The organism is Rathayibacter sp. AY1C6, assembly GCF_002931535.1.
Taxonomy (GTDB): Bacteria; Actinomycetota; Actinomycetes; order Actinomycetales; family Microbacteriaceae; genus Rathayibacter.
Map to the genome: position 1 here is coordinate 1 of NZ_PSWC01000024.1, position 53314 is coordinate 53314.

Consider the following 53314-nt stretch of genomic DNA (forward strand, 5'->3'; position numbering starts at 1 on the left):
CCTGATCAAGGTGGGCGGCCGTCCCGGCATCCCCGTCCGCGTCCACCTGACCGCGGCGGAGAAGGACGTCAACGACACCAACAAGCTCTGGCACACCACGAGCCGCGCAGGCCGCGCGAACGAGCCCCTGGCGACCGATCCGGTCATGGTGGAGATTCTGCCGTGAGCGTCCTCGTCGCCCTCGGTGCGAGCTGCGTCGCGCTCGGCGCGGCCGGCGCCGCGATCGTCAGCGTGATCGCCGCCCGCCGCCGGGGGGGCGGCGGAGCGCGATCGGTTTCTACTCACGGGCTGTTGGACCGGGGTCGCCCTCATGGCGGGCTTCGTCGCCTGGGACAGTGGGACCGGGTGATCGCATGAGCTGCGCGTCGACGGTCGTCTACGACGGCTACCTCTGGGGCTGCTCGATGACGACGACGCTCCCGCACACCGACCACATGACGGACCTGCCGGTCGAGTACGCCGACAACGGCCAGGCCCTCCTCACCTGGGGCACCAGCCGGCAGGCGACCAGCGACGACACGACGGCCCCCTACGACGGGCCGATCTACGAGCGGTGCGAGCCGCGCCGGTTCCTGCCGGTATCCGTTCCGCTGCTCGAGCGGGCGACGTCGTGATCGCCGCCCGCACCGGGGGCGCGCTGCTGCGGGGTCCGCTCGGCCAGATCGGCGCGGTCGCCGGGCTGCTGGCGGTCGCGGTCCTCGTGGCCACGGCCGCCACCCTCGCGTTCACCGCACAGGTGCAGCACGCGATCCCCGCTCAGACCACTCTCACCAGCCCCGCACCGACCGAAGGAGCCGCACCATGAGCCTCACGAACAACCGCCGGAAAGAGCCCGGGAAGGCCAGTAACGGCTTCGGAGTCGCGTTCGCGGCCGGCGGTGTCCTGATCATCGCTCTGACCATCTACATCGCGGTCCGCGTCGGGTCCCAGGTCGACGGCGTGAATCCCGACATGGACACCGACCCGTCGAACTTTTTCTCCGTCGTGGTCGACGTGTTCTGCGGCCGACTCGTCTGGCCAGGCACCGCGACGCTCATCGTCGCCGGGATCGGCGCCGTGGTCGTGTTCTTCGGCACCCTGTTCCTGATCGCGAAGAACGGCGGGAAGAAGAACCGGACCCCGATCGACTGGACCGCCCGCCACACCGCGACCTCCGCGGAGATGAGCCACATGCGCGGGAAGGAGGCGAAGGAGAAGTCGGCCCGACTGGGCGTGACCGACTCGTTCGGTGTCCCTCTGGGTGACCTGCTCAGCGACGGTCGACCTCTCTACGCCTCGTTCGAGGACATGGTGCTGCTGCTCGCCGGCCCCCGCGTGGGCAAGTCGACCTCGTTCGTCATCCCCGCGATCACGGGCGCTCCCGGGTCCGTGGTCACGACCTCGAACAAGCGCGACGTGCTCGACGCGACCCGCGACCTCCGCGCAGCACGGGGGCAGGTGTGGGTGTTCGACCCGCAGCGCGTCGCGGTTGAGCCGCCGTCGTGGTGGTGGAACCCGCTCTCCTACGTCACCGACGACACCAAGGCCGCGAAGCTCGCGCAGCACTTCGCGTCCGGATCCAGCGAGGTCGGCGCCCGCTCGGATGCGCACTTCGAGCCGTCCGGTCGCGAGCTGCTGGCAGGCTTCTTGCTCGCCGCGGCCCTCGATGGCCGACCGATCACGGACGTCTACGAGTGGACGACGAAACCCGGCGACGAGACGGCCGGAGACATCCTGGCCTCGAGCGATTTCCCGCTGATGGCCAAGAGCTTGCAGGGCGCGACGCGGTTGGAGCACCGGGAGCGCGGATCGGTGTACTCCACTGCCCGGCGCATGGCGTCCTGCTTGAAGGACTCCGGCACCCGCCAGTGGGTGAACCGCACCAGCGAGAACGACACCCGGCCGGAATTCGATCCGGCCGCCTTCGTCCGCTCCACCGGGACGCTCTACAGCCTGTCCAAGGAGGGCGCCGGCAGCGCAGGCCCCCTCGTCCTCGCCCTCACCGCCGCAACGGTCGAGGCCGCGGAGGAGCTGGCCGCGGTGTCGCCCGGCGGCCGGATGCAGACCCCGATGCTCGGCGTCCTCGACGAGGCGGCGAACGTCTGCCGCTGGCGCGACCTCCCCGACCTCTACAGCCACTACGGCTCGCGGGGGATCCCGATCATGTCGGTGTTCCAGTCCTGGTCACAGGGCGTAAGCGTGTTCGGGAAGGAGGGCATGGACAAGCTGTGGTCGGCCGCGAACGCGAAGATCTACGCCGGCGGAATCTCGGAGACGGGGTTCCTGCGGATGGTGTCGGAGCTGATCGGCACCTACGACCGCGAGACGACCTCCGCGAGCATGAACAAGGGCGTGCGCTCGACCACCAGCGCGTTGAAGCGCGAACTGATCCTCGACGTCGCGGAGCTCGCGAACCTCCCCACGCCCAAGAAGGGGCGCAAGATCGGGCGGGCGATCCTGATGTCCTCGGGCTCGCGTGCCGCGATCCTGCGCACGGTGCCGTGGTTCGACGGCCCCAAGCCGCTCGTGGCCGCGATCAACGCCTCCATCGCGAACCACCGACCTGGCGCAGCGCCGACACCGACGCCGCCGCCGGCCCCGGAGCAGGGACACGGCTTCACGCCGGTGACGGACTCATGAGCGATGACTTCTACGGGGGCGTGGACGACGAGGCCGCGCCTGCGTCAGCGGCCGACGAGGCGACGAGTGCCCCGGAGAGCGAAGAGCCCACGACGCATTTCGGGTCGGCGGATGAGTTCGTGCGCAAGCAGCTCATCGGCACCTACCGGCGCCGAGTGATGGCGCAGGGCTCCGGTGCAGGTCTGCGGTGGAAAGCAGCCTGGTGGGAGTCCAAGGAAGCACAACAGCGCATCGAGGCGCTGTGGCGGGCCTGGGAGGCCGCACGCGCCGACCCGAAAGCCGGGATGAGTGCGTGGTGGATCAACCACTGCGATCCGCACATGAGCGTCCTACTCTCTGCGGACGGGCCGTTCGCTGACTCGACGGACGAGAACCGGCTCGGTGAACCGCTGCCTTACACGGCACCGGTAGAAGGCACTTTCCCGTCCGATCTACAACCGCCGCTGTACACGCAGCGCCCATCCAGAGAAAACGCCTGAGAGGCGCTCTGAGGACGTAAGAAGGGGAGCACCGTCCGGTGCTCCCCTTCTTCGTTCTCGACGCTCCGGCTAGCGGCTCAGGTCCGCGCGATCGGCGCCCTGCCCCTGGCCACGACCGCGCCGCGTCTGAGGGACGGTGCTCATCGGAGCCTTCGACGTCACCGCGGCGCTGGGCGGGGTGGCGTGCGCGCTGTCGGCGCTCATCCGCGCCTCGATGACGTGCGGGGGGACTCCCTTGGCTTCCATCGCCTGAATGGTCGACTGTCGACGCTCGGCACTGTCGTAAGCGATCTCTCCGGCCTCACGCGACGCTGACGCGCGCGGATCCGTCGCGGGCGGCGCCGACTCCGTGGACGGGCCTCCGGTGCCCTGTGCGGCCTCCTGGCGCTCTGCGGGGGCGTCGTCGCGGAAGAGCTGTGCCTGAGCGCGCGCGTCGGAGGCCAGCTCGCGCAGCTCGTCAGGAGTCGCGTTGGCGGTGCCACCGGCGGCCGCGTCGCGGTCGTAGTCGCTCGCGCGCGCTTCGAGCTGCGCAGCCATCTCCGCGCGCCCGTTGTCGACGTCGGACGCACCGGGGGTTTCTCGAGCGGCCTCCTGGTTGCGGGCGTCGTTCGCGCGGTCGAGGCGGTCGGCTTCCGCGATCAGTAGTTGTGCCTCCGTAACCTCCGCTCCCGCTCGAGCACGCTCGGGAGCTACCGTGTCCTTCCACTCCTCGACCAGCGCGGCTCGTGCAGCAGCGACGGCCGCGGGGTCCGCAGTGCGGAACTCTCCGTCGTTCCAGTCGATCGACGTCTGCACGCGGTAGTCCTGGAACCCGGCCGGGTCGGTGTCGCGCTTCCACTCCTCGGCCGCGGAGAGTTCGAGGGTGCCGGCGTCGCCCGCGAGCGCCGCGCGGTAGTCGGTGATCAGAGCGCGCTCCGCGTTCACGTCCGGCTCTGCGCGGCCGCGTATGTCCATGGTGAGACGGTCGTCGTCGTGGCGGTGGTAGTGCTCCGGCGCGGAGTTGGTGGCCCATTCCCTCGCCCGGTCCAGCTCCGACTTCGCCTGACCGGCGGCGTCGCGCAGCACGGCGGTGTCGACGCCGTAGCGCTCGAACACTTCGCGCTGAACGACGGCCGACGCGCGCTCCGCGATCGGGTCGTGGTTCTTCCACGCCTGCGCCGTCTCCGCGACCTTCGAGATGTCTTGGATGCTCGCCTTCTCCCACCAGTCGGGCCGGTCCACGACCTGCAACGTTGCGCGTGCAGCGCCGCGCTCGGCGTCGAAACGGGCCGACAGCTCGCGCGCCTGCGCGGCGGAGCGTGCCTGCGCGTCGCGGGCCAGCTCCTCGCGCAGCCGGGCGAACTTCTCGCCCATCTGCATCGCGATCGTCAACGCGATCCGGACGTTCTGACCGACCTCCTGGCCTACCTCGTCGTCGTCACTCATGACTTCCTCCCCTTGCCTTGGTGAATCGTCTATCGGCCACGGTCGCCGCGGTCCTGGTCAGGTCCCTGCCGAGACTGTCGGGCGCGGTCCGCGAGCATCGCTTCCTCGCGCTCCCGGTCAGCCTTGGTGAGCTTCGTGGGCACGGGACTGCCCGACCCGAAGTTGGTCTGGGACAGCCGGCGAACGTCTTTGAGCTCCTCCGGGAGCGCCTGCCAGGCCCGCTCGTTCTCCGCGACCTTCTCGGCCTTCACGACGCCCTGGTAGCCATCGCGAACAGCGGACAACTGACCCCGCAACGTCTGTGACAGCTCGCGCATCCGTCGCGCATCACCGGCTGCCTTGTGAGCCGACGCGACCGCGTGCGTCAAGCGCGCGAACTGGTTCAGCAGCAGCAGCTCCGCGGCTGCATTCTTCTTGTTCCCCGCCGCGGCCATGATCAGTGCGGAGTACGCCGCCGTCGAGGGCATCATCGCGGGCCGCGGGCGCGTCTCGTGCGCCCGAAGGTGCGCCGAGCGGGCGAGCGATCGCGCAGCGTCAGCGAGCGGTCCCGGGGTGGGCTCCATTCGACGGGACCACGCCGCGTAGGCGCCGGCCGTCTCGCGAGCGACGTGCGCCCACGTGGCCTTGTCGGAGGGGTCCACGGACCTGATGTAGTCGTGCAGACGGTCCATGTCCGCGGCGTACGCCTCGAACAGCTCGGGGGCCGGCTCTGCCGTCTCCCGGCCAGGGTTGACCGGCGTGTACTTCCAGGGATTCTTTGCTGTCGCGCGCCATTCGGACGCCGCATCCGACGCCGACTCCGGCTGGTCCGGCCAGCCCTTCCGTAGCTCCGGCAACGTCAGGTCGCGCGCGAGCCGGCCGCCGCCGTGCCAGATCGCCTTCTCACCGTTCGTCGGCCGCAGCGCGACCGAATAGCCGGCGATCACATCATCACGGCCCGTCGCGAAACGAGGCCGCACCAGCACCCCGCCCTGACGCAGACGGCGAACGAACTCGCTCTCATCCTGCGACGCGGACGAGGCCGCGCGCACCGCGCGCTCGAGGCGCTGCATGTCCGGCTCGACGTGCCCGCGACGTGCAGCGGACTCACGCGCTCCCGGCCGCACACCGCGCTCCGGGAACTCGCGCTCCGGCGCCTGGTAGACCTGCAACCCGTACTCGCGCTCCAGCTCACGGCTGATCGTCTGCGACCGCTCGTAGTCCTTGTGCACCGACGCTTTCGTGCCGTCCTCGCGCACCAGCGACACGGCGATGTGCACGTGGTCGTTGCCGTGCTTCGACAGGCCATGACGCACCGCGACCCACCGGCAATCGGCCTTGCCGATGTCCTCGCCAGCGAAGCCCATCCGCTGCACGAAGTCGGTCGAGATTCGGCCCCACTGCTCGTCTGTGAGCTGGCCCTCCTCCGCCGCCAGCGACAGCGAGCAATGCCACACATCCGCCGCCACGCGATCCTTCACGATCGCACCGGCCGAGTCCCGAACCGCCTCGCCGTTCTCGTCGGTGCGCACCTTGTTGCGCGTCACCTCGACGCCGAACAGCTCCCGCGGTCGGTCCAGATCCGCAGCGATCGCCGCAGCCGCAGCGCCATCCAGAATCTCATGCCCGTACTCAGCCATGATCGCGGAATCCCCCGCGATCAGGTGCTGCTCCTCGTGCTCGTTCGTCTTACCGGGACCAACGAGGTAGCCCATCAGTCCACGCATGCGCGTGCCGCGCGTGATGTTCGTTCTCACCGTCCACCGAGCCGGTCTGCCGTCGCCTCGATCAGGCGTCGCACCCGCCGGTACTCCTCCGCAGCCTCAACAGCCTCGGCCGGGAACTGGCCCGTGCTGTTCGCGAACCGCGCGAGCTGGTTCATGTTGTCCGACGTCTTCTGCAACAGCTTCGACGCCCGGAACAGCTCAGCAACCACCAACCGCCACTCCGTGTCCGTGCGCACCTGGGCGTTCATCGCGGACTCGAACAGCAGCCGCGGCACCGTCACTTCCAGCACCTCGGCACGGGCGCGCAGGTGCGCGTCCTCCTCGGGCGTGACCGACACCTCGTACCGCTTCGACCGCGCAGCGACACCCGGCACGTTCGCGCGGCGGCGCCGGCCGAACAACCGACCCTCTCGTGACGACTCCGACACGACCCTCACCGTCCTTCCGGCCCAGCGCAGCGAACCCGCCCCCAGGCGGGGACCATACGACCAGTATGCGCCGACCCGGCCGCGCAGCGGAAGGGGCGCGAGCGGTTTACCACGGGTAAACCTATAGCTTGCTCCACAAACCATCTTCGCACCGAGCGCGACTTGGGTGTAACTCGGGTCCGAAGGACACCCGAGCGTCTCGGCTGGCGAAGCCGAACCCGAGACGCTTGAGTCCGCGCCTTCCGCATGACGGCGGCGGCGGCTAGCCTTTCCGCATGAGCGACCACACGAGGAACCCTGACGACGCCGCCGACGCCGCCCGCCGACTGCTCGAACAGAGCGTCGAGAAGCGCGTCGAGGCGGTCCGCACGATCGTCTCCGCAGCCAACGACACCGACACCGCACGCGCCGCCCTCAGCGACGCGCAGAACCGACACAGCAAGGCGTGGGCGGACGCCCTCGCCGCCGGATGGTCGGAGAAGGAACTCCGCGCAGCAGGAGTGCCGCGACCCGAGCAGACTCGCGCTCGCGTCACCCGCGCGCGACGCACAACGTCGGCGGAGGGAATTCCCGCCGATTCGACCGAGAGCGACAGCTCTGCGTCCATCGAGAACGCTGCATGACCGACGACGAGTCCTCCGCGCTCCACGGTCAGGTCCGCGCCTGGGCGGAAGGGTCCAACCCGCTCGCGGCCGCCGTCGAACTGCTGATCCGATCGGGCCTCGTGTACGCCGGAGCACCGTGGGTGAAGACCGACAACGCCTGGCACACGAGCGCAATCGACTTCGACCGCCTCGGCTACGAAATCGGAGCGCTCAGCGGAGGCGAACAGCGCGTCGCGCGGATCGCGTCGTCGCTCGGTCAGGGTGTCCCTGTCGACCTCCGCGAGGACGTCGCCGGGCTCGACCTCGAACACACGCGACTGGTCCTCGCGGCGATCGCGCACGCCGCCGGACTCGGAGAGCCCGGCACGACGATCCAGACCGTCGACGGAGTGCCGACAATCGTCCCCCATGACGCTCTGGCGTCGTGGCCGAACGAGTAGGTCGATCGCGCACGACGACCGCCCTCGTCGAGTAGCAAGCCCCCGCTCGAGCAGTCACGCTCGCGGGGGCTTCTGCCTTCCCGCGACGTGCGCGCAGGCTGCGGTCCGGCCGTCCATCCGACGCTTCACTCTTGCCTGCGCCGGCCGACCGTCAAGAGCGCTGCGCGTCCCTCCGGGATGCCCCTCCGGGGCACTCCTGACGGCCACCCGCCTCCGGCATCGCGCCGCTTATCGGATGGATGGCCTCAGAGAATGCTCCCCTCGGGAAGAGTTCCGATCAGCGGCCCCTGCCGGACGCTCACCGGAGCGCTACATCGCGTAGGTGATGACGACGGATGAGAGCTTCCGCGACGTTCACGTCCACCGACGACGTGTGCACGGCCCTCCTCGCCTTCGTCGGTTCGATCGCCGCCGGCGGACACTCCGAGTCGATCGCTATTCCCGCGCTGCGCGTGGATGGGCAGGTCATGGAAGTACGGATGACGGTGAACGCCAACAGCGCGTTCGTCGTCGTCCCAGTCGATGCCGACGCGCAAGACGAGCGCGCCCTTCTGGCAGCCTCAAAGTCGGTAGTCAGCGAGCTGCGCAAGCGAAGCGCGGCCAGCCGTCAGGATGCCGAGCGGCGCTGACAGGAGTTGCTCGACTCGCTCCGCTCACGCTCACCGTCTCGGCACTTCGTGTCTAAAGTGGCGGTGCGGTTGAGAAGTGGGGACCTCGACGCCGCGCGCGGCAGACCGACGAGGGGTCGTCGGTGTCGCTCTGCTCTCGGCCGCGTCACACAGCGCGGCCGAGAGCACCACTCGCCGGCTGCTGCTCAGGGCCGTCAACCCTCCTCCCGTGGGCACAGTCGGCACCTATGGTCGGGCATGTACGGAGTGCCGTTCGCTCCGGCCCCAGTGCTCCCGGCTCGGATGCGGCTCGGCCCCTGAGCCGGGAGTAGCGGCCCGGCCCCGCGTCGGGGGATGCCGGGTCGGGCCGCTTCCCAGGGGAAGAAGCCGCACCCGAGCGAAACGACACCAGGCGTAACGTGCGGTGGTTATGCTCCGCGCATGATCGACTTCAGCTCCGCCGAGATGGCGACAGTCGAGTACGTCGAGGACCAGTGGCGCCTCACGATTCTCGACGGGACCGGCACCACGTTGGCCGAGACCGGGCTTCCGCTTTTCGGCCCCGAGAACTTCTTCGTTCGCGCCAGCTCTGACCGGCCGGCGGGCCTGGATTACGTGGGGCCGTTCTTGAACAAGCGCGGCCTGTACTACACCCAGTGGACCGGTCGCGGCCGAGACGGATGGAGCACACAGCTCCACTACTGACGAGCACACGTTGCGCGGGCAGACGTCCAGGATGATGAGCACATGTCGCGCAACACTGAGCCGTTGGCCGGTCAAATGGTCTGGCTCGTCCGCTGGATCCAATCGCGTGACGGCTGGTCGCACGAGACCATCAGCGGCGCTTTTCAGGAGCGCACCGACACGTGCTGGCGCGTCTGGGTGAACGAGGAGCTGCGCGAACTTCCCTCACAGGACTGGTCCCCCTACAAGCCGTGACGCCGACGGTGGTCCACGCTCAGCTGTGGTCAGTGACGGATCGCGGAAGCGCGCCAGCCTTCGTCCTTGACCCAGCGGAACCCAATCCAGCAAGTCTGCGGCTCCGGCGCGTCTGCGGCCGCGTCCAGGGCGACCCGAAACGTGGCAGGTGTCGCGCCGTCGATGATCGTGAACTCCGAATCGCGGTCCGCGAGCGCCCCGCACGCATCGCGCAAGCCTGCACTGTCTGACTCGGTGTTCGCGGGAAGAAGCTTCGCGATCGCCGGATCATCGTTCAACACGGGCACGAGCTCGTACACCAGCTCCTGGCCACTCCCCGACGGCGGCACCGCTCCCGACGTCGAGTCATCGAGCGACCCGACCGCAAACATGAAGACAGCGACGACGCCGGCCAGCACCGACGTCAGCAGAACGAGTAGGACCACGGTGACGCCACGATGGTGCCGCGGCGGTGAAGGAAGATCCTCCGCCTCGTCGTACGCCCCCACCGCTTCCCCTCCGCCGACAGGTCCTCCCGACCCCGGCTCACCAGAGATACCAGACCTGAACGACCAACCATCACGCACTATCCCCATCGCCCTCCCCCGTTTGGCTGATGCTCGGCAGATCACTCAGGAACCGATGTGTATGATTCCGCATGGATTGAGCGGGGACCTGGACCGCCGATCTTTGGCTTGTGACGCGAGAGCGCCAAGCCCGCCGGCGGGGGTGCGCCGACCCGAACGGCGCGCCCTCAGCCGCGCCACGATGCCAAGCTCGGTTCATCAGCTCGATGGCGTGGCGTCCGATCGGCGTCAGGTCGACCACGACTCGTCTTGGCGTGGCCGTGCCGGCCTGCCAGGGTCATGGCCATGGAGATCACAGATGATGTCGAGCGGGCCGAATGGCTTGGGCTGCGCATGCAGCGAGAGCGAAGCTGGGCACGAGTCGGCTCGGTCGCCGGATACGGGTTCGAGGCGTACGCCCGTGTCCTTCACCCTCGACCTGACGGCGATGACATTTGGGAACGCCAGCGGTGGGCGGACGTTGCTGCTACTGCCGGCAAGGTCATGCACCCGCTCGTCCAGTGGGAACGGCTCCTAGGCAGGGACGAGCCGCGCGGCGGCACAAGTGACGTCGGACGACTCGATCCGCAAGTACTCGCCGCCCTCGCACCCATCCTCAGTTCGGCGACCACTACGCCCGGCGATGCGCTCGCGGCGTACTGGGTCGGTGGGACCGGCCAGAACCTCCTCGGCAGGCCGGTCAGCATTGACCGATACGACTACATACTGGCCGCCACGAGCATGGCGGAGCTTGCCGAACCCGGATGGGGTCCCGAGATTGGCCTCCGCGGCGAGGAAGCGCCGCAACTACTCTGGCCTGAAGATCACGCCTGGGTGCTCGCCACCGAGATCGACTGGGACTCCACCATCGTCGCCGGCTCGCACACGCTCGTAAGCGCGATCCTCACTGACGGCCGATTCGAGGCCTTCCCCGTCGATGAGGACTCCGACCTGTCGTGGAACGGTGACACGATCAACCGTCCCAAAGTCCAGGAACCGTCCTAGGAGAGCGCGAAGGACAGCGATCGCGACGTCAGTGAGTGATTGAGGCCGCCTGCCATCCGCTCCGAGTTCGAGTCGTCGCATCGTTCTACGGTGCAAGCGACGCCTACCGATCGGGAGGCCGAAGGTACGCGGACAGGGTGAAGGCGGGCGGCCCATGGGTCACCCGCCTTCACCCTCGCGGACGCGGAGCGCCTCTTGCGGTGACCCTACGGAGCCAGGATGTAGGACATGCCCACGACGTCCTGCACAGTTCGCGTGTTGTAGACGCCAGGTCCGGCGGCACCGTTCATCTCGGTGATGTTGATGTAGAGGCCGTCAGCGCGCTGCTCGACGGAATCGACCCAGGCGACGTGACCGTAGGTGGGGTCCGCCCCCTGCACGCCGGGCTCGAAGACGACGATGCTGCGAGCCTGAGCATCCAGGACGGTAGTCCAGCCGTTCGCGGCGGCGCTGGTGTCCCAGTCGAGGGCGTTGCCGTAGATGGCGGGACGCAGCCCGGTCGCCTCGAAGAACTTTTCCTTCGCACCCCATGTGCACTGACCGGCAGCGCCGCTGTTCGCTCCCTCGGTAACGCCAGTGGCGCGGCCGGAGTCAGCGACGGCGGTGGTTGTCTGAGTTGTGGTGTCCGCGAAGGCCGGCGCGGCGCCCACGATCGGGACTGCGACGGTGAGTGATGCTGCGAGCAGGCCCGCAGCGATGCGGGACCGGCGGAAGCCGTGTCCCGGGTGGTTCTGACGGTTGGCCGAGCTGGTGTCGAATTCGTTGCTCGTGCTGGTGCGCATGATGTACTCCTTCGTCTCTTCTTGCTTCCCTTGAACACCCTCCACGCTGCCACTCATACGGCTCCCATCACCGAAATGGAGGAAGCGGCCACGTAGCGCCCACCTCCCACCCAGGCGCGAAGCAGCGCCCGCCACGCACTGCGAGCGACCGCACCGGAGGGTGACGGGGGCTCCGTCTAGCTGAGGTACACCCCAACCGGACGTCAGGCACCATGGCCGAAGCGCGTCCGAATAGGGCCGTGTCGGACCTTGTCTGACACTTGCCCCTGCGGCTCTTAGACTTCAACTGGACAAGTAGGGGTCGGAGGCGGCATGTCGGGTCAGAGGGTCGGGTACGTGCGGGTGAGCACGTTGGATCAGAGCACGGTGCGCCAGCTCGACGGCCTGACGCTGGATCGGGTGTTCGAGGACAAGGCCTCCGGCAAGGACGTGAACCGTCCGCAGCTCGAAGAGATGATCGGGTTCGTCCGCGACGGAGACACGGTGCTCGTGCACTCGATGGACCGGCTCGCAAGGAACCTAGAAGACCTCCGCCGGCTCGTGCGCCGACTGACGGACAAGAAGGTCCGGGTCGAGTTCGTCAAGGAACAGCTCACCTTCACTGGTGAGGACAGCGCGATGGCGAACCTGCTGCTGAACATGATGGGCGCGTTCGCAGAGTTCGAACGCGAACTCATTCGGGAGCGTCAACGCGAGGGCATCGCTTTGGCCAAGCAGCGCGGCGTCTACCGAGGCCGCGCCCGCTCGCTTACCCTCGCGCAGGTCGCGGAGCTGCGCGAGCGGGCTGGTGCCGGCGTGCCGAAGACGACGTTGGCAAAGAAATATGGCATCAGCCGGGAGACGGTGTACGCCTACCTTCGCGCCTCCACATCGGCGCTACAAGCGTCTGAAGAGTGACGGGGCGCTGACATGGTGAGCACTGTCGGAGTCGTTCATGGCGCGGGAGGAAGCTGATGACAACACAGATGTTCCCTGGCGAGATCGGGTCGATGCCGGAATTGGGTTCGTCCGCGATTGCGACGTTCCGGCCCGCAACAGAGCTTCCGACTCCTGTGCGGTTTGTCGACGGCTTCGATCTCTTCGTTCAGTTCCTGCAACGCCATGGCGTGGACCCAGAGAGCCTTGCTGGTGACGTGTCGGGAGTGTGGCTCTTCCTGGCCAAGCATCCGACCGCCTTGACGACGCCAGAGATTGCCGACGCCGCAGCCCGGTTCGTCGGGAACGTGATCGCGGTGGTGCATCCCGCGGCGACCTGGCGAGTCACCAACGAGCCGGAAATCGGGACGAACGTCCGCTCCATTCCGGTCGCCGCCCTCGTGCGAACCATGGTGCAGCGTCCCGAGCAGCGGGAACCGTTCCTCGAGATGCTGTCCACCTGGGATCAAGAAGACCTCGACGACCGCGAAATCACCGCGCTCGCTCACGATGTCACTCCACCGCCGTTCACGGTTCCACCGGTTCCGTTCCAACGCGCCGCCTTCCCTCCCATCGAGTTCCGCGACGACAACGGCCACGTCATCGAATACGGGCAGCGCTGGCCCGACCACCACCCACCTGACGACGCGTACTCCCGCGTCTCCCACCCAGAACGCTTCGCACCCCTACGCCATGACGTCGACGCCCTGGCCGACTACCTCCACCGCTGGTACTCCGTCGACGTCCGCCACCTCGACCACGACGGGACACAGCAGATCCGGTTGCAGCCTCGCGCCGGAACCCCGATCACCGTCACTGCAACCGACGAATCAGTCCAAGTGGAAGCAGGCGTCTTCTTCCGCGCCACCCTGCCGAACTGCTCCTGCGATGCCTGCGACGAATCAGCAGAAACCGCCGCCGACCGCCTCGAAGAAGCCGTCCTTTCCATCGCCGCGGGCGGCTTCCGCGAGACGTACCCCCTCGGAAGTCGCCGGTGGCTGCACACCCAGCTCCACGCCGTTGACGGCAGCGGCTACACCGGCAGCAGTGGCGCCCCCGACAGAGACCTCACCACCGACGACCTCGAACACGCCACCACGACCCTGCGCCAACTCGACAACGGCTGGTGGCCCGCCTGGCCCCTCCGCACCCCCAACTCGCCAGACCGAACAGGCGACGACGAAACGACGAACGACCGAACCTGACGAGCGGCTCCAACTGCTTCGTTAGACGCCCCGCCACCTGGCTCCCCACCGGACGGGTCGCCACCACCCGTCCTCTGAACCCACGTTCGCGTACGAATCGCATGGCTAGCCTGGCTGAGTGGACTTCATCGGGTTGGCGCCCCAGCACTTTGACACCGCGCTCGGCACGGTACTGACCACAGCCGTGCAGGCGCAGGGCTGGAGCGCACAGAAGGTAGCCGTGTTCGCACGGCTCCGACCGCGCACCGTCCGACGCATCCTGACCGGCAAAACCTCGGCCGGCACCGTACAACTGCACCGCCTCCTGCAAGTCCTGCAACTCGACCATGACGCCACGATGCGCACCGTCTACATCGAAGCGCGAGTCGCGCAGCTGGCCGCGGACACCGAAGCAGCCGAGGACCGCGACCGCCCCCGGGACATGCTCGGATGATGACCGGCAACGACCTCGCCGTTCTTCTCAACCCCTTCGTCATCACCGGGGTCGTCGTCCTCGTCGCGATGATCCTCGGTGGGCCGTGGCTGCGCGAGCGGTACATCTTCCGCGAGCTCAACCGCGACACCGGCGTCACCCGACACCAGCCCACCGCCCTTTTCACCCCAGGCCGGGCCGGCAATCCGCCGCTGGTGTATTTCCTGGAACTGCACTACGCCGAACGCCTCGACACAGTGCTGATGCTGCACCGCGTCGGCGCCATCGCGAGCCTCCACGACGGCTCCATGACCATGCACGACCGCGCCGGACGCCTCCTCACCCACCTCAGCGCGCTCGACGTCGCCTACTATCGCCGCCTCAACGACACAGCCCCGCAACCACCCAACCCGGGATAGACAAGCCGGCCTGGCGCTCGGCCTTCCCTGCCCCGTTTCACGCCCCCTCAGCGGAATCACCACCGGACAGGTCTAACGAGACGGCCCCGCCCGCGCCACGCCGCGGCGGCGCACGCAACTCGCGTGCGACCGGTTGACGACCCCCTACCGGACGCTGGATAGCAGTGGGTAGTTTTACCGTCCGGACGACGATCCCCATATGGGACGCCGTTCTACCTTGCGTTGCGCAACCGCAGACGATCGACGGTGACGCCGACCGCGACGGTGACTGCGGCGGCGACCAAGCCCCATCCGAGCCCGAGCGTGTATGTTCCCCTGCTCGGGTCAGCCCAGTTCTCGATCTCCGGGCGTCTGGCGAAAGCAGCAGCGTTGAGCTGGGTTGCCACGAAGGCGACAACAAGAGTCACCAGCGCAAACACCACCAGCGAAGCCAGAACCCACATCAGGAGCTGCCGACGTCGACTCCGCGCGTTCCCCGGAACAGTCATGTGCTGAGCGTACGAACTGGACCGCCGTGGCGCACTAGCCGCGGTGCAAAACGTCAACGATCAACCGGTCATCCTCCGTCTCTCGACGAAGGAGCAGGGCGTCCGGTGGTCGATCCCGATACGGGACGCGCGCCAGCACTGTGATACCTCGCGCCACGGTGACCGAACGACGTCGGAACCGACGAGGATCCGAGGCGTGAAGAACAGCAGTGACGGTGAGCACTACCTCCTCCTCAGGACAGCCCTCTGGGCAGACGCCACCGACGTCGTTGGAATCTATGGCAGCGAGCAGCGCGCTCGGGAAGCAGCAGGTTCCTCTACGGGACCCGATCAGTGGACGCTCGAGGAGTGGAGAGGAGACGTGCGCCGCAGCAGTCTCCAGCTCCAGGCCGCTACGCGCTCACGCTGACGCAATGGAGTTGCACGGCTACAGTCACGAAGGAGGGTCGCGATGCGGCGACCGCTGGGGAGGTCGCTGTGGGCGAATCGAATGATGGCCGCTTCAAGAAGCTGCCCGATCGGATCGAGCCGGCTCAGCAGACCGTGAGCGTCCCGGCCAGCGAAGACGACTCCACGACGCCACCGCAACCGCCGGCCGGCGTTCCTGACCTCGTGATCGCGACTCGCGTGGCGGACGCCGCCACGATGACCGGCCTTCTCCGCCGTACGGCGGGGCGCGTTGCACTGACGGTCGTCGTCGTCGCGGCCGGCCTCGTCACCGTCCTCGCCGCGCTCAACCTGCGCCTGTAACCAGACCGATCAGCCGTGAGCGAGGACGGCGCGTCCGACAGCGGCGCCTCTCGACTCGCCCACCGAACATTCCGGGGATCCCATGCTCAGAGCACTTTCGTCCACTTCCATGTTCTGGATCGGTGTCGCCGGGATTCTCCTGGGCATCGTCTTCGGCACGATCGTGCCGTTCTGGATCGCCCCCTACCAAGCCAACGGATCACCCACCGTCGAACAGATCATCAGCACCATCCCGGTCCTCACACGAATCGCGGAGGGCATCGGCTACTCGTTCGTCGCAGGAGCCTTCGTCGTTCGCCACTTCGAGAAGCGCGAACTCGTCGACGCTCGACGGTCCGTGCACTTCGTCGGCCGAGCAGCCCGGAAAGACGAGCAGTAGCCCCTCCGAGCAGTCCGCTGAAAGCGTCCCGCGGATCGATCCCCTTACAGGACACTCTCGGTCGCGAGTCGGTAGCTCCTCGTGGTGAGAGCCGCGTCACGCCTACTTTTCTCCCGTGGGAGAACTCAAGGTAACGAGCTCGGCGGCGGTCGAGGCCGCTTCACGTCGCGCCGAGGGGTGGATACGCCGTGGTTGAACGCCTGGACAGTTGGGACCCGAGCAGACTCTCGCCGGACCGGCAGACACCACCCCGCCAACGACGGTTGGTGAGACTGTCGATCGCGCTGGGAGCTCTAGCCGTCGTGGCGGCCGCGGTTCTGTGGGTGGGTGATCTGCTGTTCGGAGTGCATGGCCCTTCCCACTACGTCAGCATCACCAACGACACCGGAGCCTCACTCACCTGGTCCTGCTCCTGGTCCGATCTTCACCTCGCCGCCGGGGAGACAGGTCAGCTGCGAATCCTCGACCAGCCCGACCAGGACTACGGCTGCGTCCCACAAGCAGCGACCCCCTTCGTAGCGGCGGCGCACAACAACGACATCTGCCCGTCACTGACCTCTATGACCGAGGGAAGGCAGTTCACGGCAACCGACTTCGCGAAGACCTACCGCTGCCCGTAGCTGGATACGCGACCGGTGAACGATCCCCTAACGGGACGACCCAAGTCCGATCGAAGGTCAGTAGGCGACGTCAGCGGGCGCTGGCTTCCCGACTCGGCTGTGATCGGGCCGACGGGCTCGGTAGGAAGATCCGGCCAGGAGGACACCTGCAGTCACAGCAGCTAGCGACGTGGCGACGCCGGTAAAGGGCAAGGTGTCCGCGACATCCCACGGGAGAAAGAACGCTCCAGGGTCGGTGAGGGGGTTGATGACCATGAGGAGCCCAACACCAATCAGCGTGACGGGTCGTCCTGGCGAGAGTACGAAGGCGCCGAATATCACGAGCGGGAAGGCGACGGCCCAGACGATCGTTGTGGCGATCCACGTGAAGTCTGACTGTGTGGCGCTGTAGCAACCCTCGTTCAGGCCACCGAGGCACGAGCTCCAGTGCACCAGGAACGCGGCGGCACCAGCAGCCCCGAGCAAGGCGATTGTCCATCCAACCAACTGGCCTGACGTCGCGAGTCGCTTCATGGGCTCAACATAGAACTCGAAGGTGAACCTGAGCTAGATCCACACGGTCGAAGCGAAGGCCACCGCCCCCTCGCCCCGATGAACGATCTCCATACGGAACAAGCGGTCGTTCGACCGTGCCGTGGGCTGCTCAACCGATGATCATGGCGGTACGCAGAGCGAGAACCCAGCTGGTGACGGCGCCGACCACGCCCAAGGCGAGCAACAGCCACCTCCATCGAGCGTGAGAGCGCCTGCTGGCGCGCATCGCTACGACCAGGAGAACAAGGGTCGCGAGGGCGACAGAGCACAGAGCCGGCCACGCGACGTCAAACCCCGTGCACTGAGCCGGAAGGGACTCGTTGCACGCGAACGAGAATCCGTCGAGGAAGACGCCCGCGACGAGGGCGAGGAGAGTGATTGCGCCCGCGATCGCTGCGGAAGCCTTGAGCGACAGCGTCTGCACAACATCACTATCGGACCAACGGGTGAACGGCAGGAGCGCGCTGGACCACTCGGGTCAGATCCGCATCGGTGAACGATCCTCTTACGGGACGGCCATTGCGCTGACCGGGAGACTCTCCGGCTAACGTGGCTACATGCGGCAAATCGTCCATCTTCATCGGAGGGCCGCTCTCTGTGCTGTACCCGTCGGCGTGGTGCTGGGTGCGCTGCTCGGTCTGGGATTGGTCCTTACGGGTAACTCCGACTTCCGCGAACAGGGCGGGTGGGGCGCCTTCGCCTACTTGATTATGGTGGGCGCCATTATCGGTGGGGTCAGTGCCCTGGCTGCCGTCGCCGGAGGATTCGTGGCGATTCTGATCACTCTGCGGTCGGGACGAGCCACCGAGTCGTCCCCGCTGATCAGCCCTATTGGGCCGGCCGTAGGGTCGAGCGTTCCGTGGGTTGTTGCGGCCGGCGTAGCTGCCGTCGTGGGTGATCCGATGACGGCGGGGATCGCTGTCGGTCTCGGTGTCGTGGCGGCTGTAGTCGGCGGGGTGAGTGCTGCACTACTTCTTCGAGGGGTGAAGTACTCGAGCATCACTACTGCGGCTGACGATTCCGGCGCGCTCACGTCGGTTGTGCAGACGAACTCGAAGACCTGAACGTTCACGGTCATCTGCACGAGGTTTGGGACGCAGCGACGAGCTGTGCAGGCGACCGTGAGGAACGACAGGCGCTCGGTGTCGCGTCTGCGTGCACCGATGAACGATCGTCCACCGGGACGGTCGGCGGACTAGCATTTTCAGCATGGGGCGACGCCAGCACACTAAGGCTCTAGTCCGGTTGGCGTGCGCAGCTACGCTCATGGGCGTCGCGCTGTGGGTGACCTGGGCGACGTCGTCCTACTGGCAGCCATGCACGGGCGCTAGATGGAATGAAATGAACCCGTCCTGCGCTGAGGCCATGTCGTCGTACGACCTCATGCCCCTTCTGTATCTCTGGGGTGCCCTCGCTCTCGTCGTTGTAGCTCTGGTGGTCGCACGCCTCGTTCCCTAGGTTCCCGCAGGGGTAGCGACGGTTGCAGCAGTTGTTCTCGCCTGCCCTGTGGCAGACCCCGGATTCTTCTGGGTCGAATGGGGCAGCGCCGACGGCACTCCCGGACACGGCCTCTGGACGGCGTGCTGGATTGCAGCTGCCGGTCTAGCCCTCGTCTACCCGTCACGCACCCGGAACCCGAGTATTCGCACAAACACGCCGGATGGAGCAGCTACTACACCGTCCGTCGCTATCTGATCGTTCGGCCCGGTGCACTCCGGGCTGAACACTGCGACGCGATTCGCTTGCGGTGACGCGCTTGCCAGTGGGTCAGGGCAGGCAGCGGAAGGGACGGCGACGGCGCGCGAGAACGAGCAGTGGCCCAAAACGTCGGACCGTCGAACGATTCCCGCACGAGACGTCTCCCGTAGCGATGCCGGTGAGAGCGGCACACCTAGACTCCTGCGCATGACCGCTTCGTCATCCGTGGACGTGTCGCGGCGCCGACGCCGTTCGGCTCGTCGCCGCCTGTCCTTCTTCGGCGTCCTCGGCGAGCTGCTGATGACCGCAGGGGTCCTCGTTCTGCTGTTCCTCGCCTGGCAGCTGTGGTGGAACGACGCCGTGATCGCGGGCCGGCAGGAAGATCAAGCGGCCGAGCTGCGCCAGAGCTGGGGTGATGACGCCCCGTCCGCTGAGGCGCCGTCCGAGCCGAGTGCTGAGCCGGCCGCCCCCGGCGACCCAGTGATCGCGCCAGTCGCAGCTCTAGACACCACGTTCGGCAACCTCTATATCCCCCGGTACGGCGAGGGGTGGGTGCGCACGATCGCTGAGGGCGTCGACGCGGAGAACGTGCTCGACGTGGGCAGTATCGGCCACTACCCGGGAACGCAGATGCCCGGCGAAGTGGGGAACTTCGCGATCGCCGCGCACCGCTCCGCCGCCGGCGGAGGAATGCACCTCATCGATGAGCTGCAACTGGGTGATGCGATCTACATCGAGACCGCCGACGGCTGGTACACCTACCGGTTCCGGAACCTCGAATACGTGCAGCCCTCCGAAGTGCAGGTCATCGATCCGGTCCCCTGGACGAGCGACGTCGCTCCGACCGACCGCCTCATCACGATGACGAGCTGCAATCCGCTGCTGTCGACCGCGGAGCGGATCATCGCCTACGGCGTCTTCGAGTCGTGGCAGCCCCGCTCCGCCGGAGCGCCCGCCGAGCTCGCCGCGTCCCTCGCGACCTGACGTCCGGCGTGGTCGCCGGCGCCCTGACGAGGGCGGCGAGCCGATTTCGTGCTGCGGCAGACGTTTGCGGGTCGGGTGGACATGTACAGGATGAACCCGCTTTCGAAGGAGCCCGTCATGACTGCCGCCCCTGACCGAGACCCCCTGGACGTCCTGCTGAATGAGTCCAGCCCCCGCACATCGACAGTGACGGACGACGTCGCCGCCGAGCTGGCCGAGCTGCAACAGCTCGCGGCGGCAGAGGCCCGCGTCAGCCGCCACCGCTGGGCCCGTCCTGCGGTCGCCGGAGTCGCTTCGCTGGTACTACTCGGTGGCATGGCGACAGCGGCCGCCGCGGCGACGGGCGCGTGGTCGCCGTGGGCGGAGACGCCGGACGCCTCGATCACCTATTCGCTGCCCAGCGGTGTCCAATGCGAGGAGCGCATGGGAGACGTTCAAGGGACCGATCCGGCGGCCGTCGCCGTAGTCGAGAACTTCTACCAGACGACCGACATCGACGCTCTCCTCAGCGACGGTGCGCTCGAGGAGACCGTCGCGCAACTGCGCACCGAGGACCAATCCTTCATCAACGCTGACGGATCCCGCACGTCGGCCGGCTACGGCACCGAGTTCTACAACGCCGACCGGGAGTACTCGACCGCGGTTGGACGCATCATCAGCAACGCCCTCGACGCCGAACTCACTGCGCAGAACGTCGACGTCGACGCCGCGAACATCAGCATCGCCGGCGAAGCCCACTGCCCCGGAGCGACCTGGTGACCCGCAGGAAGATCGATGAGGCGGAGCAACTCACCGAGGCCCTGCGCGTCGCCTCGCCCGACCTGCTCAAGTACCTACAACGCCGCCTCCCTCTCGAGGACGCCGCCGACGCGCTCGCGGACGTCATGCTCACCGCATGCGCCGTGTCAGCGCCCTCCCCCGCACCGCGGAGGAGTCGAGGATGTGGCTGTTCGGCATCGCCCGGAACGTCCTCTCGAACAGCACTCGCACCGAGAGCAGACGAGCTGACCTCTCCGGCCGGCTCCGCGGCGTCCTCGCGACCGCTCCCACGGAGGGACGCCCAGCCGACGAAGGAGTCGACGTGCGCGACGCGATCGACAGGCTCGCGCCAGAACAGGCCGAACTCGTCCACCTCATCCACTGGGACGGCTTCTCCATCACCGAAGCAGGACACCTCCTCGGCGTCCCCGCGTCCACCGCACGTACCCGCTACCAACGAGCACGAGAAGACCTGCGGTCGACCCTGGCGACATCACCAGCACGCGATGACGACGCCAAGCCCCTCCGAGCGGTCCGCTGAAAGCGTCCCGCAGATCGATCCCCTTACGGGACGCGCGCCATCGAAGTGGCACTTTGTGCCGGACCCATCGCGGGGCTCTGCGGCCAGCGAGGATCCGTGGTGTGAGCATCAGCATCGACGGGGAGCACTACCTACTTCTGCGAAGCGCCTTTTGGGCCGAGACGCCGGATGTCATCGGGATCTACGGCTGCGCCGAGCGGGCCCGGGAAGCGGCCGGGGAAGCAGTGGGCGCGTCGCCCGGTCCCGATCGATGGGTTCTTGAGACGTGGAGCGGAGGTGAGCTGCGCAGCAGCGTTCGGCTCGGATGACGTTCGGGCAGCACGCTGGTGGCTCTACTGTGGCGGTGCGGTCGAGAAGTGGGGACTTCGCCGTGAGCAGCACCCGCAGGCTCAGCGGTGCTGCACCCAGATGTTCGGCTCCACATAGATCCCCTCGTCCGCGTCGCGGTCGACGCGCAGCGTCGAGAGGCCGCCGGGGATGACGTACTCCCCTGACGCCGGCAGGGCGATTCCGGTCCACTCCTCCCACTGGGCGACCGTGCCGGTCATCACCTGCGATCGCGGGGCGACGTCGAGGATGGTCGCTCCCATTCGCACGTGTGTGCGCAGCCACGGGTCCAGCGGCAGCCCGTCCTCTCGGGTCCAGGCCGCGTAGACGTCGATCGGGGTCAGCGGGTAGCGCGGCTTCATCGTCGGGCGCAGCGGCACGATCACGTGGTCGTAGCCGACGGTGATGCTGAGGTCGCGGAACGCGCCGAGCAGCGTCCCGGCGAGGCCGGCGCCGGTGCGGTCCGGGTGCACCTGCGCGGCGCAGACGACGAGGGTCGTCGCCTCGCCCTCCTCCTCGAGTGACCGGCGGAGGGAGTCGCCGTACCCGGCAGGCAGACCCTCCCGGGTGACGTCCCACCGGATCGGCACCGCCCAGCCCGCAGCGACCGGCACGTCTTCATCGAGGACCACGAGCTCGAACCGGGTGAACTGTTCGCGCACCTGCGGCAGGTGCTCCTCCGCGAGGCGGTCGGCAGAGATGAACGCCAGCCACCCCGAGCTGAACAGCGCCTCTACCTGCGCGTCGTCGCGCGCTCGCGCGCTCAACACCTCTGTCGACGTCATGGGCTCAGTCTGCGCGCAGGACGGCCGGCAGAAGATTCCCAAGCGGACGCGACGCGATCACGTCCTACATTCAGCACCCGAAGGCTGCAGAGGGTGAGAGCGAGCCCACCTAGAGTGATCAACGTGCCCTCGCTGACAGACCATGACGCCGAATACCGAGAGGTGCTCATGTCTCCCTTGCGCACCAGTTCCGGCTACCTCCCCAAGATGGGTGGAGGGGTTGAGGTTGACCTTGACGGATTCACGAGCCTCTACGGGTCCGACCCGCTGTACCACTGGATGGGTTTTGACTCGCCACTCATGTTCGCCGCACACAAGGCCGCTGGCGGGATGACCTCGCTCTACCGGCAACTCGGCATTGGAAGCGAGCGATTGGTCCGCCACGTACTCCGCGACCAGCTCGCCCTGTCCGAGGAACAAGTTCGATGGAGCTACGAGTTTCCATACGGGGGTGCAGTACGACTGATCACATTGGATGGCCGTATCGAAATTGACGCCGTGAAGGACACAGCGGCAGCCGAGCGTCTTAGAAATTGGATTACTGAACAGCAAAAGGCCCTCAAGATTTCGGTACCTCTCCGTGGTGCCGTATTAGAAGTCCGTCAAGGCTACAAGAGCGCCGACAGTAAGCGTCAAAATGGAGATTTGGCTTCCTCCGTACAGGCCGTAGCTCACGGATATCTCCCGGTACTTGCCATCATGAGCACGCAAATCAATCAGACTGTTCGAAATCGATATACGTTGGGTCGATGGGCTGTCCTCGCTGGCACGACCGGCACCGCCGACACAATGACATCGACTTTTGCCTTTTTCAAGAATGTTGTGGGTTATGACCTCGCGGCATTTTTTGAGCGCAACGCCTCGGTACTACGCACAGAAACGCACGTGGTCCTCAAACACCTTTTGGAAGCAAAATGACTATTCTTGAACGAGTTGCGCGAGATAGTGTTGCGCGTAACGAGTACATGACTTTTCGCGCCAACGCCGGGGTGGGTCGACATGGTTGGCTGCGTCTTACCCCCGCCTACGGTGTCAAGGTAGTGCGCGAACGGCTCGAGCTACTCGAACCAGGGTCCGTTGTAACAGACCCGTTTAGTGGCACTGGAACCACTCCCCTTGCAGCAGCGGAGTACGGCCACCTGGGGCAATCAGTCGATGTGAATCCATTTCTTGTATGGCTTGGAAATGCGAAAACTCGCGACTATCAAGAGGATATTGAGGCGACTCTTCTTGGGGCAGTTTCAGACGTAGTTGATACCGCTCAGTCTTTTCCTGCACGAGACCGCCTTTGGCAGCCTGATATCTTTCGAATCGAGCGCTGGTGGAGCCCTGGATCCCTCCACGGTCTGCGCACGCTTCGGGCGAGCATCGACACCTACAATGGCGACATTCGCGACCTACTAGAGATATTGCTGTGCCGCACACTCATCGCAAGCAGCTCAGCCGCATTCAATCATCAAAGCATGAGCTTCAAGGATATAGCGCCTGGGACCCGCTTCAAGGCAACTGATGACGATGCAACAATTGCGCTTTTCCTCGCCGGTGCCGCTGACCTAGCTTCATCGGCCTCTTCCACCCTTGCCGGAAGTGCCGCAGTGCGACTTGGAGATTCCCGCACAGGCCTAGCCGACCTTGAACCAGCCGACCTTGTGCTCACGTCACCACCGTATTGCAATCGCATGTCGTATATTCGAGAGCTCAGACCTTATATGTATTGGACGCGCTATCTCGACGCACCCAGTGACGCGGGTGACTTGGACTGGCGCGCCATCGGTGGCACCTGGGGAACGGCGACGAGCAAGCTCGCTTCCTGGGCTGCTGAGCATCCGACGCCGATCGACTCGCAGCTTCTCGCGGTTTGCGAGAACATCTCCCGCGATGGTGGCAAAAGCGGACCCGTCCTCGCGGCGTATGTCCATAAGTACCACTACGACATGTGGCTTCACTTCCAAGCCGCCGCCGGCCACGTCAAGCCTGGTGGAAGCGTCTCCTATATCGTAGGAAACAGCACTTTTTCCGGTCACGAGGTACCTGTGCAGAAATGGTACGCGGACATGCTCTCTGCGCTAGGTTATGTCGATGTAACAGTGCAGACGATTCGAAAGCGCAACAGCAACAAAGCCCTTTACGAATACGACGTTTCTGGACGTCGGCCAAGCTTCAGCTAATGAGCCGTGAAGGCGCGTACAGCGTCATTGGGATCACAGCAGGACAGCAGAACGGCTTGATGGCACCAATCACGAAGTTAATGGAGGTCCTGGCTTGACTTGGCACAGCAGCAATTCCGATGCGCTAGAAAAACAATTGGGCATGCTGATCGACGCGACGCGACGCGAGCGAGATTTGACCTCCGCCCGATCTTCGGCAACTCAGACGCGCGCGGGAGTTTTAGTCGGCGCTGCCGGTTTAGTTGGAACTGCAAGCACCCTATCAACAGATCTTATGTGGATTCCATTGCTCGGTTTTGGAGTTGCGGTTGCCCTAGGGATTTGGGCCTTAGTACCGGACAAAGGCCACGCCGTCCCCACTCAAAATTACCTAGACAATGCTACCTCTTACACTCCTGTTGATCTATTGGAAACTATTCTGCGTAAGGAAATTGAGGCAAACGAAGCTAGTGCGAAAGTTGTTTCAGAACGCTCCTGGCTAACGATCGTTGGCTTTATTGTCTTGGTTTTGGCCTTCGGAATAGCAATCTTGTTTAATATCAACGATGCGTTAACCGAACCTAGTCCGCTAAAAGTTATGATTGTTGAGGAATGATGCCAAAGTCCACCGAGCCTTGCCCGCCTGGCTTTTACAGAACAATCTCTGGGAACTGTGTGCCAAATCCCCCCTTGGTGACCAGACTTGGAGAAAGTAAAAAACCCTCAGACTCGAAGTGATGCGGGCGTAACGGTCTACGCACCTGGGCAATCGCTACGATTCACACAGAACACTGTCGACAAAGCTTCGGGTGACCCACCAGTCGTGGTTTCAGTGTGCGGAGTCCGATGAGCATCAAGGTCAACAGTGAGGGCCAGGTGTTCCTTACTCCGCGTGCCTCGATGCGCTGACTGGCCTCGCACCGTCGACCCCAGTACGGGCGGCGCCGTCCGTAAGCTAGGCGCATGTGCGGTCGTTTCGTCGTTAAGGACAACACCGAGGGCTTGCTCCCGGACCTCTTCACGGGCGGCTTCGCCGGAATGCGGCCGAACTTCAACGTGGCGCCGACGTCGCCAGTGACCGTCGTGCGTGAGCGCGACGGGGAGCGGTCGGCGCCGACCGTGCACTGGGGGTTCGTGCCGGTTTGGGCGAAGGACTTCAAGAAGCAGCGGCCGCAGCCGATCAACGCGCGGATCGAGACGGTCGCGAGCTCGCCCATGTTCCGGAAGGCGTTCGCGACGTCGCGGGTGCTGATCCCGGCGGCCGGCTACTACGAGTGGACGGTCACGGAGACGGGGAAGCAGCCGCACTTCATCTACGAGCCCGACGCGGCCCTCGCGATGGCGGGCATCGTGTCGGCGTGGCCGGATCCGTCGAAGGCGGAGGACGATCCGGAGAAGTGGCGCCTGTCGACGGCGATCATCACCCGCGACTCGCATGTAGCGCCGGGTGAGGTCCACGACCGGATGCCGGCATGCATCACGCCGGACGGGTACGACGACTGGCTCGGCGGACACCTCGACGTCGACGCTCTGATGCAGCTGCTCGACCGGGAGTCGTACGCGGTCGCGCACGACCTCGAGCACTACGAGGTGTCCCGCGACGTGAACAGCGTCCGTAACAACGGACCGCATCTGCTCGATCCGCTCCCTCCCGTAGCGGGAGGCTAGGCGGATGACTCTCGACCCGTCGACGGATGCGCCGGCCGCGGCTGACGGTCACCCGCAGCTCGGGTCCATGCACAAGAACGGTGATCGCCGGTTCGGGATCGCAGGGGCGCGCTCCCAGACTCTTGCGGACCGCGGGACCCCGATGCTGTCGAGCCTGTACCACTCGACGGTCACTGAGCATGTGGGGGCGGTGCGGGTCGGAGACGAGCTGCGGGTGGAGTGGAACGGCACTCAATGGTGGGCGTCGTCACCGGCCGGCGTCGTCGGCCGGCTCTCCTGGTCGAAGAGCCTCCGGATCGACGCGACCCACGTCCTCGAAGGGCGAAGTCCGTACGACGACTCCGGCACTCTGCTGGTGCAGAGCGTCACGGTCGACCGGGAGGGCGCCGTGGTCGACTGTGGCGGCTACGTCGTCCCGGACGGTCACGATCCGGCCGAGTGGTCGACGTCGACGCCGGATGAGTCGGCGCGGGAGCTGCGCATCACGCTGACCCCGAGCGCGCCCGATGCGGTGGCGGCGCAGCCGCCGGCGCCGCGATCCTTTCTCCGTAGGCTCCTCGGGCGCGATCACTGGCGGGCTGCCAGCGGTCGCGGCGGGCGCCGCTGTTGGCGTCGAGCTGGCGTTCGACGTCGGCCAGGATCGCGCGGGCCGCGCTGCACCGGTGCTGGTTAGAGTGCGTCCGTGGTGTTGGTGCTGATGGACGCAGTTGTGATGACCGACTACGGGCAGTTCACGGTGACGCAGACAGGCATGTGGGACGGGGACGCGGACCGGTTCTTCGCCGGTCAGGTCAACGGCTGGGTCGCTGCGGCCGTTCCGGGCGTTGTGCATGTCGTGATGGCGCGACGGTCGGGTGGTTCTGGGGTGCGGGTCGAGCTGTGGGAGCGGGAGCCGGCGCCGAGTGATTGGGACGATGTTGTCGAGGTGTCGGCCGCGTTCCAGGACGGTGATGCCGTCCGGTGGGAAGGGTGGGGCGGCATGTCGGGCGGAGACCTCGCTCTGCCGGCGGGCAGCTATCGCGTGCGGGTGAGCGCTCAGGGCCGTGACGCCGGGAATGCTGACGAGTTCGCGGAGGGGGTGGTCGATCGGTACCTTCTTCAATTCTGGCCAGCTTCGGCAGCGCCCGATGAGGTACTCCGCACACTCAGCGAAAACGCCGAGTACTGGAACGGCGCGTGGGGGCAACGGCAATAGGGAATGCGTGACTGCTAGACATGAGGCGACTACCTTTACCTGCTTGGAGAAACCCTGATGGCGCAGAAGCTCACTCTTATCGATGACCTGGACGGCTCTCCGATCGAGGGTGACGGTGGAACCGTCACGTTCTCGATTGACGGCGCGAACTACGAAATCGATCTGTCGGCAGAGAACACCGCCGAGCTGCGCCGCGTGTTCGAGAAGTACGTCGATGCCGGCCGCCGCGTGCGGCGTGACGGCAACGCCGGCTCCTCGGCTCCTTCGCGCGGGAAGAGTGACCCGGAGCGGTTGAAGGCGATCCGGGAGTGGGCGGCGAAGAACGGCCGCAACGTCTCCGAGCGTGGCCGCATCTCTGCTGAGGTCCAGAAGGCGTACGACGACGCCCACTAGGGCGGCGTTACCGTTGACGCTCGGATGAGCGTCGGACGGGAGGAGTGCCGGTGAGTGTCGTGCGGGAGATGTCGGCCCTGTATCGCGGACCGTGGGGACGCCTGGGCGGCCTGATCACAGCGAACGCGGACGGCAGCGATCGCCAGCGCGTGCGCTCGGCGGTCGCTCGGTCGGTGTTCTCGCGCGGCGGGAAGATGATCCACTACTCTCCCGCCGCCTCGATCTTCGGGGACGGCGACGAGCGCGTCGAGCCGTCGCACGAGCTGCTGGCGTTCGCCGCGCATCAGTACGCGGTGCCAGAGGGGTATCTCACCGGCGCCGATGACAACGAGCTGCGCGACGTCGCCTTGCATCGCGCTCTGAACGCGAAGCACTTGCACGGGACGCCCGTCCCGGATTCGTTCACGGTGACGACGCGCTGCCCGACGCTCGGAGGCGAGTTGGGCGAGGCCGGCCACGCGGCGACGGCGCTGCGCACAGCGGAGCGCCGATCGCTACTTACCGCGATTCCTTACGCGCTGGTCGGTGTCGCGTTCCCTGGCCTGCTGACCTGGGCCATCTTCGCGAACGGCAACGACGGGCAGCACTGGTTCCTCGGACTCTTCTTCCTCGCGTTGACGGTGGCGAGCGTGTCGGCGGTGGCGCGGCGTGTGATCGCCGCTGTGAGGTTCTTCCGCCTGCCGCCGGCTACGGCGGAGCTGTGGTCGGACCTGCTGCTGAAAGAAGCGATCGCGACCTACTTCCACGACCTCTACTCGGAGGGGTACCTCCCGCGGGCGTGGTTTCACGACACCTTCTGCCGAAACCGGCCGATCACTCGACGGGCCTATGAGCGGCTGGGGACAGAGACTCTGACCCGCTCGATCATCACGTTCGAGGCGCTGAACGGCTTCCCGAAGCTGCGTCGAGCTCGACGGCGCCGGGACGGCGACGGGCAGCCGGCGAACTGACTTGTCTACTTGTCATCAAGTAAGCAAGTCGCCCTGGTCCCGCTGCTCGGCGGCACTCCATCGGGGTCAGTCCCAGCCTCAACTGCGAGGGTGAGGGCATGGCGAATCCCCGCACTCCCCTGGCTCGTGCCGCGCTGGTCAGCAACGGCATGGTCTGGTTCGGCCTGTCGCTGATGTTCGCCAGCATCGCGGGCGAGCAGACGTTCGCGGCGTTCGCCGGCCAGTGGTTCAACGTCCTCGGCTGGGTGCTCCTCGTCGCAGTCGCGATCGGGCTGGCCGTCGTCGGTGTGATCGAGAACCGGAACATCCGGGCGGGGAAGACGCACAAGGCGCGTCCCCGCCGCTGACCACCGCTCGAGCGCGGGTGGCCGTTCCACGCGCGTGACGGGGGGTCGAGGGGGCTCTCCCCCTCGTGCGGGCCGGCCCGTTCCGGGTCGGCCCGCACGCACGCTCAGAGCATGTAGAGGTGGTATCCGACCGCCACGCCCTCGCTGAGGGGTCCGAAGGTGTCGGCGTAGTCCTGTGTCTCGTGGCTGTTGGTGATGAGGTCGAGCGCGACGCGCTCCTCGTCGCTCTCGTCGCTCATCTCGTCGGGCTCGTCCTCCCACTCCCGCAGCACGCGGTGTCCGGAGTCGGTGACACGCCAGAGCGCCCAGAATCCGGCGAACGTGCCGACCGTCTCGCGCTTGAAGACGAGGGCCGTGGCGGTGGGCCAGGCGTGGTGAGCGGCGGCGGTGAGCAGGACGCGCACGGCGACGTGAAGGGCGCGGGTGTCGCCAGACTCGGCGGCGACGTTGACGAACACTTGCGCGGCGCGCAGCGCGGGGGTGTGTCCCCACTCATCGACGTCGGGGGCGGGGGTCGTGGTGGTAGTCATGGTGGGCCTTTCTGCAGAGTCGAGGGAGGAGGGCGGGGACCGGCGGCTGCCGGTCCCCGCGGAGCGGGCTAGTTCAGGGCCGCGGCGTCGGCGGCGGTGGTGTCGCCGGTGACGACCTGCTCGACCGGGGAGAGCGCGTAACCCCAGGCCGCGAGCTGGCGGAAGTGAGCGGCGGCGCGGGCGTCGCCGCGGCGCCAGGACTCTTTGCTCGTGTTCGCCTCCTGCCCTGCGAGGACGACGGCCAGCGCGACCAGGCGGGCCTTCGCGGGGTTCGCCTCGACCAGCGGGGCCAGCGCGTCGGCGTGGTAGCCGGAGGGCTGGGTGACGCCGAGGAGGGTGTGAGCGAGCGCGTTGCCGTTGCCCATCCCGCCCGACACCGACGAGCGGTGCGCGGTCAGTCCCAGGGCGATGACGCGCTCGGCGTCCTTCGGGAGGGTCTTCCGGGACAGGAGCGTCGCGATCCAGTCGCGGCGCACCGTCTCGGCGGCGATCCAGGCGCGGTTGTTCGCGAGGAGGATGCGGCGCTCGGCGGACTTCGCGGCCTTCTCTTCCTCCGTCTCGGGTGCGGCGGGCGCGTTGTAGGCGTAGCTGAATCCGTGGGCGGCGGGGTCCTGGATCGCGTAGGAGACGTGGGTGTTGCCGTCGTAGATGGTGCTCACGAGGACGCCCCGCGGCTCGATGGTCGCGATGTGCTCGACGGTGACGCGCTTGCCGTCCTCCGTGCGCAGCGGGTCGATGACGACCCACGCGCTGCCCTCGCCGTCGACCTGATCGCGGGTGAGGAGGGTGAAGCCTGCGGCCTCCTGGTTCGCCTCCTCCACGAGGACGGCGATGTGGCGGGCGCGCGCCTTGCGGTGGCGCTCTGCGGTGTGGGTGAACTGGCTCGGGTTGGTGGTGGCGACGGTGATGAGGTCGGCGCGGGCTTCCTCGTCGTCCTCAAATTCGAGGATGATCGCGGCCTGGTCCAGGGTCAGCTCGTGCTCGTGCAGCGCGGTCCGCGCGACTGCGGACTCCTCGACCGCCAGTCCCGCTTTCACGGTCGCGGCCTTGGTGCCGGTGCGCTTGGCGATGCTCGCGGCCGACAGGCCCTCGAACGACAGCTGCGCCCACGCGGCGGTGCGGTCGGCGGTGGTGAGTTCGGCGCGCTGGTCGTTCTCGATGATCTGCTGCACGATCCGCTCGGCGGTCTTGTCGTCGCCCTCCACGACGTAGACAGGGATCGTCGCGAGGCCGATTTCACGGCTCGCGAGGGTCCGGCGCTGCCCCGCGCGGACGATGACGTTGCCGTGCTCGTCGCGGCGTCCGAGCACAGGCGACAGGATCCCGCTCTGACGGATGGAGTCGATGAACTCCTTGGTCAGCGGGGCGCTGGTGCGGACGTTCTGCTCGATCACGAGGGCGGTCGGGTCGATGTGCTCGATGGTCCCGGTTGCGGTGGTGTTCACGATGGTTTCTCCTCAATCAATGTGCGATCATTGAGGCGACGGGTCCCGTGGTTCTAGATCAACTACGGGGCTTTTGTCGTCTTCCTGATCGTTTTTCTTTGCCTCTCCGGCGGGATGAAATCAATTGAGTGGAGTCGGCGGAGTGCCGAGCATTTCGGGCGAAATAAGGGCGCTTGCGCCCGCGTCCGAAATGCTCGGCACGTAGCAGACGGAGCGAGATAGATTGAAACCGCGGAGAGGTGAAGAAAACGGGGAAACGGGCCGCGTAGCGGCTTCCCTTCGGCGGTGCTCCGTCACCGCTGCGCGGGCGGAGCTCGCGCCCCCGGAACGGGGATGCCGGGGAGTGTGAGGGGGTCGCCCCTCACGGGCCGGCCCGGAAGGCCGGCCCGCACCGCGCGGCTACCGGTCGGCGGGCTCGTAGCAGTTGGCGCAGTCGCACGGCCCGCCGGGGTTCTCCGTCCGCTCGACGGCCGCGATCTGCGCGGCCTGCTCCGCCGGGGAGAGCGCCTGCCACCCCTCATCCACCCGCCGGTTCGACTCGATGCGTGCCGCGCGCTCGTCCAGCGTCTCCGGGGTCGGGGTGAGGAAAGCGGCCAGGGCCGCGCCGGTGTCCTGCTTCTCGGCGGGGGTGAGGAACGCGATCAGCGCGGCGGCGTAGGCGGTGCCGTCGTCGGTGACCGGGAATCCGCCGGGGGCCCCTTCTCCGGGCAGGGTGAGCGTGTTGCGGATGTGCGCGAGGATCTCGGCGTCCGCGGCGGTCGCGTCGTCGTCGGACTCGGCGCGGCGGGTGTCGAGGATGAGGGCGAGCTGTTCGGCCGTGGCGCGGCCGGTGTCGGTGGGGGTCATGGTGTGGTCCTCTCAGCGGCTCATGAACGGGGCGACGCGGCGGATCGCTGCGCGGCGAGCGTGGGTGACGCAGTGGCGGAACGAGCCGCTGGTGATGCCGTGCAGCTCGTCGGAGTGCCACGCCTCCCAGACACCGGACTTGCGGCGGGTGACGAGCACGGAGGGCGTCGTCCTGGGGTCGGTGCCCACGACGCGGATGCTCACCGCGCGGGTGTTCGCGAGCGTGAGATAGGTCTTAGCCGTGGTCTGCAATTCGGTGGCGGTCTGCATGGTGTGGGTGCTCCCTCTGGCTGATCGTTTTTCTTTGCCTCTCCGGCGGGAAGAACCGTTTGAGTGGAGGCGGCGGAGTGACGCCCATTCCGGGCGAAATAAGGGAGCGCAGCGACCGCGTCCGGAATGGGTGGCGCGGAGCCGGTGGAGCGAAATAGGTTTGAACCGCGGAGAGGTGAAGAAAACGGGGAATCGGGCCGCGTAGCGGCCTCCCCTCGGCGGTGCTCCGTCACCGCTGCGCGGGCGGAGCTCGCGCCCCCGGAACGGGGATGCCGGGGAGTGTGAGGGGGTCGCCCCTCACGGGCCGGCCCGGAGGCCGGCCCTCGCCCGCTCAGCTCGCCGCGGCCGTCTCCGCGACAGCCTCGCGGGCCGCGCCGAGTTCCGCGGCGGTGCGGTGTCCTTGCACGTCGGCGTAGGCGACGGAGTAGGGGCGCGTCCCGGCGTTCCAGTCCAGCGCGACGGTCACGGTCTTGGGGTTTCCGCGGGTCACGACGCTCCACCCGTGCTTGTGCTTGATCGCGTCGCCCTTGGCGATCGTCTCGCGGCTGTAGATCGTGACCTGTCCGGCGGCGGCCTGCGCCTCGCGGACCTCCGACCAGTAGTCGCGCTGATCTTCGAGCTGCGCGCGCTCGGCGTGCAGCCGGTCGAGTCGGTCGCCGGTGGCGGGGGCGGTCGTCTCGATGTAGCCGCCGCCGAAGTTGTGCGAGCTGCCCTCGATCTTCCGCGTGTAGCCGCGAATGTCGGTATCGAGCCGGTCGATCCGGCGGGCAACCATTCCCGGCGCGTAGCGGGATTCGGTGGTGTGGGCGGCGACGTCGGCGCGGGCGCGGGCGCGGGTGGCCTCGCGGTCGGCCTCGACGCTGCGACCCATCGCGTTGTGGGCCTTCACGATCGCGTTACGGTGCCGCGTCTCGGAGTGGTGGCCGATCTTGATCGGCTCGCCACCCTCCGGGAGCCGATCGAACGCGCGGCGCGCGGCCGCGTCGGCGGTGTCGGCATCCGCTGCTCGCCGGTCGGCCTTCGCGTCGAGCGCGTCGACGCGGGCCGCCTGACGCTCGATGGTCGCCGCCTCCGCCTCGGCAGTCGGGCGGAACGTCTCTTCGGCCTCGATGGTGACCTCGTGTCCGGCGTCGCGCAGGGCGGTCGCGGCGCGGTTGATGGTCCACCACTTCGGCAGGCGGTCCCGGGACTGCGGGACGTACCAGGCGCCGATGGAGCGACCCCAGCGCCAGCCGGACGCCTTCAGGATCTCGGCGGTGCCGTCCCCGCGGCTGGTGCCCTCGATGAGGGTTCCGGCCTCGGGGGTGTGGGTGATGGTGAGCATGCTCTGTCTCCTTCTCGTCTCGGGGGTTCAGTCGTTGTCGCGGTAGTCGGCGGGCGTCTCGCTGCGGTCGTGCAGCGCGTACGCGGCCGGGAACAGGTCGAGCGCTCGCGCGACGTCGACCGGAACGACGACGTAGGCGCCGGAAGCCATGTAGCCGATCCGGCCCTCCCCCACGGGCTCGACGGGCTCGAAGTGCTGCAGCGTCACCCCGGCGACCGCTCCGCTGCGGGTGACCAGGTGCACGGCAGGGGTCTGCTCGGTCACCGGGTCGCGGCCACCGGCGCCGACGATGACCACCTGACGGGCGGTCCGGCTGATGCCCTCCGTCCCGGGTCCGTGGTACTCGCTCTTGATGACCTCGGTACGGGTGCCGCGCTGCTGAGTCATGGTGTGTCTCCCTCTGGCTGATCGTTTTTCTTTGCCTCTCCGGCGGGAAGAACCGTTTGAGTGGAGGCGGCGCAGTGACGCCGCTATCGGGCGAAATAAGCCCGCAGGGCGCGTCCGATAGCGGTGGCACGTAGCCGGTGGAGCGAAATAGGTTGAGACCGCGGAGAGGTGAAGAAAACGGGGAAACGGGCCGCGTAGCGGCCTCCTACCGGCGGTGCTCCGTCACCGCTGCGCGAGTGCAGCTCGCGCTCCCCGGAACGGGGAATGTCGGGGAGTGTGAGGGGGTCGCCCCTCACGGGCCGGCCCGAAGGCCGGCCCGCCGCCTCTCAGCTCTCGTCGTCGCTCTCGTCGTCGTCGGCGTCGAGGATCGCGGCGATGCGGTGCGCGGTGGTGAGTACCCGCGCGGCCGTCTCGCGGATCGTGTCGGCCTTGCAGTCGCTCCACGTCGCGACGTAGCCGACGCTGTAGGCGCTGGTGTCGAATCCGACGAGCCCGGCGACGACGAACGCGACGGACTCGGCTTCCGTCTCCATCAGCCCTCGGTGCTGCGCGTACTCCTCCAGGTCATCGACGTGACCCATCAGCACGTGCGCGGCCTCGTGGATCAGGGTCTTTGCGGCCTGCTCCGGCGACAGGCTGGAATCCACGACGACCGTGCGCTCCTCGGGGGCGGCGTAGCCGTTCGTTCCCTGCGGCAGCGGGCGGCGCTCGACCGTCCACCCCTCGGCCTCGAGAGAGGCCGTCAGCGGCGCAATGACGCCGTGATCGTGCTCCCCGGTGAGCAACTGCGCGATGTCGCGGGGATCCTCGGCGCCCTCCATCAGGTCGGTCTGCTCGATCGCGAACACGGACACGAGCGGGTAGTACGTCTGGACCTTCTGCCCCGTCTCGTCGGTGCTGGTCGTGGTGCCCTCCTCGGCCTCCTCGTCGGCGGCGATCTTCCGCTGAGCGAAGCCGAAAATCTTGATCGCCTTCTCGCCCTTGCGTACCTGGCGGCCCTTGGCCTGCCACGCGCGGAACCCGGCGACGGCGGAGGCGTCGGGGCGCTGAGCGAGGATCAGCAGCAGGTTGCCCAGGCTGTAGCGGTGGAACGAGGACGCGAACGAGAGGAACCGGCGCCACTGGTCGGAGTCGCGCAGCGCCTCGACCTGCTCGGCGATGCTCTCGTGCAGCGCGGCGGCCTGCTCGCGGCGCTCCTCCGGCGTGGTCCGCGGTGCGCGCTTCTTGGCGGCGGTCTTGCGGGCGGTGGTCGTGCTGGTCATGGCGATTCTCCCTGTGCGAGGATCGACGCGACGGGTCCCGTGGTTCTAGATCAACTACGGGGCTTTCGTCTTGTCTGATCGTTTTTTTGTGCCTCTCCGGCGGGAAGAACCGTTTGAGTGGAGGCGGCGGAGTGACGCCTATTCCGGGCGAAATAAGGGAGCCTGCGACCGCGCCCGGAATAGGTTGCACGGAGACGACGGAGCGAAATAGGTTTGTACCGCGGAGAGGAACAAAAAACCTCGAAGCAGTGCCGCGCAGCGGCTCCCGGTCGCCGCAGGCGATGTGCGCGAAGCGCACCCCGCGCCTCGAGCGGAACACCGGGGAGGGTGAGGGGCCGGCCCCTCACGGGACGGCACCGCCGGCCCTCCCCCGCCGAGAGCTGAGAGCCGCTGTCGGCGCCGGATGGGACGATGGAGGCATGTGGGAGCTGGCACACCGGACGCGCGCGGAATCGGCATCAACGGTGGTGCGCAGTAGCGCGGCGACGAGCGCCGCGGCGATCGTGGAAGTGCGCGCAGCGATCCCGGAGGATCACGTCATCCTCTACGTGCTCCGCGTCAAGAACTGAGCGGGCGCTCTACTCCGCGGCGCTGCGGCGGGGTGCGCGTTGGGTGGTTGTGGTGACGACGGCGGTCGCGCGGGTGAGGTTGGGGCCGATGGCGTCGGCTTCGAGGACGCGGCCGGTGCGGCGGTTCTCTCCTTCGCCCCAGGCGACGGTGCGCTCGTAGCCGACGACGATCACGGCGTCTCCCTTGTGGAGGGAGGCGAGGACGTGCTCGCCGAGTTCGAACTTCGCTTCCACGTAGTGCGTGGTCGGGGCGTCGTGCGGGGTCCACTCCCCCGCGCGGTATTCGCCGGTGTTCTCGATGACGCGCAGCTTCACGATCTGGACGCGGCCCGCCTGCACGGCCTCGGGGTCGGCGGCGAGGTTGCCGGTGATCGTCCTGGTGCTCATCTGTCGTCTCCTGCTCGTTCGGTTCGTGGGTCGTCCCGTCGACGTCGACGGGGATGCGCTTGGGGTGTTCTGCTCTGGTGCTTCGGTCTCGATACCCCAGGACGTGAGAGCGTCGCGTCGGGTGACCTCGACGGACGGCTCGGACAGCGCCCTGCGCTGTTCGAGCTCGGCGCGCGTCACGGCGTAGGCCGGGAGACGCCGCTCGTCGCCGTAGGCGAGGCGGTAGTACCGATCGGCCTCGTTCTCCGCCCAGTCGACCTCGCCCTGCCGGTCCGCGCGCCCGGCGAGATACCCTGCCCGGTACTCGTCGCTCTCGACGTTCGGGCCGGTCACGCTGCGTGCTTCTCGATGAGGTCCGGGCGGAAGCCCGACCAGTGGTCCTCGTCGCTCGCGACGACCACCGGGGCGGCGGAGTAGCCCAGCTCCTCCGTGACGTAGGCGAGCGCTGCGGGGTTCGTCGTGACGTCGACAGTCGTGTACTCGATGCCCTTCGCGTCGAGGGCTCGGTAGGTCGCGGTGCACTGCACGCACGAGGGCTTCGAGTAGACGGTCAGAGCCATGAGGAATCTTCCAGATAGAACTCCATGTGCGCTTCGAACTCCTCGCGCTTCTCCTCGGCGCAGTGCGCGTGGATCCACCACCCGGCCGCGTCGCGGTCACCGGCCTTGTCGAGCATCTGCGCGATCACGTTGACCTTCTCGCAGGAGAGAGTGGGCGAGACGGTCATCGCCACGCGGAAATTCGCGAGGGCCGCGGTGTAGGTAGCGCCCGCGGTGAGGAACGCGGTCACCGCCTCGTCGTAGGCGGCCGCAGCCGCGAGATAGATTGTCACGGCGTCGGCCTTCGGCTGCTCGGTCATCGCTTCGCTCCTTCCGGGGTGTGCGCGTCGCCCTCGTCGTCGTCGGTCGCGTGCTCCGCGATCCACAGGTCGGCGGCCTCGTCTCGTCCGAATGCTCGCAGGAGTCCGGCCAACGCGTCGACCTCGCAGCAGCTCATCCGGACGGCCAGATCGTCGGCGGTGTCCCCGTGGGAGAACACGGACACGAACTCGGCCACCGCCTCCGGGAGGGTCGGTGTCTGCGGTTCGGTGGTGGCGGTGTCGGTCATGGTGAAGTCCTCTCGTCGTCGGGTCCCGGGCGGTGGTCCTGCCCTGCCCCTCCCCCTCGTTTTTTTGCCGTGATTCTCAATCAGATTTGTCAAGCCAGCGGGGGTGGTCTGGCCGGATCGTTCTTCCTTCTCTCCCAGCGTTTTTTTGCCTGGAAGGCACGTAGTGCCGAGCAGGGTCGGAGGTGGGAGCGCAACCCGGAGGGCGGCGGAGGAGAGGTTGTCGGCGCGATGGGAGGGAGCGCAGCGACCGCGTGCCGAGAACCTCGGAGGAGCCGGCCGCGCAGCGGCTTGCGTGGACGCCGGAGGCCCGTACGCTGCCGAAGGCTTCCAGGCAAAAATTCGCGCAGCGCACGACACCGCGCCGGCCTGAGGTCGGCGTCCGCTTGTTCGCGATCTGATGCGCGGAATTGCGGCCGCTCGAAACGGTCCCGACGCTGGACGTCCTAGCGACCGCTCTGCAAGGCAGAGTACAGTTGCTCTACACCACAGAGTGATCGGAGCATCATGTCGCTGACTCGCACGCCCTTAGAAGAACGGGTCCGAGACGCGCGGCACGTGTCATCACTTCCGCTGATCGTCTCCGGCGTCGGAGTGGTAACAGCCGGACTGCTGCCCCTGGCCGGTTCGACGCTGTTCACCGTCGGCTTCCTGATTCCTGCCTTCACGAGCATCGCTCTCTGGATCGTGCTGAGGGCTACTGCTGCTCACGCAGGTGTGGGAATGGGGCGCGAGCGCATGGGGCCGATCGCGGCCGTCATCGCCGCAATCTCGATCTTGACGTTTCTGCCCACGATGTTCGCCGGTCCGGCCTTTCTTGTTGAGTTCGTCGGTCCGGCGTTTCTTGTCGGGGTGCTCCTGTTCGCGATCGGTTGGCGACTCGAAAATCGCAGCCAGTGGCTTGCTGGCCTCGGGGTGGCAGTAGTTTCCCCCTTCCTCTTCAACAGCTTCTTGCAGGACGCTGCCCCCGAGAGCGGGTTGATCCTGGGTGCTTCCTACGGTTCCACGCCTTTGTCAATCGATGGCGTCGTTCTCACGATCGCCGGCATCACCCTCGTCGTTCTGGGTATTACTGCTTTCCGGCAGGAGACGGGACGTGCCCGTGGCACCAGGCGCTGAGGAGTCGACCGACGACGAGTTCGCGTCCTTGGACGATGCCGTCCACCAACGAACGCGTCTTGCGATTTTGACCATCCTTCACGAGGCCGGCGAAGCCGACTTCCGGTTCCTGCGCACCACCCTCGACCTCACCGACGGCAACCTTGGACGACACCTCGAAGTCCTACTCAGGGCCGGTCACATCACCACACGACGGGGCTACGACGGCCGCCGAGCCAAGAACTGGGTCGCTCTCACTCCTCAGGGCACCGCCGCCCTCAGCATCGAAGTCGAAGCACTGCGCGCGATTGTCGCGCGCGTCGATCGCGCGCAGAATCCCTGACCAGGATTACCCCGCAGCGAGGTGGTTCACCACGAGTGACGGTTGCCGATGCCCTCCCACGGATTCCCGCCAGCACCGAGACCACGAGCCGCCGACCCATCTGCGATCGTCCCTGACGCGAACGCGGCGGGCTCTGCGCCTGTGGGGTGATAGCTGGTCTGGTCGCGGAAAATTGCCCAGATGACGTTGATGCGGCGTCGGGCGAGTGCGATCAGTGCCTGCTTGTGCGACTTGCCCTCGCCACGTTTTCGCTCGTAAAACGAGCGAGAGACCGGGCAGTTCCTCGACGCGATGAACGCCGCTTGGAAGCAGGCGTTCAACAGCCGCCGGTCGTAGCGCCGTGGCCGGTGGTGGTTGCCGGAGATCTTCCCGGAGTCGCGCGGCACGGGAGCGAGGCCCGCGAAGCTGGCCAGCCGGTCGGGCGTCTCGAATGCGGCGAGGTCAGTACCGGTTGCGGCGAGGAAGTCCGCGGCGAGCCTGCGCCCGAATCCGGGGAGCGACACGAGCAGATCCGCAGAACTGCTGTCCTGTAGAACGGCGTCGATCTCGGCCTCGAGCTCGGCGAGTTCGTCGCGGATGCGGAGCAGATCGCGGGCGGACCGGCTCACCAGCCGGGCCGCGGCATCCTCCCCCGCGACGACCGAGGTCTGCTCGCGCGCGGCTTCCACCGCCGTCTTAGCGACGGCCGCGGACTTCCAACAGCCCTGCCCCTTCAACCACGACGCCAGACGGCTCTCCCCCGTCCGCCTGATCGCGGACGGCGTCGCGTACCGGGTGAGCAGCACCAGAGGTCCCCTGGTCGTCGCGTAGTTGAACGCTCCCTCGAGTGACGGGAAGTAGTGGACCAGGATGGCGCGTAGCCGATTTACGGCGCGGGTGCGGTCGTGCACCAGGTCCTCGCGCCGGGCTGAGAGCAGGCGCAGCTCCGCGGTGACGTCGTCGGCCTGCCGCATCAGCGTCACGTCTCGTCGGGTCCGGGCCTGGTCGGCGATGATGACCGCGTCCTTCGCGTCCGTCTTTGCCTCGCCTCGGTAGGCGCCCGAGGCGTGATGAACGACCCGGCCCGAGATGTAGAACAGCGGCTGCGCGTGGGAGCTGAGCAGCGTCTGCAGCAGCCCCGTTCCGCCGTGGTTGAGGTCCGTCGCCCACGCGACGTCGGTGCCACCCGGCAAGGAGGCGACGTCGCCCATCAGGGTCAGGATCGCTGACTCTCGGTTCTTGAAGCGCTGCGAGAGCAGCTTGGTTCCGTTGCCGTCGATGACGACGCAGTGGTGTTCGGTCTTGCCGGCGTCGATACCGGCCCAGAGTTGGGGCACGCAGGGTCCTTCCGTTGAGGGGTGCGGTGCGCCGTGAACGACCGTGCCGGCATGTCCTTACGGGGCGATCTGGTCGCGTTTCTCAATGAGCGGTCCTGCCGTTGCGGGGTCCCGGGCGGCCAATCACGGCATGCCATCAGGCGGCTGAAGGCGGTCAGCCATACCCAGGACCCCTGGCGCGTTCCGGAGCCTACAACTGCCCCGCATCCACGGAAATAACGGTAAGGAAGGCGGTTCTCCGCCTTAGCAACCGGAGGGCGCAGTGCAACCCGGAGGGCGGCGGTGGAGAGAGTTTCGGCGCGATGTGAGGGAGCGCAGCGACCGCGTGCCGAAAGTCTCGGAGGAGCCGGTGGCGCAGCCACTTGAACGGAGCCCGTAGGTAGCTACGACCGCAGCGAAGCGGAGGGAGCCGCCGAAGGCTTCACGGCAAAGAAACGTGAGCCCAACGGGCGAACATCAGCGGCCGGCACAGCCGGCCGAACCTCTGGGCGGCGCTCCGTCGCTGCTGCGCGAGTGCAGCTCGCGCCCCGGAACGGGATACCGGGGAGCGTGAGGGGTTATCCCTCACGGGGCGGCAACGCCGACCCTCCCCCACCGTCGACCGCGACATGCTGACTTGTAAACATGCCTACAAGTCAGCACGTGCTGTGGGGACTCGAACCTCCGTCACCAGAGTTGCCGAGCCGTGGGTTCGAACAGCGCCGCCGCCACCGCGCAGGTCCCCCGGAAGATAGCGGCGCCGACGCGCAGTAGCTCGTGGGTCATCCGATCCCGCGTCTGCCGGCTGCTCCCAATCACGGGGTCACCGCGGATGGCGAGTGACGGCCTGGGAGGGCCGGACGGCCCGGTATGCATGTAGGGAAGTTGACTTGATTACATGCTTACTTGTCATCAGCTTTGCGTCCCTCGTACTGGGCGAGGAGGAGTTGAAAGGCTTCCGCAGCGAGCACCTGTACGGGGACGCCCTGCTCGGCCGCCAGGATCTTCACCGCTCGGATCGACTCCTGGGGGAGTCGAACGGAGAACACGGCGAGCTGGGTCGGCGGCACGAAGGTGCCTTCGCCCACCTGGGCTCTCTTCGGTCGAGCTGCGCGGCCCGCGGCCGCAAAGCGGTTCTCGCTCACTTGACGATTCCCTTCAACTCCGCGAGCACGTTTCGGTACTGGCCAGGATCGGTGATCGGCAGGCCGTACGCCATCGCGAGAGCCTGCGCCTGCGGGATCTCGCTCGTCAGGACGGGGACGCCGAACGGTTCGAGCGCGTCGCGGATCTGCCCAGCGGCGACCGTGCGCTTGACCACTCGGGTGAGGAGGGTGAAGGCCGGCGCGTCCGTGAGAGCTTGAACCTGCTCGATGAGGTTGACCGTCTCCGCGTACTGGGAGAAGTCGCCGCTGGTGGGTTGGATCGGGATCAGGATCAGGTCAGCGGCTCGAGCTGCTGACGTCGTGATACCCAGATCGCCCGGGGGAGTGTCGATGAGCACGTTCTGGTGGCTGCTGCTCAACCAGGGCTGCTTGTGGATCGTGTTGCGAGGCAGCCCGGTCGCGTCCCAACCGAGGGTGTTGGCCCAGTCGAGCGCGCTGCCCTGCGGGTCGCCGTCGACAATGAGCACGCTCTCCCCGGTTTCGCGAAGCGCTGCTGCGAGATGGATGACGGTCGAGGTCTTGCCCGACCCGCCTTTCAGGTTCACTACCGCTGTAATCATGTTGACAAGACTACCAGTCTGCATGCTGACATGTAAACATGCTGACGTACTGACTTGGGGGATGTGCGGTTACTGGGGCCGTCGCTCGACGGCGGACGCCCAGACCCACAGTCGGCGGCTGGCGTCGCGGTCCTGCCACTCGACCATGACGGCTCGGGCGGTCCAGGCGATGGCGTAACCCTCGACGCGAACGGGGTTGCCGGGGTAGCGGACCCAAGCCCAGACGGGCAGGGGAGTGGCGGCCCAGGTGGGCCGCTGCCGGGTCTTGTCTAGCTCGTCGTCGGTCAGGCCGATGGGGTGGCCGCGGCCGGCCGTCTCTTCGATGCGTCGATCGATCTGGGCGCCGACATGGCGCTCGTAGCGTCGGTTCGTTCCCACGCCGCCAGTAGAACATATGTTCGAACGCGCGTGCGGTCGACGTCATGCGGCGGTCGAGGACCACCAGAGCGAGCCGGGGGCGAGCATGCCGGTGCGTCCCCAGTGCAGCGCCTCGCGGTGATCGCCGCGGCCGGCGGCGTCGCGGGGGTAGAGCGGCCAGACGCGCTCGCCAGCGGTGCTGTCCTCGAACAGGGGTCGGCTCGACACGTGTCGGCGTCGCGGTCGTTGCCTGGGGGAGGAGGACCGGTGAGCGAGCTCGGCTTGCCACCAGGCCCAGACTTCGCGCTCGACGTCGTAGCGGTGCGCTCGATCCGTCAAGACTCCGTCGACACCGATCGCGCGAGCGGCGGCGGTTCGGAGGTCGCGCTTGGCCTGGGTCCAGCCGTTGGTGTGCTTGACGATCAGGCGGTGGGTGCGCAGGCGGGAGAGGGCTGTGGCGGCGGTGCGGGTGGTCACTCCCAGCAGTGTGGCGGCGGCGTCGACGGCGAGGGTTCCTTCTCGGCGCAGCAGCGCGTACGCCTTCCCTGCCAGGTGTCCGAGGCCGGCGCGGGTGAAGAGGTCGTGCCGAGTGTCCGTGAGGTCCGCCTCGAGCGTGGTGAGCAGCATGGTTCGTTCAGTGAAAAGCGGCCCGGGGGGGCGGGGGTTATTAGTGGTTGTGACCGGACCTTGCAGTGAGCCTGTGGAAAAGTGCTCGGACAGTCGCCATTCGCTGGCGTTCGATCCGTCAGCGCGGACGACGAGCTGCACGTAGCCGTCCTCGCGCAGGCTCCGCAGGGCGCTGGCGGCCGTGGTGCGTCCCAGGCCCGCCAGGAGGGCCAGGTCGCGGATGGACGCGGCGACGGTGCGCTTGCCGGTGTGCAGGGTGAGGTAGGCCAGGGCGGTGAGGATCGTCTTCTCCGACGTCGCTCGCTCGGTCCTGCCCCACCGGCCCGGGCTCACCCGGAACCGGTCGAGGAGGCCGCTGACGGCGCCGACGATGCTGCCCAGCTCCGCCAGGTCGCTCATTTCGCGCTCGGGCGGGAGAACGGCGTGCAGCGCCGCGTACTGGCGGGCCTTCTCCCACTGCCGCGCCAGTCGCTCCGCGGCCTCGTCGCGGGCGCGGGGCCGGCGGTGGCCGCGGCCGGTGTTCTTGGTCCGGTAGTGCTCCATCCCGGGCGCGCTTCGGGCGGCGTGCTCGACGTCGGTCAGGGACCAGCCGGCGTGAGCAGCGGAGAGCAGGCACATGAACGCGGTCCACGATGGATTCGCGCCGCCGCCGGCCGTGGCCATGTGGGCGGCGCCGGCAGCGCTCAGCGTCCGGTGCGTGTGGTGTGCGGTGGCGGTGGGTACTGGGGGAGTGGCGTCGACGCGCTGCGGCGGACGGGACGCTTCCAGCGCGACCGTGACGGCATCGATGGCGGCCGCGGTGACGTTCGTGTCCAGCAGCTCCTCTGCGCGGCCGCGGAGGACCCTCGAGAAGCTGCCGTCGCGGTGCGGGGAGAGCGGCGGCCGGGCGGCGCCGGTGCGCGGGTTGCGGAGCATCCCGTGGTCGAGGGTGCGGAAGTTTGCTCGAGCGGCGATCGCCAATCGGGCCACCTGCTCGGCTGGGGCGGCTTCCGCGAGAGCGACCCACAGGTGGCGACCTCCGGTGCCGGAGGACTGGCAGACGACGTGAGCGACCTGGTGCGCGTCGAGGACGGCGGAAAGCGCGTCGCAGTCGTCCGCGGCCTGCTCCATGAGGTCGGCGTCGACGCCGCGGGAGTCCTTGCCGTCGAAGTCGAAGCACAGCAGCCGGAACGCTCCGGCGTCGTCGGTGAGGTAGATCGCCCACGGGGCGGCCGGCGCGACGGGGGAGACGGGGAACGCGGCCGGATAGGCGTTCTCGTCCAGGCGCCCGTAGGCATCCGGGCGCATCGTGCGCACCGCGGCACGGGGGCTCAGTCGGCGCGTCAGTGCCCAGGGCGCCGAGAAGGAGTCAACTTCGGCATTTTGGGCGTGCGCAGACACAGCAATGTGGCTTACGATGAGGTCACTTCTCCTCCCTCGGGGGGGATGGATGAGGCCCGGCCTGAGAAACCGGTCCTGATCAACTGCTTCACACCTGTCGCCCTGGTAAGCCTTTGGTGTGAAGCGAGAGCTTCTAGGCCCGTCGCGTGAGCGGCGGGCCTAATGCGTTAAGTGGTGGTGATCGGCGGCTCCGATCGGGACGCGGTGACCCGCGGGAGCGCGCCGTACTTCGCGAGCAGCTCGCTGTAGAGCATGTCGACGTAGAGCGAGACGGTCACGCCGCTGGCGGCGGCAGCCTCGGAGACGGCATCACGGTTGGTGGGCAGCACGCGGGCGTTGAGTTGCACCGCCGCCGCTCCATCGTTCCGTCGTCTTCTTCCCATGCGGCTCATCATGGTGTGAGTGCTAGCAGTATTCGGGGAGTGGTGCGGCGTGTCGAGTGTCATGGTCGTGGTCGCTGTCCCCTCTGCCTGCATCCAACGTGGGTGAGGCTGCCCGCTGGTCTGCGGCACTCTCGACCTCTGACTAACGTAATCGATACTTCACCGTAGCCGTTAACACCTGTCAGCCGGCCGCGGGGCGAGCGATGCTGGCGATTGCGTTGGAGACGGCCGTCATGTGGCGGGCGCCATCCGAAGCGACCGTGTTGGTTAGGTAGGCCACGACGAGCTGCGTGTCCGGGTCGGCCCAGGCGACGCAGACGTTGGACCCGTTGTGTCCGAACGTTCGCGGGCCGGCTATCGATCCGAGCGGCGGGTAGAGGTTGGGGGTGCGACCGCCGAGCTGGAATCCATGCGCCCAGAGGATCGGCGTGTGGGCGAAGCCGTCGACGTCGGCCTCGGTGGAGCTGGCGATCGTCGCCTGGGACAGGATCTCCGGTGAGACAACCTGCGTGTCATCGCGGCCCCGGCCATCGTTGAGCAGCATTTCGTAGAACCTGGCGACGTCGCGAGCGGTCGTTGAGATTCCGGCGCTCGGGATCACGGCCATGCGGACGGCACGGCTGTTCAAGGCCCCCATGGCGAGAGGTACGGAGCTGCGGATGGAGACGCATCGGGAGAGGTCGTGTTCAGCGACGCCCAGCATGGTGTTGGTGGCGCCGAGCGGAGTGAGCAGCACGTCGTTCATGACGTCGCGGAGAGGACGCCTGGTCACTCGTTGAATCACCTCGCCCAGGATGAAGCCGTAGGTGAACACCTGGTAGGAGGGAACGGTGCCCGGCACCGTCCTGAGGCGAGCGCTCTCGAGGTTACGGATCGAGCTGCGCCAGTCGGTCATCGCCAGGGCGTCCCCGATCAGTCCGCGCGAGGTCGAGAACCCCGCACGATGGTGGAGGACCTGGCGGAGAGTGATCGATCCTTTCCCGTGACGAGCGAACTCCGGCCAGTAGTAAGAGACTGCGGCGTCGATGTCGAGGAGCCCGTCTGCGGCCAACTGGTGCACGAGGATGCTCAGGTAGGGCTTGCTGACTGACCAGGACCAGAAGAGTCCATCGGGTGCGTACCCCTGGGAGTGGTCGAGAAGGACGTCACCGCCCCTGAGGACGACGAGCTGCGCGGACCCTCCTCGCTGACGAACGAGGTTGACCACGGGGGACAGCGACTGATTCACCCACACCCCCGGTTCTCGTGCCCGGAACTGGTCGGGGCCTGCTGAAACTAACAGTGCTCTCTACGAGCGGCTACCGTGGTCAGCATGGCTGCGAGAACAGGTAACGGCGCGTCCGAGTATTCGATGCGCGTTCACGCAGCGATCAAGACCTTGATGGCCAGAGCCGGTCTTTCGAACGTCGACTTCGCGACGCGCACGGGAATGACGCTGACCTACTTCTACGCGCGGATGCGCGGCGACGCGATGTTCGACACGAACGATCTGGAGCGCTTCGCGCAGGTTTTGGGAGTCAAGGTCGCCACCATCTTCACGATGGCGGAGGAGTTCGGCGAGCCCACCGCGGACGTTGACGAGGTGGTCGTGCTCACGAACGGTGTCGAGTTCGCCCGACGACTGAGCGTCCTCCTCCCGGCCGGCACGAGTGCGAGTGATGACGTCGCGGGGATCCCGGCGGCACGGCTGTCCGAGATGCTCGGCGCCACCGCGCGGTTCGGCGTGACTCGGAGCGAGCTCACTCGCCTCACCACTCACTTCCAGGTCCCTGAGGCGTTCTTGACGGAGCTGACGACCTCGGAGGACACCGCAATGATCGAAGCTGACCTCGAGCTGCGCCGAGCGCTCGCATCCAAGGGTGTCGAGCCGCTGGCGGCCCGGTCCCTCGGGGGAAACCTTTCCCCTGCTGCCATCCGCGGCATCGCCGCGTCGATCCGCGAGCTACGCGAATAGTGGCTGTATCTGGGAGGGGGAACTGTGGACGATCCGTGGCTCGTAACTGAGCAGATTCGCCAGACCGCCGAACGCGCCTTCAAGGAAATTTTCACTGAGAATTACCCCGGTGAACTGTCGACCGAAGAAGCCATCATCCGTCGCGCTCAAGAAGTGCTTGGTGCTGATATTGAGGTGTATCAGGGCGGAGACGAGTCGTGGGAGAACTATCTCGCCCTGACTCTTACCGAGACAATCGCCGCGCTGCTTCCTACCAAGTACATGATCCTCATCCGCAGCGACAAGAAAGCCTACTATCGGCTGTTCAATGTGTTCCACGAACTGGCTCACATCCTGTTGGGGCATCCTCCGAGTGAAGTCGAGCTCCCTCACGGTCTTAGCCTCGACAGCATGGGGCTGACGAGCGCAACGAACGCGGTACGTCACGCTAAGCAGTTTGTTTTCGATGGCGACGATTCCTCTCGGACGCATCGGATCCGCGAAGGCGAAGCTGAAGAATTCGCGCGTCTCATGGTGTCGCTCGTCATGTACCCGCGATACCGGTCGGGTGAGAGGAAGTTCGGCTAAGTGAGTCCGATCGAGAGCTTCTTCTTCACCGCCTCCTTCCTCGCCGTCACCGCCTACTTCTTGGGCTGGTTCATCGCCATCCTCGCCCGCCGACGTCCGCCGACGCGCCCATGGGTGGCAGCAGGCTTCGGGTCGGTGGGGCTGCTCGCACTGGGCGGCTTCCCGTGGCTGACGCTCGATGAGGCAGACAGCCTGTTCGGAGGAACGAACGTCTACTACTGCGTGATGCTCGTCGCCGCCTGCACGGCGATGTGGCTTCTCGTGGAGGCCGTGATCGACGTCGGCCGAGTGCGCCTCTGGTCGGTCGTCCTGCTCGTGGCGTGGATCGCGGCGTACGTGGCCGCGTTCATCGCGATCGACCGCCCGGCCACCTCGCCCAAGTTCTCGCATGAAGAAGTCGATCAGCTCCCGATGATTCTGTGCAGCGGGATCTACTTCCTCGGGCTGATGGTGCTGTTCGTGCGACTGATCGTGAAAGTCGCGAGGTTCCCCCGTCGCGCGTACTGGCCGTTCACTGTCGGCGGCGCGCTCATCATCGCCGGAGCCGCGGGCGAACTGGCCGGAATGCTGGTAGCGCGATACGTGCCCGACTCTGCCGCGACGACGAATGTCCTCTATCTCGCCTTCACCCCGGGATTCTTCGGTGGGATCCTGCTCTTCACCGCCGGCCTGTGCAGCTTCCCCGCTCGGCGTACGATTAGGGACGTCGCCGTCGACCTGAGCTCCCGAAAGCTCGTCACGATGCTGGCAGAGCGAGAAATCGCCGCCCCGCCCGTCTCATATGTGAGAGAAGGAACCGCGAGCGAGAAGAAGCTCGTGCGACTGATGACGCTACAGGTGCGCGTCACCGACGCGGTGATGGTCGGCGCAATGAAATTGAGCAACAACGAGAACGGTGTCGTTCGTCGCGCAGAGCGACTGATCGACGGTGAATTGCTAGCAGCAGGTATGGGATGGAACGAATGAACAAGTTGATCGTTGGAGCAGCAGCAGCAGGAGGCGTCGCCGTGGCCGGCGCTATCGGCTCGATCTTCGCCGCTCGCCAGGTCGTGCTTCCCGTCGATCCGCCTCAGATCCCGATCCTGCGCCAGGACGGGAAGACGATGACGCTGGCCGTTGACGGCAAGACCATCGCCCCCGGCATCCTCGGAATCTTCCGCACCGACCGCACGGGTCACGCGACACTCAGCCGCCCGATCCACACCGACCCGGTGACCGGTGCGACCACCCGGCGCATCGAATCGACCTGGGGCGCAAGCTTCGCCGGAGAGAAGGCCGTCATCTGCGAGGGCGACGTCTTCGCCGGACCGGAGGCGGTCGACCCTGACTTCGTGGAGGTCCTGGTCCCCGGGCCTCTAGGTGACTGCCCCGCCTGGCAGTTCGGGCCGGACGAGAACCCGGAGGGCACGTGGGCGATCCACGTGCACGGCATCCGCACCAAGCGGATCCACGCGCTGCGCAGCGTGCCGGCGATGACCGCGCTCGGCTACACGTCCCTCGTCGTCTCCTTCCGCGGCGACGGCGACGGCCCCGCGGTGCCTCACAGCGCGTCCATGCTCGGTCAGCGCGAGTGGGCCGACGTCGCCGCGGCGATCGACTACGCAGCCGCCCACGGCGCGCGGAAGATCGTCCTCATCGGCTGGTCCCTCGGTGGCGGTGTGGCGCTGCTCGCAGCGGAGCGCACGAGCCGCCGGGATCTGCTCTCCGGCCTCGTGCTCGTCGGGCCGGCGCTGAACTGGAAGACGGCGATCGAGCAAGGCGCCGTCGAGATGGGATTGCCTCGTCAGGTCGCGATCCTCGGCCTCGTGGGCCTGCGCAGCAAGCTCGCGAGCCGTCTCGTCGGTCTTCCGGAGCCGGTGGACTTCGACGCGCTGGACTGGGTGCGCGAGCCGCGAGCCGCCGCGCTGGGCTGCCCGATCCTCCTGTTCCACTCGGCCGGCGACACGACCTTGCCGATGGATGTCTCCCAGCGGTTCGCGAAGCTGAATGCGCCGGCCGTGGAAGTGGTCGAGACCGCAGCGACCGCCCACAACACGGAGTACAACGTCGACCCGGAGGTCTTCGACTCGACCATCGCTCGGTGGATTTCCGAGCACCAGTAACGAAACCGCTAGCACTGACATAGTGTTAACGCCATGGAAGCCCTTCCTGGCGTATCGCGAGCGGACCGTGCACTCACTGACGATGGCCGCACCGCTGATCGACGGTGGTCGGCCGTTGTCCACTTCTTCCACCTGGGCAACAGCCACCCCGTCGACTGCGCGTGCCAGCGGTGCGTGGCGACTCGCGAGCCGTCCATGGCCGATGAGGAGCTGGACGCGCGAACAGGGCTGGTGCGGCACTACCCGGTAGTGGAAATCGAGCAAGCCGCCGATGACGCGATCCTGCGGGCGGTGGCCTTGGAGACGTACTGGTTCGGCCGAGACGTCATCGCCGCCGGCTACGGGCTTCGCGCCGCGGAACGGTTCGAGGACGTCGCGGTGACCTCTCCTGACGGGGATCAGTTCGGCGTCGAAGGATGGCTCGCGGGGGATGCCTTCGAGCTCCAGTTCGCGACAGGGCTACGGGCGGTCGCGGACGAAAGCAAACTTCTGGCCCACAGATGCGTGGCGCTTCTTGAGCGCATCCCAGCAGGAACAGGGAACGCCGCGTGCGTCAGATAGCCCGCGGCGGCTCCGCGAGGTCGATCTGGCCCTTCTGATATGCCCGACTGACCTCGTGCAGGCGGTCGATCGCGTCCCAGTCGACCTTGTACGTCACGGTCTTGCGGTGTCGAACACCCGGCGCTGGCCTTCCAACGATCGCGCCAGCCTCCTCCAGGAGGTTGAGGTGACCGAAGAGGGTCACCTTGTTACGGGCCTCGGGAACCGCCTCAAGAATCTCCGACACCGTGGCCCCGTGAAGGCGCGCCGTCTCCTGCGACAGGAAGTGCAGCACGCGATTGCCGATTTCACTGGTCGTGGCACGCATGTGCATCACCTCCCTGGACGGCGGAGGGATCGGAGACGACATGAGTTCCATTGTGGCGCACTGGCCGTTTCCCCTTCACGCACGGGAGCCCGGTCGGCTTGAACCAAGCAAACTCATAAAGCTACCTAAGTTTACGTTACAGGAAACCAAAAAAACCTTATAGTGGTCGTAGCGCGCAACCGGGACGACCGGTTGCGGCACGAGCCGTAGGGGACACACATGAGGACGCCGAGTAAGGCAGCGCTGGTCGTCGCGTTCGCGCTCATCACCACCGGCTGCACCAGCTCGAGCACCGATGCCGCGTCACCCTCCACCGAGTCGGCAGCTCCCGAGACGCGCTCCGCTGAGGCACCGACCTCACCCGAGACGGCGCCGGCCGAGAGCACACCGCCGGCCGCCGCCGAACTCTCCGACGTGGAGCCGCAGCCGGAGCCGACTGTCGAGGGCGACACTGTGGCGATCGCGGTGGCAGCGACTACCGCCTTCTGCCGCCCCGCCCTGGACTACGACACCTGGATCGCTGAGCTGTACCCGTTCCTCAGCCAGCAGGCCGCGGTGGCCTACGAGACCGTCGACCCGGCCAACGTGCCCTGCACGACCCTCACCGGCGCAGCATCGGTCCGGGACGGGGACGGCGCCTTCACGATGCGCATCCTGGTTCCCACGGATGCGGGGGAGTACTCCGTGTACGTCCACCGCACCGTCGAGACCGGTCCATGGGCTGTCGAGCAGATCACCCCCCTGGCGTCGGAGTAGCCCGGTGGCGAAGGGGGGAATGGGGGTTCTCGCGGCGGTCCTGGCACCGCTTCTCGCGATCGCACTGCTGCTGTGGCTGCTGTTCTTCGGCGCCGCTGAGGACGCGGCCGCGGCGTGCCTGCCTGGCGGCGGGCCGGTGAACGTGTCCGCGATCCCCGCGGACGCGAAGGTCGGCGCCTACGGGCACGACCAGCTCGTGAACGCGGCACTCATCGTCAACGCGGGAGCCGCGAAGGGCCTCGGCGCCGATGGGCAGACCCTCGGCGTGCAGACGGCGATCGGGGAGTCCTCCTTGGTGAACATCAACTACGGGGACGGTGCTATCAACCCGGACGGGTCGGTCGCTGACTCGATCGGCCTGTTCCAGCAGCAGTCGAGCTGGGGCACCGTCGAGCAGCGCATGGACCCGACGACCTCGGCCGGCTTCTTCTACGACCGCCTCGTAGCCGTCGAGGGCTGGCAGTCGATGGAGCCCTCCATCGCGATCAACAAGGTCCAGCGCAACGCCGACCCGAACCACTACACGAAGTACCGCGCCGACGCCGTAGCGATCATGACCTACCTCAACAGCCTCGGCAGCAGCACGACCGCACCCACGACGTCGGCGGCGCCGGTGAGTGCCCCGTCGACGCCGATCGGCACTGCGCCCGCCTCCCCGGCGCCGGTCGGTGGATGCGTCGCCGTGTCCGGCGATGCGCAGGCTCTCGCAGCGAACCTCGTCGCGGCGATGGACGCAGGCAACCTGACCCTTCTCGAGGACCGGTACGCGCAGCAGATCCGCGACATGGCCGCGGGCACCCCGAAGGAGAACTGCGCGATCGACGTCCGCATTCTCCAGATCATCACGATCGCCCTGAACACGTTCGGGAAGATCGGCGTCTCCGACCTCAACCGCCAGTGCACGGGCTCGCTCCTGGGCGCCGGCACGGGTTCCTCGCACTGGATGAACGGCGGCGGCAACGCCGTGGACTTCTACAGCTTCGCCGGCACCGCCACGACCGGCTGCGACCCCAACGCCCTCCAGCTCCTTGACGTCCTGGACCCGCAGGTGCCGCAGGGCTCGCGTGCGGGCCAGATCCAGTGCCGGTCGAGCACCTATCAGCACATCACCCAGTTCGGTGACACCCCGAACCACCTGCACTTCGACGTCGCCTACGCCGACGGCCCCCTCACCACCGGATAACCGGACCCTTTCGACGTCGCGACCGCGGCGCCGATCACCCCGCACCACCCAACACAGAAAACGGAGCACACCATGTCTGCACTGCTCGCAGCAACGACCGACATCCTCACCACCGCGGGCGCGCTCGGCGCGGTCGTGCCGGACCCGGGCCCCGGCGGCATGCCCCCCGGATTCGAGGCCTTCACCACAGTCATGGGCTGGGCCAAGTGGGTCGGCCTCGGCGTCGCCGTCGTCGGCCTCATCATCCTCGGCGTCACCATGACCGTCTCCGCCCGCCGCGGCGAGGGCGGCGAAATCGGCGGCTGGCTCGGCCGGCTCCTCGTGGGTGTGATCGTCATCTCCGCCGCGTTCACGATCGTCGGGTTCCTGATGGGCGCGTAGCGTCCCCGGGAAACCGACACCACCAACAGAAAGGCAAGGGACGTCATGAACGACTCCGAACCGCGTAACCCGTTCACCAAGAAGGGCTTCATCGTCGGAGCCGTCATCGTCGGCGCACTCGCCCTCTCGGCCATCGTGCTCGGCGTGACGTCCCTCGGGACCGGGGGAGGCGGCACCACGACCGCCGCCCCCGGGACCCCCACCCCGACCTCCACCGTCTCGGCCGACGCCGAAAGCGTGTGCGGACTCTCCGGCTACGAGGAGAGCGGCACCCTCACCGCACCGCCGACGACGGAGTGGACCATCGTCGGCACCATGGCCGCTCCCAGCTCCGCTGAGGCCGGCCCCGGGGAGACCGACAGTGACGGGGTACGCACCTGCTACGCGCACACCGTCGAAGGCGCTCTCTTCGCTGTCTCGAACCTGTGGGCGATGGGCTCGGATGCTCGACTCGCGCCGCTCGCAGTGGAGCAGCTCACGGCACCGGGACCCGGCCGCGATGCCGCTATCGCCGCCGACACGCAGCAGAGCAACACCGGCACCAGCGTGCAGATCGCGGGATTCAAGGTGCTGTCCTACGACGGAGAGAACGCAACGATCGACACCGCATTCGAGCTGAACACGGGCTCGCTGATCAGCTTCCCGTCCGCGGTGAAGTGGATCGACGGCGACTGGAAGCTCGTCGTCACCGACGAAGGACAGCCGCCCTTCCGCCCCACCACGCTGCAGAACCTCGGCGGCTACATCGTCTGGGCGGGTGTCCAGTGATCGCAACCGCCACAACCGGCGGTGGAGAGGCATGCCTCCCCATCGACGTTCCCTGCTGGACCGGCGTCGCTGTCGGCAACGTCGTCTCGAAGGCGTCGAACGATGCCTTGCAGCAGTTCGTCAACAACATCTTGGAGGGCTACGGCAAGGCCATCGCCTCTCTCGGTACCGTCTGGATGAACGTCCCCTCCCCGGTCACGGTCGTGGACCAGGGCGGCGGCGTCAACGGTGGCGGCACTCCGCCGCTGCCGGAGGCGTTCGAGACGATTCTCGGCTACGTGACGTGGGTCTCTGCGGGCCTGGCA

General features: G+C 67.2%; 71 protein-coding genes (1 of these 71 cut by a window edge). 44 read left to right on the forward strand and 27 right to left on the reverse strand.

What is annotated here, in order from left to right; translation table 11 throughout:
• Positions 1-353: 353 nt before the first annotated feature.
• From C5D36_RS13580 to C5D36_RS13595, 4 genes are read left to right on the forward strand one after another with little or no spacing between them, the layout of a single operon-like run.
• Positions 354-614, forward strand: coding sequence for a hypothetical protein (locus tag C5D36_RS13580; RefSeq protein ID WP_104227105.1), 261 nt, complete (start codon positions 354-356; stop codon positions 612-614).
• The gene (locus tag C5D36_RS13585) at positions 611-805 is read left to right on the forward strand and encodes a hypothetical protein (RefSeq protein WP_104227104.1); all 195 of its coding nucleotides are present in this window, start codon (positions 611-613) and stop codon (positions 803-805) included. Before C5D36_RS13580 ends, C5D36_RS13585 begins: the two co-directional genes overlap by 4 nt.
• Positions 802-2619: a type IV secretory system conjugative DNA transfer family protein gene (locus C5D36_RS13590; RefSeq protein WP_104227103.1), complete on the forward strand. Its 1818-nt coding sequence runs from the start codon at positions 802-804 to the stop codon at positions 2617-2619. Before C5D36_RS13585 ends, C5D36_RS13590 begins: the two co-directional genes overlap by 4 nt.
• On the forward strand, positions 2616-3098 hold the full coding sequence (locus C5D36_RS13595) for a DUF4913 domain-containing protein (RefSeq protein WP_104227102.1): 483 nt from the start codon (positions 2616-2618) through the stop codon (positions 3096-3098). The genes C5D36_RS13590 and C5D36_RS13595 overlap by 4 nt, the downstream gene beginning before the upstream one ends.
• A 69-nt stretch (positions 3099-3167) precedes the next feature.
• Here C5D36_RS13595 and C5D36_RS13600 read toward each other — a convergent pair whose 3' ends face one another.
• Genes C5D36_RS13600 through C5D36_RS13610 form a run of 3 tightly spaced genes read right to left on the reverse strand, consistent with a single transcriptional unit; the run spans position 3168 to position 6630 of the window.
• Positions 3168-4523 (reverse strand): hypothetical protein, encoded by a 1356-nt coding sequence (locus C5D36_RS13600; protein WP_104227101.1) that lies wholly within the window; start codon positions 4521-4523, stop codon positions 3168-3170.
• Between the two features lie 29 nt (positions 4524-4552).
• On the reverse strand, positions 4553-6259 hold the full coding sequence (locus C5D36_RS13605; RefSeq protein WP_146079000.1) for a relaxase/mobilization nuclease domain-containing protein: 1707 nt from the start codon (positions 6257-6259) through the stop codon (positions 4553-4555).
• A complete protein-coding gene (locus C5D36_RS13610) occupies positions 6256-6630 on the reverse strand; it encodes a plasmid mobilization relaxosome protein MobC (RefSeq protein ID WP_258062948.1) in 375 nt (124 codons plus the stop codon). Before C5D36_RS13610 ends, C5D36_RS13605 begins: the two co-directional genes overlap by 4 nt.
• A 302-nt stretch (positions 6631-6932) precedes the next feature.
• Here C5D36_RS13610 and C5D36_RS13615 point away from each other — a divergent pair, with 302 nt between their 5' ends.
• The 5 genes from C5D36_RS13615 (at position 6933) to C5D36_RS13635 (ending at position 9249) form a co-directional block, all read left to right on the forward strand.
• Positions 6933-7280, forward strand: coding sequence for a hypothetical protein (locus C5D36_RS13615; RefSeq protein WP_104227099.1), 348 nt, complete (start codon positions 6933-6935; stop codon positions 7278-7280).
• Positions 7277-7702, forward strand: a complete 426-nt coding sequence (locus tag C5D36_RS13620; protein ID WP_104227098.1) for a hypothetical protein — start codon at positions 7277-7279, stop codon at positions 7700-7702. Before C5D36_RS13615 ends, C5D36_RS13620 begins: the two co-directional genes overlap by 4 nt.
• A gap of 335 nt (positions 7703-8037) precedes the next feature.
• On the forward strand, positions 8038-8331 hold the full coding sequence (locus tag C5D36_RS13625) for a hypothetical protein (protein WP_104227097.1): 294 nt from the start codon (positions 8038-8040) through the stop codon (positions 8329-8331).
• 420 nt (positions 8332-8751) lie between these two features.
• On the forward strand, positions 8752-9015 hold the full coding sequence (locus tag C5D36_RS13630) for a hypothetical protein (protein ID WP_104227096.1): 264 nt from the start codon (positions 8752-8754) through the stop codon (positions 9013-9015).
• Positions 9016-9057: 42 nt separating this feature from the next.
• The gene (locus C5D36_RS13635; protein WP_104227095.1) at positions 9058-9249 is read left to right on the forward strand and encodes a hypothetical protein; all 192 of its coding nucleotides are present in this window, start codon (positions 9058-9060) and stop codon (positions 9247-9249) included.
• Positions 9250-9278: 29 nt separating this feature from the next.
• On the opposite strand, the gene C5D36_RS13640 is transcribed toward C5D36_RS13635, so the two are convergent.
• A complete protein-coding gene (locus C5D36_RS13640; RefSeq protein ID WP_104227094.1) occupies positions 9279-9737 on the reverse strand; it encodes a hypothetical protein in 459 nt (152 codons plus the stop codon).
• A 363-nt stretch (positions 9738-10100) separates the two neighbouring features.
• Here C5D36_RS13640 and C5D36_RS13645 point away from each other — a divergent pair, with 363 nt between their 5' ends.
• The gene (locus C5D36_RS13645; RefSeq protein WP_146078502.1) at positions 10101-10799 is read left to right on the forward strand and encodes a hypothetical protein; all 699 of its coding nucleotides are present in this window, start codon (positions 10101-10103) and stop codon (positions 10797-10799) included.
• 206 nt (positions 10800-11005) lie between these two features.
• Here C5D36_RS13645 and C5D36_RS13650 read toward each other — a convergent pair whose 3' ends face one another.
• The gene (locus C5D36_RS13650; RefSeq protein WP_219812207.1) at positions 11006-11581 is read right to left on the reverse strand and encodes a CHAP domain-containing protein; all 576 of its coding nucleotides are present in this window, start codon (positions 11579-11581) and stop codon (positions 11006-11008) included.
• A 312-nt stretch (positions 11582-11893) separates the two neighbouring features.
• On the opposite strand from C5D36_RS13650, the gene C5D36_RS13655 reads away from it, so the two are divergent.
• The 4 genes from C5D36_RS13655 to C5D36_RS13670 all read left to right on the forward strand — a co-directional run bounded on the left by C5D36_RS13655 (position 11894) and on the right by C5D36_RS13670 (position 14532).
• Entirely contained in the window at positions 11894-12478 is a 585-nt protein-coding gene (locus tag C5D36_RS13655; RefSeq protein ID WP_104227091.1) for a recombinase family protein, read from the forward strand.
• 56 nt (positions 12479-12534) lie between these two features.
• A complete protein-coding gene (locus tag C5D36_RS13660; RefSeq protein WP_104227090.1) occupies positions 12535-13701 on the forward strand; it encodes a DUF6226 family protein in 1167 nt (388 codons plus the stop codon).
• Between the two features lie 118 nt (positions 13702-13819).
• Positions 13820-14134, forward strand: a complete 315-nt coding sequence (locus C5D36_RS13665) for a helix-turn-helix domain-containing protein (RefSeq protein ID WP_104227089.1) — start codon at positions 13820-13822, stop codon at positions 14132-14134.
• Positions 14134-14532: a hypothetical protein gene (locus C5D36_RS13670; RefSeq protein WP_104227088.1), complete on the forward strand. Its 399-nt coding sequence runs from the start codon at positions 14134-14136 to the stop codon at positions 14530-14532. Before C5D36_RS13665 ends, C5D36_RS13670 begins: the two co-directional genes overlap by 1 nt.
• 212 nt (positions 14533-14744) lie before the next feature.
• On the opposite strand, the gene C5D36_RS13675 is transcribed toward C5D36_RS13670, so the two are convergent.
• Positions 14745-15020, reverse strand: coding sequence for a hypothetical protein (locus C5D36_RS13675; protein ID WP_146078850.1), 276 nt, complete (start codon positions 15018-15020; stop codon positions 14745-14747).
• Positions 15021-15497: 477 nt separating this feature from the next.
• Between C5D36_RS13675 and C5D36_RS13680 the strand changes: the two genes are divergently transcribed.
• The 3 genes from C5D36_RS13680 (at position 15498) to C5D36_RS13690 (ending at position 16769) form a co-directional block, all read left to right on the forward strand.
• A complete protein-coding gene (locus tag C5D36_RS13680; RefSeq protein ID WP_104227086.1) occupies positions 15498-15770 on the forward strand; it encodes a hypothetical protein in 273 nt (90 codons plus the stop codon).
• 109 nt (positions 15771-15879) lie between these two features.
• A complete protein-coding gene (locus C5D36_RS13685) occupies positions 15880-16149 on the forward strand; it encodes a hypothetical protein (RefSeq protein WP_104224259.1) in 270 nt (89 codons plus the stop codon).
• Positions 16150-16493: 344 nt separating this feature from the next.
• Positions 16494-16769, forward strand: coding sequence for a hypothetical protein (locus C5D36_RS13690; RefSeq protein WP_146078503.1), 276 nt, complete (start codon positions 16494-16496; stop codon positions 16767-16769).
• A gap of 57 nt (positions 16770-16826) precedes the next feature.
• On the opposite strand, the gene C5D36_RS13695 is transcribed toward C5D36_RS13690, so the two are convergent.
• Entirely contained in the window at positions 16827-17282 is a 456-nt protein-coding gene (locus C5D36_RS13695; RefSeq protein ID WP_104224249.1) for a hypothetical protein, read from the reverse strand.
• Positions 17283-17860: 578 nt separating this feature from the next.
• Between C5D36_RS13695 and C5D36_RS13705 the strand changes: the two genes are divergently transcribed.
• The 5 genes from C5D36_RS13705 (at position 17861) to C5D36_RS13725 (ending at position 21593) form a co-directional block, all read left to right on the forward strand.
• On the forward strand, positions 17861-18367 hold the full coding sequence (locus C5D36_RS13705) for a hypothetical protein (RefSeq protein WP_146076974.1): 507 nt from the start codon (positions 17861-17863) through the stop codon (positions 18365-18367).
• An 841-nt stretch (positions 18368-19208) separates the two neighbouring features.
• Positions 19209-19985, forward strand: a complete 777-nt coding sequence (locus C5D36_RS13710) for a class E sortase (protein WP_104238310.1) — start codon at positions 19209-19211, stop codon at positions 19983-19985.
• Positions 19986-20102: 117 nt separating this feature from the next.
• Entirely contained in the window at positions 20103-20744 is a 642-nt protein-coding gene (locus C5D36_RS13715) for a hypothetical protein (protein ID WP_146078851.1), read from the forward strand.
• Between the two features lie 136 nt (positions 20745-20880).
• Positions 20881-21285, forward strand: coding sequence for an RNA polymerase sigma factor (locus C5D36_RS13720; protein WP_258062788.1), 405 nt, complete (start codon positions 20881-20883; stop codon positions 21283-21285).
• 101 nt (positions 21286-21386) lie between these two features.
• Positions 21387-21593, forward strand: a complete 207-nt coding sequence (locus C5D36_RS13725) for a hypothetical protein (RefSeq protein WP_104227079.1) — start codon at positions 21387-21389, stop codon at positions 21591-21593.
• An 81-nt stretch (positions 21594-21674) separates the two neighbouring features.
• Here the strand turns inward: C5D36_RS13725 and C5D36_RS13730 are convergent, their stop codons facing one another.
• Complete coding sequence (locus C5D36_RS13730; RefSeq protein ID WP_104227078.1) at positions 21675-22397, reverse strand: hypothetical protein; 723 nt, start codon at positions 22395-22397, stop codon at positions 21675-21677.
• A gap of 123 nt (positions 22398-22520) precedes the next feature.
• Between C5D36_RS13730 and C5D36_RS16640 the strand changes: the two genes are divergently transcribed.
• From C5D36_RS16640 to C5D36_RS13765, 9 genes are all read left to right on the forward strand, one after another.
• The gene (locus C5D36_RS16640) at positions 22521-23315 is read left to right on the forward strand and encodes a hypothetical protein (protein ID WP_146078852.1); all 795 of its coding nucleotides are present in this window, start codon (positions 22521-22523) and stop codon (positions 23313-23315) included.
• Positions 23312-24565 (forward strand): DNA methyltransferase, encoded by a 1254-nt coding sequence (locus tag C5D36_RS13735; RefSeq protein WP_104227077.1) that lies wholly within the window; start codon positions 23312-23314, stop codon positions 24563-24565. The genes C5D36_RS16640 and C5D36_RS13735 overlap by 4 nt, the downstream gene beginning before the upstream one ends.
• 94 nt (positions 24566-24659) lie before the next feature.
• Positions 24660-25160, forward strand: coding sequence for a hypothetical protein (locus tag C5D36_RS16645; RefSeq protein WP_146082822.1), 501 nt, complete (start codon positions 24660-24662; stop codon positions 25158-25160).
• Positions 25161-25507: 347 nt separating this feature from the next.
• The gene (locus C5D36_RS13740) at positions 25508-26212 is read left to right on the forward strand and encodes an SOS response-associated peptidase (protein ID WP_104227076.1); all 705 of its coding nucleotides are present in this window, start codon (positions 25508-25510) and stop codon (positions 26210-26212) included.
• A gap of 4 nt (positions 26213-26216) precedes the next feature.
• The gene (locus C5D36_RS13745) at positions 26217-26885 is read left to right on the forward strand and encodes a hypothetical protein (RefSeq protein WP_104227075.1); all 669 of its coding nucleotides are present in this window, start codon (positions 26217-26219) and stop codon (positions 26883-26885) included.
• A 9-nt stretch (positions 26886-26894) separates the two neighbouring features.
• Positions 26895-27407: a hypothetical protein gene (locus C5D36_RS13750; protein WP_104227074.1), complete on the forward strand. Its 513-nt coding sequence runs from the start codon at positions 26895-26897 to the stop codon at positions 27405-27407.
• A gap of 57 nt (positions 27408-27464) precedes the next feature.
• Positions 27465-27800: an Lsr2 family protein gene (locus C5D36_RS13755; RefSeq protein ID WP_104227073.1), complete on the forward strand. Its 336-nt coding sequence runs from the start codon at positions 27465-27467 to the stop codon at positions 27798-27800.
• Between the two features lie 50 nt (positions 27801-27850).
• A complete protein-coding gene (locus tag C5D36_RS16930) occupies positions 27851-28750 on the forward strand; it encodes a hypothetical protein (RefSeq protein ID WP_104227072.1) in 900 nt (299 codons plus the stop codon).
• A gap of 98 nt (positions 28751-28848) precedes the next feature.
• Positions 28849-29097, forward strand: a complete 249-nt coding sequence (locus C5D36_RS13765) for a hypothetical protein (protein WP_104227071.1) — start codon at positions 28849-28851, stop codon at positions 29095-29097.
• 104 nt (positions 29098-29201) lie between these two features.
• Here C5D36_RS13765 and C5D36_RS13770 read toward each other — a convergent pair whose 3' ends face one another.
• The 7 genes from C5D36_RS13770 to C5D36_RS13805 all read right to left on the reverse strand — a co-directional run bounded on the left by C5D36_RS13770 (position 29202) and on the right by C5D36_RS13805 (position 35161).
• A complete protein-coding gene (locus C5D36_RS13770) occupies positions 29202-29627 on the reverse strand; it encodes a hypothetical protein (RefSeq protein WP_146078855.1) in 426 nt (141 codons plus the stop codon).
• A gap of 68 nt (positions 29628-29695) precedes the next feature.
• Entirely contained in the window at positions 29696-31072 is a 1377-nt protein-coding gene (locus tag C5D36_RS13780; RefSeq protein WP_181072906.1) for a ParB/RepB/Spo0J family partition protein, read from the reverse strand.
• Positions 31073-31471: 399 nt separating this feature from the next.
• Positions 31472-31918, reverse strand: a complete 447-nt coding sequence (locus C5D36_RS13785) for a hypothetical protein (RefSeq protein ID WP_104227123.1) — start codon at positions 31916-31918, stop codon at positions 31472-31474.
• A 12-nt stretch (positions 31919-31930) separates the two neighbouring features.
• Positions 31931-32188 (reverse strand): hypothetical protein, encoded by a 258-nt coding sequence (locus C5D36_RS13790; protein ID WP_104227122.1) that lies wholly within the window; start codon positions 32186-32188, stop codon positions 31931-31933.
• A gap of 331 nt (positions 32189-32519) precedes the next feature.
• A complete protein-coding gene (locus tag C5D36_RS13795) occupies positions 32520-33512 on the reverse strand; it encodes a DUF3560 domain-containing protein (protein WP_104227121.1) in 993 nt (330 codons plus the stop codon).
• 27 nt (positions 33513-33539) lie between these two features.
• Positions 33540-33899: a hypothetical protein gene (locus C5D36_RS13800; protein WP_104227120.1), complete on the reverse strand. Its 360-nt coding sequence runs from the start codon at positions 33897-33899 to the stop codon at positions 33540-33542.
• 326 nt (positions 33900-34225) lie between these two features.
• Complete coding sequence (locus C5D36_RS13805) at positions 34226-35161, reverse strand: ArdC-like ssDNA-binding domain-containing protein (RefSeq protein WP_104227119.1); 936 nt, start codon at positions 35159-35161, stop codon at positions 34226-34228.
• Positions 35162-35580: 419 nt separating this feature from the next.
• Here C5D36_RS13805 and C5D36_RS16935 point away from each other — a divergent pair, with 419 nt between their 5' ends.
• Positions 35581-35730 carry a hypothetical protein gene (locus C5D36_RS16935; RefSeq protein WP_181072908.1) on the forward strand — a complete coding sequence of 50 codons (150 nt, stop codon included), beginning with the start codon at positions 35581-35583 and terminating at the stop codon, positions 35728-35730.
• A gap of 9 nt (positions 35731-35739) precedes the next feature.
• Here C5D36_RS16935 and C5D36_RS17045 read toward each other — a convergent pair whose 3' ends face one another.
• From C5D36_RS17045 to C5D36_RS13825, 4 genes are read right to left on the reverse strand one after another with little or no spacing between them, the layout of a single operon-like run.
• Entirely contained in the window at positions 35740-36450 is a 711-nt protein-coding gene (locus C5D36_RS17045; RefSeq protein ID WP_104227118.1) for a single-stranded DNA-binding protein, read from the reverse strand.
• Positions 36447-36677, reverse strand: coding sequence for a glutaredoxin-like protein NrdH (nrdH, locus tag C5D36_RS13815; RefSeq protein ID WP_104224209.1), 231 nt, complete (start codon positions 36675-36677; stop codon positions 36447-36449). The genes C5D36_RS17045 and nrdH overlap by 4 nt, the downstream gene beginning before the upstream one ends.
• Complete coding sequence (locus C5D36_RS13820) at positions 36668-36976, reverse strand: hypothetical protein (RefSeq protein WP_104224210.1); 309 nt, start codon at positions 36974-36976, stop codon at positions 36668-36670. Before C5D36_RS13820 ends, nrdH begins: the two co-directional genes overlap by 10 nt.
• On the reverse strand, positions 36973-37224 hold the full coding sequence (locus tag C5D36_RS13825; protein ID WP_104224211.1) for a hypothetical protein: 252 nt from the start codon (positions 37222-37224) through the stop codon (positions 36973-36975). The genes C5D36_RS13820 and C5D36_RS13825 overlap by 4 nt, the downstream gene beginning before the upstream one ends.
• A 504-nt stretch (positions 37225-37728) precedes the next feature.
• Between C5D36_RS13825 and C5D36_RS16660 the strand changes: the two genes are divergently transcribed.
• Together C5D36_RS16660 and C5D36_RS13830 are read left to right on the forward strand one after the other, a co-directional pair.
• Positions 37729-38340, forward strand: a complete 612-nt coding sequence (locus C5D36_RS16660; protein WP_146078846.1) for a hypothetical protein — start codon at positions 37729-37731, stop codon at positions 38338-38340.
• Positions 38318-38662 (forward strand): transcriptional regulator, encoded by a 345-nt coding sequence (locus tag C5D36_RS13830; RefSeq protein WP_258059507.1) that lies wholly within the window; start codon positions 38318-38320, stop codon positions 38660-38662. The genes C5D36_RS16660 and C5D36_RS13830 overlap by 23 nt, the downstream gene beginning before the upstream one ends.
• Positions 38663-38688: 26 nt before the next feature.
• Here the strand turns inward: C5D36_RS13830 and C5D36_RS13835 are convergent, their stop codons facing one another.
• From C5D36_RS13835 to C5D36_RS13865, 7 genes are all read right to left on the reverse strand, one after another.
• A complete protein-coding gene (locus C5D36_RS13835) occupies positions 38689-39978 on the reverse strand; it encodes an IS110 family transposase (protein ID WP_258059506.1) in 1290 nt (429 codons plus the stop codon).
• Positions 39979-40859: 881 nt separating this feature from the next.
• Complete coding sequence (locus C5D36_RS13840) at positions 40860-41102, reverse strand: ribbon-helix-helix domain-containing protein (protein WP_146078847.1); 243 nt, start codon at positions 41100-41102, stop codon at positions 40860-40862.
• The gene (locus C5D36_RS13845) at positions 41099-41683 is read right to left on the reverse strand and encodes an AAA family ATPase (RefSeq protein ID WP_181072910.1); all 585 of its coding nucleotides are present in this window, start codon (positions 41681-41683) and stop codon (positions 41099-41101) included. Before C5D36_RS13845 ends, C5D36_RS13840 begins: the two co-directional genes overlap by 4 nt.
• A gap of 69 nt (positions 41684-41752) precedes the next feature.
• Complete coding sequence (locus C5D36_RS13850; protein ID WP_104227116.1) at positions 41753-42061, reverse strand: hypothetical protein; 309 nt, start codon at positions 42059-42061, stop codon at positions 41753-41755.
• Positions 42062-42103: 42 nt separating this feature from the next.
• Positions 42104-43954 carry a hypothetical protein gene (locus C5D36_RS13855; protein ID WP_181134912.1) on the reverse strand — a complete coding sequence of 617 codons (1851 nt, stop codon included), beginning with the start codon at positions 43952-43954 and terminating at the stop codon, positions 42104-42106.
• Positions 43955-44214: 260 nt separating this feature from the next.
• Complete coding sequence (locus C5D36_RS13860) at positions 44215-44394, reverse strand: hypothetical protein (protein WP_104224217.1); 180 nt, start codon at positions 44392-44394, stop codon at positions 44215-44217.
• Positions 44395-44611: 217 nt separating this feature from the next.
• Positions 44612-45658: a serine hydrolase gene (locus C5D36_RS13865; RefSeq protein WP_181072912.1), complete on the reverse strand. Its 1047-nt coding sequence runs from the start codon at positions 45656-45658 to the stop codon at positions 44612-44614.
• Between the two features lie 84 nt (positions 45659-45742).
• Between C5D36_RS13865 and C5D36_RS13870 the strand changes: the two genes are divergently transcribed.
• From C5D36_RS13870 to C5D36_RS13890, 5 genes are all read left to right on the forward strand, one after another.
• Positions 45743-46384 (forward strand): helix-turn-helix domain-containing protein, encoded by a 642-nt coding sequence (locus C5D36_RS13870; protein ID WP_146078848.1) that lies wholly within the window; start codon positions 45743-45745, stop codon positions 46382-46384.
• Between the two features lie 24 nt (positions 46385-46408).
• Positions 46409-46951: an ImmA/IrrE family metallo-endopeptidase gene (locus C5D36_RS13875; RefSeq protein ID WP_104224220.1), complete on the forward strand. Its 543-nt coding sequence runs from the start codon at positions 46409-46411 to the stop codon at positions 46949-46951.
• A complete protein-coding gene (locus tag C5D36_RS13880; protein WP_104227113.1) occupies positions 46952-47917 on the forward strand; it encodes a hypothetical protein in 966 nt (321 codons plus the stop codon).
• Positions 47914-49053: a S9 family peptidase gene (locus C5D36_RS13885; RefSeq protein WP_181072913.1), complete on the forward strand. Its 1140-nt coding sequence runs from the start codon at positions 47914-47916 to the stop codon at positions 49051-49053. The genes C5D36_RS13880 and C5D36_RS13885 overlap by 4 nt, the downstream gene beginning before the upstream one ends.
• Positions 49054-49248: 195 nt before the next feature.
• The gene (locus tag C5D36_RS13890) at positions 49249-49614 is read left to right on the forward strand and encodes a hypothetical protein (RefSeq protein ID WP_104227112.1); all 366 of its coding nucleotides are present in this window, start codon (positions 49249-49251) and stop codon (positions 49612-49614) included.
• Here the strand turns inward: C5D36_RS13890 and C5D36_RS13895 are convergent.
• Positions 49607-49921, reverse strand: a complete 315-nt coding sequence (locus C5D36_RS13895; protein ID WP_146078849.1) for a hypothetical protein — start codon at positions 49919-49921, stop codon at positions 49607-49609. The genes C5D36_RS13890 and C5D36_RS13895 overlap by 8 nt on opposite strands.
• A gap of 219 nt (positions 49922-50140) precedes the next feature.
• On the opposite strand from C5D36_RS13895, the gene C5D36_RS13900 reads away from it, so the two are divergent.
• The 5 genes from C5D36_RS13900 to C5D36_RS13920 all read left to right on the forward strand — a co-directional run.
• Positions 50141-50677: a hypothetical protein gene (locus tag C5D36_RS13900; protein ID WP_104227110.1), complete on the forward strand. Its 537-nt coding sequence runs from the start codon at positions 50141-50143 to the stop codon at positions 50675-50677.
• A 19-nt stretch (positions 50678-50696) separates the two neighbouring features.
• Positions 50697-51860, forward strand: coding sequence for a hypothetical protein (locus C5D36_RS13905; protein ID WP_104227109.1), 1164 nt, complete (start codon positions 50697-50699; stop codon positions 51858-51860).
• Positions 51861-51932: 72 nt separating this feature from the next.
• A complete protein-coding gene (locus tag C5D36_RS13910; RefSeq protein ID WP_104224227.1) occupies positions 51933-52241 on the forward strand; it encodes a hypothetical protein in 309 nt (102 codons plus the stop codon).
• A 45-nt stretch (positions 52242-52286) separates the two neighbouring features.
• Positions 52287-53009, forward strand: coding sequence for a hypothetical protein (locus C5D36_RS13915; RefSeq protein WP_104227108.1), 723 nt, complete (start codon positions 52287-52289; stop codon positions 53007-53009).
• A 107-nt stretch (positions 53010-53116) separates the two neighbouring features.
• Positions 53117-53314, forward strand: the 5' portion of a protein-coding gene (locus C5D36_RS13920; RefSeq protein ID WP_104227107.1) for a hypothetical protein. It continues 1329 nt past the right edge of the window; 198 of the gene's 1527 nt are visible here — the first part of the coding sequence; its start codon is at positions 53117-53119; its stop codon lies off the right edge, out of view.

Bases quoted from the DNA above. Each gene is read 5' to 3' on its own strand.
- C5D36_RS13580 (WP_104227105.1), top strand. From the start codon at position 354: ATGAGCTGCGCGTCGACGGTCGTCTACGACGGCTACCTCTGGGGCTGC.
- C5D36_RS13590 (WP_104227103.1), top strand. From the start codon at position 802: ATGAGCCTCACGAACAACCGCCGGAAAGAGCCCGGGAAGGCCAGTAAC.
- C5D36_RS13595 (WP_104227102.1), top strand. From the start codon at position 2,616: ATGAGCGATGACTTCTACGGGGGCGTGGACGACGAGGCCGCGCCTGCG.
- C5D36_RS13600 (WP_104227101.1), bottom strand. From the start codon at position 4,523: ATGAGTGACGACGACGAGGTAGGCCAGGAGGTCGGTCAGAACGTCCGG.
- C5D36_RS13615 (WP_104227099.1), top strand. From the start codon at position 6,933: ATGAGCGACCACACGAGGAACCCTGACGACGCCGCCGACGCCGCCCGC.
- C5D36_RS13620 (WP_104227098.1), top strand. From the start codon at position 7,277: ATGACCGACGACGAGTCCTCCGCGCTCCACGGTCAGGTCCGCGCCTGG.
- C5D36_RS13625 (WP_104227097.1), top strand. From the start codon at position 8,038: ATGAGAGCTTCCGCGACGTTCACGTCCACCGACGACGTGTGCACGGCC.
- C5D36_RS13630 (WP_104227096.1), top strand. From the start codon at position 8,752: ATGATCGACTTCAGCTCCGCCGAGATGGCGACAGTCGAGTACGTCGAG.
- C5D36_RS13635 (WP_104227095.1), top strand. From the start codon at position 9,058: ATGTCGCGCAACACTGAGCCGTTGGCCGGTCAAATGGTCTGGCTCGTC.
- C5D36_RS13645 (WP_146078502.1), top strand. From the start codon at position 10,101: ATGGAGATCACAGATGATGTCGAGCGGGCCGAATGGCTTGGGCTGCGC.
- C5D36_RS13650 (WP_219812207.1), bottom strand. From the start codon at position 11,581: ATGCGCACCAGCACGAGCAACGAATTCGACACCAGCTCGGCCAACCGT.
- C5D36_RS13655 (WP_104227091.1), top strand. From the start codon at position 11,894: ATGTCGGGTCAGAGGGTCGGGTACGTGCGGGTGAGCACGTTGGATCAG.
- C5D36_RS13660 (WP_104227090.1), top strand. From the start codon at position 12,535: ATGACAACACAGATGTTCCCTGGCGAGATCGGGTCGATGCCGGAATTG.
- C5D36_RS13670 (WP_104227088.1), top strand. From the start codon at position 14,134: ATGACCGGCAACGACCTCGCCGTTCTTCTCAACCCCTTCGTCATCACC.
- C5D36_RS13675 (WP_146078850.1), bottom strand. From the start codon at position 15,020: ATGACTGTTCCGGGGAACGCGCGGAGTCGACGTCGGCAGCTCCTGATG.
- C5D36_RS13685 (WP_104224259.1), top strand. From the start codon at position 15,880: ATGTTCTGGATCGGTGTCGCCGGGATTCTCCTGGGCATCGTCTTCGGC.
- C5D36_RS13695 (WP_104224249.1), bottom strand. From the start codon at position 17,282: ATGAAGCGACTCGCGACGTCAGGCCAGTTGGTTGGATGGACAATCGCC.
- C5D36_RS13705 (WP_146076974.1), top strand. From the start codon at position 17,861: ATGCGGCAAATCGTCCATCTTCATCGGAGGGCCGCTCTCTGTGCTGTA.
- C5D36_RS13710 (WP_104238310.1), top strand. From the start codon at position 19,209: ATGACCGCTTCGTCATCCGTGGACGTGTCGCGGCGCCGACGCCGTTCG.
- C5D36_RS13715 (WP_146078851.1), top strand. From the start codon at position 20,103: ATGACTGCCGCCCCTGACCGAGACCCCCTGGACGTCCTGCTGAATGAG.
- C5D36_RS13720 (WP_258062788.1), top strand. From the start codon at position 20,881: ATGCGCCGTGTCAGCGCCCTCCCCCGCACCGCGGAGGAGTCGAGGATG.
- C5D36_RS13730 (WP_104227078.1), bottom strand. From the start codon at position 22,397: ATGACGTCGACAGAGGTGTTGAGCGCGCGAGCGCGCGACGACGCGCAG.
- C5D36_RS13735 (WP_104227077.1), top strand. From the start codon at position 23,312: ATGACTATTCTTGAACGAGTTGCGCGAGATAGTGTTGCGCGTAACGAG.
- C5D36_RS13740 (WP_104227076.1), top strand. From the start codon at position 25,508: ATGTGCGGTCGTTTCGTCGTTAAGGACAACACCGAGGGCTTGCTCCCG.
- C5D36_RS13745 (WP_104227075.1), top strand. From the start codon at position 26,217: ATGACTCTCGACCCGTCGACGGATGCGCCGGCCGCGGCTGACGGTCAC.
- C5D36_RS13755 (WP_104227073.1), top strand. From the start codon at position 27,465: ATGGCGCAGAAGCTCACTCTTATCGATGACCTGGACGGCTCTCCGATC.
- C5D36_RS13765 (WP_104227071.1), top strand. From the start codon at position 28,849: ATGGCGAATCCCCGCACTCCCCTGGCTCGTGCCGCGCTGGTCAGCAAC.
- C5D36_RS13770 (WP_146078855.1), bottom strand. From the start codon at position 29,627: ATGACTACCACCACGACCCCCGCCCCCGACGTCGATGAGTGGGGACAC.
- C5D36_RS13785 (WP_104227123.1), bottom strand. From the start codon at position 31,918: ATGACCCCCACCGACACCGGCCGCGCCACGGCCGAACAGCTCGCCCTC.
- C5D36_RS13790 (WP_104227122.1), bottom strand. From the start codon at position 32,188: ATGCAGACCGCCACCGAATTGCAGACCACGGCTAAGACCTATCTCACG.
- C5D36_RS13795 (WP_104227121.1), bottom strand. From the start codon at position 33,512: ATGCTCACCATCACCCACACCCCCGAGGCCGGAACCCTCATCGAGGGC.
- C5D36_RS13800 (WP_104227120.1), bottom strand. From the start codon at position 33,899: ATGACTCAGCAGCGCGGCACCCGTACCGAGGTCATCAAGAGCGAGTAC.
- C5D36_RS13805 (WP_104227119.1), bottom strand. From the start codon at position 35,161: ATGACCAGCACGACCACCGCCCGCAAGACCGCCGCCAAGAAGCGCGCA.
- C5D36_RS16935 (WP_181072908.1), top strand. From the start codon at position 35,581: ATGTGGGAGCTGGCACACCGGACGCGCGCGGAATCGGCATCAACGGTG.
- nrdH (WP_104224209.1), bottom strand. From the start codon at position 36,677: ATGGCTCTGACCGTCTACTCGAAGCCCTCGTGCGTGCAGTGCACCGCG.
- C5D36_RS13820 (WP_104224210.1), bottom strand. From the start codon at position 36,976: ATGACCGAGCAGCCGAAGGCCGACGCCGTGACAATCTATCTCGCGGCT.
- C5D36_RS13825 (WP_104224211.1), bottom strand. From the start codon at position 37,224: ATGACCGACACCGCCACCACCGAACCGCAGACACCGACCCTCCCGGAG.
- C5D36_RS16660 (WP_146078846.1), top strand. From the start codon at position 37,729: ATGTCGCTGACTCGCACGCCCTTAGAAGAACGGGTCCGAGACGCGCGG.
- C5D36_RS13845 (WP_181072910.1), bottom strand. From the start codon at position 41,683: ATGATTACAGCGGTAGTGAACCTGAAAGGCGGGTCGGGCAAGACCTCG.
- C5D36_RS13855 (WP_181134912.1), bottom strand. From the start codon at position 43,954: ATGCGCCCGGATGCCTACGGGCGCCTGGACGAGAACGCCTATCCGGCC.
- C5D36_RS13870 (WP_146078848.1), top strand. From the start codon at position 45,743: ATGGCTGCGAGAACAGGTAACGGCGCGTCCGAGTATTCGATGCGCGTT.
- C5D36_RS13885 (WP_181072913.1), top strand. From the start codon at position 47,914: ATGAACAAGTTGATCGTTGGAGCAGCAGCAGCAGGAGGCGTCGCCGTG.
- C5D36_RS13890 (WP_104227112.1), top strand. From the start codon at position 49,249: ATGGCCGATGAGGAGCTGGACGCGCGAACAGGGCTGGTGCGGCACTAC.
- C5D36_RS13895 (WP_146078849.1), bottom strand. From the start codon at position 49,921: ATGCGTGCCACGACCAGTGAAATCGGCAATCGCGTGCTGCACTTCCTG.
- C5D36_RS13900 (WP_104227110.1), top strand. From the start codon at position 50,141: ATGAGGACGCCGAGTAAGGCAGCGCTGGTCGTCGCGTTCGCGCTCATC.
- C5D36_RS13905 (WP_104227109.1), top strand. From the start codon at position 50,697: ATGGGGGTTCTCGCGGCGGTCCTGGCACCGCTTCTCGCGATCGCACTG.
- C5D36_RS13910 (WP_104224227.1), top strand. From the start codon at position 51,933: ATGTCTGCACTGCTCGCAGCAACGACCGACATCCTCACCACCGCGGGC.
- C5D36_RS13915 (WP_104227108.1), top strand. From the start codon at position 52,287: ATGAACGACTCCGAACCGCGTAACCCGTTCACCAAGAAGGGCTTCATC.